Source organism: Glutamicibacter sp. FBE19 (genome assembly GCF_015524875.1).
In the GTDB taxonomy this organism is placed as follows: Bacteria; Actinomycetota; Actinomycetes; order Actinomycetales; family Micrococcaceae; genus Glutamicibacter; species Glutamicibacter halophytocola.
This window is the reverse complement of the sequence record NZ_JACKQN010000006.1, coordinates 145243-202913: the sequence shown is the minus strand read 5'-3', so window position 1 is coordinate 202913 and position 57671 is coordinate 145243. Positions and strand designations below refer to the sequence as shown.

Genomic DNA, 57671 nt, shown 5'->3' with positions numbered 1-57671 from the left:
GGGTACTGCCTTCAACCACATGGCGCATTCCTTGCAGGAGCAGATCACCCAGTTGAACAATCTCTCCGCGATGCAGCAGCGCTTCGTCTCCGATGTCTCGCATGAGCTGCGTACCCCGCTGACCACGGTGCGCATGGCCGCGGAAGTCATCCACGACGCGCGCGAGGACTTCGATCCGCTCACCGCACGCTCTGCCGAGCTGATGTACAACCAGATCGAGCGCTTCCAGCACTTGCTCAATGACCTGCTCGAAGTCTCCCGCTTTGACGCCGGTGTGGCGGTCTTGGACCGGGAGTCCACCGACCTCAATGCGATCGCCCGCAAGGTGATCGAGACTGCCACGCCGGTCGCCGATGAATACGGATCGATCATTCGGCTGAACGCGCCCAGCGAAGGCTGCGTGGCGGAAGTCGATCCGCGCCGCGTCGAGCGAATCATTCGCAACCTTGTTCTCAACGCGGTGGAACACGGCGAAAGCAACCCGATCGACATCACGATCGCCGCGAACCAGGGCGCCGTGGCAGTTTCCGTTCGCGACTACGGCATTGGCATGTCCCAGGATGCTTGCCAGCACGTCTTCGACAGGTTCTGGCGCGCCGATCCGGCACGTGCGAGAACCACTGGCGGCTCCGGGCTCGGCCTGTCGATCTCCATGGAAGACACCCGGCTGCATGAGGGGCGTCTGGAGGCGTGGGGCAAGCCGAAGGTTGGCTCGGTATTCCGCCTGACACTGCCCAAGTCCGAAGAACATGAAATTGATTCTTCGCCACTGCCGCTGGAGCCGGCCGTCCCGGAAAACATCCTGCCTCCGGTGGGGGACAGCTTCCCGCTGACCGGCGAGGTGCCCAAGATCGGCTACACGCCGTTGATCCTCGGCCTCGATGATGCCCTGGCCGACGATGACGTGACTGATCCGGGCGCGCCGAGCAGCGAAACGAAAAAGGAGGAGAACTAGTGGCTCAAAAACTGCGGGTCCTGCTCTGCTCGCTCTTGGCGGGGCTGCTGGTCCTCTCCGGTTGCGCCTCGATTCCGCGTTCCTCCAGCGTCCAGCAGATCGAGGCAGGAACAGAAGACGGCGGCGGTGAAAGCTACAGCTACGCAGCTGAAGGGCCGGCCGATGGCGCCGATGCCCGGGCCATCGTCGAGGGTTTTGTCGAAGCTGGGCGATCGGTCGCCGAGGACTATGCGGTGGCCCGCGAATTCATGACAGCCGAGCTGAAAAACTCATGGCGCGGAGACACCCAAACGCTGATCTATGAGGCCTTCAACGTGGTTAACGGGGCCGATGCCAACCAGTACACCATCCAATTGGAAATCACTGGGGAAGTGGACGCGCAAGGAGTGCGCACCAATTACGCGAGCCATTCAACCCGGGCCGTGGATATCAAGGTAGCCAAGGTCGATGACCAGTGGCGCATTATTGATGCCCCCGATGGCACCATGCTCGAAGCCTCGACTTTCACCAAGATCTTCGCCGCGCAGACCCTGTATTTCTATGACGCCAGCTACGCCTACCTCGTTCCAGATGTCCGCTGGTTTACCTCCGGATCCGGGACTGCCACGTCCATGGTTGAAGCATTGCTCAAGGGGCCGGCCCCATACCTGCAGAACGCGGTGGTTTCGGCCTTCTCCTCGGCCAGCCAATTGGTCCGCTCGGCGGTGCCAGTGCGCGATCGCGAGGCAACCATTGACCTGAATTCTGATTCCTTTGCCGATACCACCGACCAGACTTTGCTGTTGATGAAGCAGCAGCTTGAAGCCTCGTTGACCAGCTTGTCGTCGGTGGACTCGGTCAAAATGCTGCGCGAAGAAAACGACGTGAACTTGGCTTCGAATGAATCGTCGATTGAGCCGGCGGAAATCAATCCGAGCACCCAAGACACGCTGGTGGGCATCTCCGACCAGGATCTGGTTTATGTCAAGGGCCGGTCGATTATCCCGGTGGGCGGACTGCCCGATGTGTCGGCCTATGATCCGAGGGATCCGGCGATGTCGCCGGTGGGCAACAGCTACGCGTTCCTCAACGGCCGGCGCACGCAGCTGTTGAGAATCGACGACTCGGGCAAGCTTCGGCTGGCGCTTTCAGGCAAGGATTTGATCCAGCCATCGATGGACGTGGCCGGCTGGACCTGGACGGCCGATAACGGGGCAAAAACCCCCATCATGGCCATTCCCGCTGACACCGAAACCAACGGCGAAGCGCGACCGATCGATGTGGCATGGCTGGAAGGAGCCAACATTGATTCCTTGCGTATTTCCCGTGATGGCGCACGAGCCCTGATCGTGGCCACCGACGGCAATTCAACCGCCGTTTATGTCGCTGGCATCATCCGCGATGCCGAAGGAGTGCCGCGCGGCCTGACCGATTCTCCGATGCGGCTGTATCCGGAGGTTCCGGTGAATACCGCACTATGGGATTCAGACAGCTCGATTATCGTGGCAGCACTGGACGACTCTGAAGCTGTAGAGGCAGCGCAGATGACCTTTGAAGGTGGCAGCGAGCACCTGCAGCTGCTGCTGGGCATGGTCGGTATCGCCACCGGCGTTGGCGAACGGCGCGAGGTCTACGCTGAAACGAATGAGAAGCTCTACACGCGTGTGGGCAATTCATGGCACGAGCTCGACGATTTTGCGCAGGACGTTGCCTACCCGGGCTAGATCCCCGCACTTTCCACATCCGGTCGGCCGCTTGGCCGCAGCCACGATCTTGAAAGCCATCCTGGAAAGATGGAAATACCGACAGCTTGGTTGCGCGCCTTGGACACCCTTAGCCAGCGGCGTTCGGTGAGGTGGATGAGTTTCGGCCTTCGGGAGCTGGCCAATTTTCTGGTGCCGACAAGCTGCGCAGTGTGCTCCAGAGCTGACTTTCGGCTCTGTCCCGAATGCCGAACCGAGATCCAGCATCAGCTTTTCCTACCGCCGCTGCCAGATGGACATCACCACTACGTCGAATTGCCGCTGATAGCCCAGCAGCTGCCGGTTAGTTCTTGCGGTATCTATGGCAGGGAATTGGCCCGTGCCATGCTGGCATTCAAGAACAAGCAGCGCTACTTTCTTGCCGCCGTCTTTGCCCCGTACCTGGCCGCAGCGATCAATTCCAGCTGTATTCCGCAGCCGGGGACGGTGGCCACCTATATTGTTGCCGTTCCCAGTTCGCTCAAGGCCGTGGGCAAGCGTGGGTATTCACCGGTGGCTTCGATGCTGGAGCATGGCATGGCCAGGGGGCTGTACCCCAGCGAACTGGTCATCAGGCCCCTGCTTCACTACCGTGCACGCTCGGTTCTTGCGGGCGCTCAGAAACTCAAGAGCGGGTCAGCCCGACGCGGCGGGCAAGAACATTTCATCGCCGAGCGCGCCGATGCTCCTGGACGCCCCGTCATATTGGTTGACGATGTCCTCACCACCGGGGCGACCCTGAGGCAGGCTGCAATGGCCTGTCATAAAGCGGGTTACAGCGTCACTTTAGGCATTGTATTGGCCTTGACCAAGCCCCCTAATCATGAGCCTGAACAGTGATTACGCTGAACGCGATAGGAAAACTACGCTTAGAGACTTGAATCTTCGCTGTGGTGGCCTAAGGTGAAGTATGGGTTGCATCACAGATGCAGCGAAAAGCCCATCTTCAGTCCGAAAGGATGGAATTTTCGGACTGTTGTGTCACCCGACTCTCTATTGGAGGACACCATGGAGCTGAACTACAGCGGACGCAATATCACCATTTCGGATCGTTTCCGTGAGTACGTGGATGAAAAAATAACCAAGGTCGACCAGCTGGCCACCAAGGTTCAACGCATCGACGTCAAGGTCCTCAAAGAATCACATGCCCGTGACCAGAGCACGGCGCTGTCCGTTGAATTGACAGTTGTTAGCCGCGGACCAGCAATTCGAGCCGAAGCTCGTGGAGCAGACAAGTTTGCGGCCTTCGACATCGCCTTCGCAAAACTTCTGGAACGACTGCGCAAGGCTCGCGACAAGCGCAAGGTCCACCGCGGCAACCACACTCCGGTCGCGGTGCATGAGGCAACTAGCGCCCTGCCAACCGTCTCAAGCGAGAAGTCCCTGGTGGAATCGACACTCGAAGCCCAAAAGGCGGCAGAGGCCGTACAGGCCGAAGAAGTGGCCGAATATTCGCCAGTGGTCATTCGCCGCAAGTCCTTCCCAGCTGAAGTGATGAGCGTTGACGATGCAGTGGATCGAATGGAGCTGGTCGGGCATCCGTTCTACCTGTTCATCGATGAAGCCACGGGCGAGCACGCGGTTGTATACGGCCGCACTCAATACCAGTACGGTGTCATCTCATTGGACCCATCGCTGAGTTCAAATGAAGAATCGACAACTGAAACTCGCGGGTACCGCGACAAGTCACTAGTTACCGAGGGTTAAGTATCAGCGCACAATCCACATTGGGCGGTCAGCGCGTCGTGAGCCAAAAGCAGGCCCGGCGAATCGCGTTGGCCGCCCAAGGCCTGTCTCGAAGCAGAACTGGACAAGCAGTTACTGCCCGGAAAATGGTCAGCACCGTCCAAGCGATCTCGCAACTGCAAATAGACTCGGTCAACGTGGTACGCCGAGCGCATTACATGCCGGTCTTCGCAAGACTGGGCGCCTACGACATCGGCAGCCTGGACAAAGTCCTATCGACTCCCGGCGGCCCCTTGACCGAATATTGGGCTCATGAGGCTTCGGTGGTGAGTTCTGAACTCGTCCCGGATCTGCGCCTGTGGCAACGACGCACGTGGATTGACAAGTCCGATGGGTTCACCGATGAACAGCAGGATTTATCCCATCGGGTAATGGACTACCTTGCGGCAAATCCCGGGTCCAGCGCCCGAGAAATTAGCTCGGCATTGGACGTTGCGCCGGCCTCCTCCAAGGAGCATTGGGGCTGGAACTGGAACGACACCAAATACGTCACGGAATCACTCTTCGCACGGGCCAAGATCCTCACGCTCGGCAGGAACTCGCAATTCGAACGCCGGTATGCACTGGCCCACGACGTTCTTGGAAAGCCTCTGGAGATCGACGGACTGCATCGCCAAGCAGCGCTTGAACGATTGATCGACCGCTCGCTGGCGGCTCAAGGAATTGCAACAGCACACTGCGTCGCTGAATATTTCCGCTTGCCCATTAGAGACGTCAAATCGGCGCTTGCGCATCAGGCAGCGGCCGGGAGAATTGAACAGGTGCAGGTATCTGGACTAGCCGAACCTTGTTACATGGTGCTGGGAACCAAGATTCCGCGCAAGATCGAACCTGACCTGCGGCTGCTATCGCCGTTTGATTCCATGGTTTTTAATCGACGACGCTTGGAATGCTTCTTCAACTTCGAGTATCGGATTGAAATTTATGTCCCTGAGCACAAGCGGCGCTACGGTTATTACGTCTTTCCAGTCCTCTACGGCGATGAATTTGTGGGTCGTGTGGATTTGAAAGCGGATCGGGCCCGAGGGGTGCTGCACGCCAAAAGCGTGCATTTTGAACGTGGCTGGGAAACTGAAGCCCACCCGCCACTGCTTGCCGAGTTGGAACGCATGGCCGGCTGGCTGGGGCTTGATGCAGTGCAAGTTGGGCTGTGAACAGGCTGTCCATCAAATTGTTGTTCGCTAGAAGAGCAGTACTCAACGGCGAGGATTTGCCAGATGCGCTGAATTCCTCACGTAGACTAAAGACGCCAGAAAATACTGTGCTTGAGATATTGGGAGCTACCACGTGGCATCATTGCTAGAACGTATTTTGCGTACCGGCGACAAGAAGACTCTAAAAACTCTTCGTAAGTACGCCGACACGATCAATACGTTGGAAGTCGAAATTCGCGAACTTTCAGACGAAGAGCTCAAGGGCGAAACCGACAAGTTCCGCGAACGTTTGGCTAACGGCGAGACTCTCGATGATCTGCTCCCCGAAGCGTTTGCCGTGGTCCGCGAGGCTTCCGACCGCGTTTTGGGCATGCGCCACTTCGACGTCCAGCTCATGGGTGGTGCAGCGTTGCATCTGGGCAACATCGCTGAAATGCGCACCGGTGAAGGTAAGACCCTGGTTGCCACCGCACCGGCCTACCTCAACGCCCTCACCGGCAAGGGCGTGCACGTGGTTACCACCAACGACTTCCTGGCCCAGTACCAGTCCGATCTGATGGGCCGAGTGTTCCGTTTCCTGGGCCTGAGCTGCGGTTGCATTCTGGCAAATATGAAGCCGGATGAGCGCCGCAAGCAGTACGAAGATGATATTACTTACGGCACGAACAACGAGTTCGGTTTCGACTACCTGCGCGACAATATGGCGTGGAGCAAGGATGAACTGGTCCAGCGCGGCCACAACTTCGTCATTGTCGATGAGGTCGACTCGATTCTGATCGATGAAGCCCGTACTCCGTTGATTATCTCGGGCCAGGCCTCCGGCGATGTCAACCGCTGGTACACCGAATTCTCCAAGATTGTCTCCCGCCTCAAGCGCGAGGACGACTATGAGGTCGACGAAAAGAAGCGCACAATTGGCGTGCTCGAAGCCGGTATCGAAAAGGTCGAGGATTACCTGGGCATCGATAACCTCTACGAAGCCAATAACACCCCACTGATCGGTTTCCTGAATAATGCCATCAAGGCCAAGGAACTGTTCAAGAAGGACAAGGACTACGTTGTAGTCAACGGCGAAGTCATGATCGTTGATGAGCACACCGGCCGTGCCCTGCAGGGACGCCGCTACTCCGAAGGCATGCACCAGGCTATTGAAGCCAAGGAAAGCGTGACCATCAAGGCCGAAAACCAGACGTTGGCCACGATCACCTTGCAGAACTACTTCCGCATGTACGAGAAGATCTCTGGCATGACCGGTACCGCGCAGACTGAGGCTGCCGAGTTCATGGGCACCTACAAATTGGGCGTTGTGGAAATCCCGACGAACAAGCCGGCAATTCGCAAGGACCAGTCCGACTACATCTACAAGAACGAAGTCGCAAAGTTCAACGCGGTCGTCGAAGACATCGCTGAACGCCACGCTACCGGCCAGCCCATCCTGGTGGGTACCACCAGCGTGGAGAAGAGCGAATACCTCTCGCGGCTGCTCTCGAAGAAGGGCATCCGCCACGAAGTGCTGAACGCCAAGCAGCACGCCCGCGAAGCTGCAGTTGTCGCCATGGCCGGACGGAAGAACGGCGTGACCGTTTCGACCAACATGGCTGGTCGCGGTACTGACATCATGCTCGGTGGCAACGCAGAATTCCTGGCAGTGGCCGAGATGGAGCGCCGCGGTCTGAACGCGGAGAACAACCCGGAAGAGTACAACAAGGTCTGGGACGAAGTCTTTGCCAAGGCCAAGGAAACCGTAGCCAAGGAAGCCAAGGAGGTCGCCGAGCTTGGCGGCCTGTATGTCCTTGGCACCGAGCGTCACGAATCACGCCGAATCGATAACCAGCTGCGTGGTCGTGCTGGCCGCCAGGGCGACCCGGGCGAGTCCCGCTTCTACCTGTCGATGACCGATGACCTGATGCGCCGCTTTAATTCCGGCATGGCCGAGCGCATCATGAACAATCCTTCGATGCCAGAAGACGTGGCGCTGGAGTCCAAAATGGTTTCCCGAGCCATCGAGTCGGCCCAGGCCCAAGTGGAAGGCGTCAACGCGGAACAGCGCAAAAACGTGCTGAAATACGATGACGTGATGAACCGCCAGCGCGAAGCGATCTACGCGGACCGCCGCGCCATCCTGGAAGGCGGCGACCTGGAAGAGAAGGTCGGACACTTCCTGGAGGACGTCGTCAAGGCCATGGTCTTGGAAGCGACGCAGGTAGGCAACCCGGACGAGTGGGAGCTCAAGCAGCTTTGGACCAACCTCAAGCAGCTGTACCCGATTGGCATCACGCTCGATGAAGTTGTAGAGGAAGCCGGCGGCGTGGGCCACCTTTCGGCGCAGTTCCTGGAGCGCGAGATCCATTCTGATGCTAAGTACCAGTACGAGGAGCGCGAGAAGCTGGTTGGTTCATCCACCATGCGTGATCTCGAACGGCGCGTTGTACTGTCCACGATCGGGCGCAAGTGGCAAGAGCACCTGTATGAGATGGACTACCTCAAGGAAGGCATTGGCTTGCGTGCCATGGCGCAGCGTGACCCGCTGGTGGAATACCAGCGCGAGGGCTTCACGATGTTCCAGACCATGATGGAAGGCATCCGCGAAGAAAGCATTGGCGCGCTGTTCAACCTGGACATTCCATCGGGCTCGGCAGCTGCCGCTGACGCTCCAGTGATCGATGAATCCGCGAAGCCGAAGAACCTCCAGTTCACCGGGCCGGACGAAGATGGTGAAGCCAGCACCACGCGTGCACAGGCAACCAATACGAAGAAGAAAAAGAAGGCCAAGCGGAACTAGATTAGTTCCACGTCGGTGACTTGCCAGCGTCCGTGCCATGGCTCAATTTTGAGAGCCACGGCACGGACGCGGTTTTTAAAGCCGAGGATGGCGGTGCACTCCCAGCTGCCGGACAGGCAGCGGTCCAAATGCAACGAGAGTATTTGGCCGTGCGCGGTGCCGGGCACAGGTTCCAGGGTATATTGCGCCGTCTCCAGCAGAGCTCGGCGCTGTAGCTTGGCGATGCAACTTGGTTCCATGACAAAGGCCAGCTGGCTCACGCTTCGGTACCCGGCAACTATTTCGAAAACTGCACGCGCCACGGAATGGGTTATTTCCACGATGGCCCGGTGCTCTGAACGGCAAACCTCCGAACGATGAAATATGTGGTCCAACGCCCTTCGCAGGTGTGCTGGGGCTTCGCAGGGTGCCCCAGGCCCGGATGATTCGCGGGAAGTCCATTCCGTGGAACGGGGGACAGGGAGAGCTGCCGTGGAACGTGCGCTGATGGTGATGGTACTCATGACGATGACTCCTTGACTAGGTGATGCGTGGGATGTGGTGCCAGTTATTCGGCTGGGGGAAGGACGAGAACCGTTCCGACCTCCAAGTGGTTGGGATCCGGACCAATGGCTTGGCGATTGGCTTGGTAGATCTGTGGCCAATAAACGGAAATCTCCTCTGCCGTCGCCTGTGCGCCGAGGTGCGTTGCGGAGATGCTCCATAAGTTCTCGCCTTGGGCCACGACCACCTCAGTGGTGGTTCTTCGAGGTTCCTGCTTCGGCTGGGCACTTGAAGAGACCAGCCGGTCTAGCTGCACGGAGACCTGCTCGGGAAACCATTGGGCGCTGGGGACGGTTTGCTGAGTTGCCTCTGTTGCCCCTGGCAAGCTCCCGCTGTCAGCGGTATATGCGTTCTGAAGGCCAGCCTCCGGAATTGTTCCACCGGCGTTTGCGGCCACGGTGGCAGAGAGCGCAATCGAAGTGCCAACGATGGAGCTGAGGATCCGCCGGGTGAACCGCGGCGCAATCCAATGGAAAAACCTGAGGACCCGTCGGTGCTCATGCTGTGCCGCCCAGGCTAGCGCCTTTGCTGCTGCTACGCGTACGGCTAGCAAGGCAGCGAGGAAAAAGGCCGAAATGCTGGCCAAGAATTTGATGTACTCTGCCGGTTCCACGCCGGACTTTGCCGTGGAGGCAAAATCGAGGATTGAACTTATTCCCACATAAATGACGACGAAGCACGCGCTCGAGAAGAGGACGAGCGTGATCTGTGTGCGCATCTTCATTATCGAAAACACTTCCTTAGATATCGTTTCATAGTATTTGGTGCTATTTGATAAAGATAATGACACTTAGAGGTGTTTTTGTGAAGACCTGTTGGAACAAGAATTTGTCTCGTACAGTTGGCACATGCGCTGGGATTCACTCTTTGACGATCTTGAGGCTCAACTTGCTGAACAAGGCCGCGCTCAACTGCGAGACGAAATCGCTGAGAATACTCGGATTGAGCGGGCGACTGCTGAACTGAGTGGAAGTTTGTCGCGATTTCACGGGTGCGAACTTTCAGTCAAGCTGGCCGGCCATACAGAGATCCGCGCGCGGCTGGGTCCTTGCGCTGAAGATTACTTTTGCCTGGAAACAGACCTGTCCCAATGGGTTATTCGATATCAAGCCGTCGAATCCATTGCCTTGCCTGCCGCCACTAGACCGGCTGCTGCAAGCAGTACACAAGGTAGGGCAATTAGATTTTCGGCGGTCATCCGCGGAATGCTGAGGGACAGGTCCCGCTGCCAAATCTACGGAATTCATGGGCTACTGATTGCGGAAGGAACTTTGGGCCAGGCTGCCAAGGATTTTCTGGTCATTTCAACGCACCAGCGTGATGAGTATGTGCGTTCCAGCGAGCCATCGGCGCAGCTGATGATTCCGCTGGGATCCATTGGCTGGGTCGTCGCGACGGCGCTAAATTAATCCACACCTAGTAAACGGGTCTTTTCTACCGGAGTAACTTGTCGTAGGCTCACCATCCATAAGCACAATTCCCGGTGGAAGGATGGGCCTCGATGAGTGAGCAAGGCGTCCAAGGGGCACAAGCGGCAAAAGCTGCGAGAATCAGGCGTCCAGGATGGAAGGATCCACGCTTGGCACTGGGCACGGTCCTCGTTGTCGCATCAGTGGCCGGAACCATGTACCTCGTCGGGGAAATGCATGAAACAACCACCGTGTATGTGGCCCGCTCCAACATCACCCTCGGCGAGCAGCTCACGTCGGAGAACATGAAAACTCAAGAGGTTCAGCTCGGCGAGACGGCCGGTCGATACCTCCACCCGGAATCAGGCATGGATGAGCTGGCGCGAGCCAACACCTTCATCAGCGCAGGGGAATTAATCCCGGTAACCTCGGTGACGCATAGCGAACTTGGATCGCGTCGACCCATCAATGTCGAACTGCCAGCGGACCTAACTTCATCCATCGGACCGGGAAGCTTCGTTGACGTATGGATCGCTAAACGCGAGTCAGGCGGAAGCGCATACGGTGTCCCGGAAAAGCTCTCCTCGATGGTCGAGGTCGCAGCGCGTGTCGAAAGTGGAGGCGGACTAGTCAACCGGCGAGGCACCAATCTCGAACTCTTGGTGGAGCCGAACCAGCTGGAACCCCTGTTGCAAGCACTGGCAAATGAATCCCGGATTATCGTGATTTACAACCCTGCTGGAGCCGAATAATGAGTATCTCCGTAGTCCTGTTGGGTGAACAGGAATCCATGGTTCGCCAAATTGAGAGCTATCAAGGCGAACTGATCGTCACCAGAGTCTGTTCCGAAATCGCAGAAGCGGTTGCAGCCTGTCTAACGGCTGGCGCGGAGGTGCTTCTGATCGCCGATGCTCAACAATTTCCCCTCATGGAACAGGTTGATGAACTGTTGAGTCAGGGCACCGCGGTTGTATATTTGCTCGATGGCTCAGCTGCTATCAGTCCGATGCCCGAGGTGCTGCAGCTTCCGGCCGATATCGCGATGTCCGACTTGGAACAACGAATCACGGCAACCGTTCGATCCCTGAAACTGCCAGAAGGGAGCCCGGAAAAGGATGATCGGGAGACGACAGATCTCGAACCAAGGGACAAGGGGAGGATAGTTTCCTTCTGGAGTGCTCCGGGGTCTCCAGGACGCAGCACAGTGGCTCTGAACTTTGCCGTCGAGGCAGCGGCTGCAGGCAGATCCGTTGTCTTGCTGGATGCCGACACGTACGCTGCGTCGATCTCTATTCAACTTGGCCTGATGGATGAGTCAGCGTCCGTAGCGCAAATTTGTCGCATCATGGATTCCGGAAGCGCCGACATTAGCCGCCTCAATGCAGCGTGCTCGGTTGTCCAAGTAGGGGACACAACCATCCGGGTGGGCACCGGGATTCCCCGATCCAGCCGTTGGCCAGAAGTCAGGCCGTCCGCACTGCGTCGAGCGACTCTGGCGTTCAAGGACCATTACGATTTGGTTGTCTTGGACGTCGCACCGCATATCGCATTGGATGAGCAGTTAAGTTTCGATACCCAAGCACCGCAACGCAATGCCGTGACGGTTGAGATGCTGGGCTGCTCGGATGACATTTTCATGGTGGTGCAATCAGATAGCGTCGGCATTCCACGAGCCCTTCGAGCTATTGATGAACTTGAAGAATCCCATGCTGATCTACAACCGAAAATCATCTTCAACAGAGTCAGCGTTTCCCGTAGCGGAAGAAGCCCGAAGCGCAGACTTATCGAAGCTTGGGATCGCTTTGGTCCGATGCACGACGTCGTTGGCTTTCTGCCTAATGACAGCGCGGTATGCAGTGCGTCAGTGTTAGCAGGGAGCCCTTTACTCGAGATAGCTCCCAGAAGTTCATTGCGTATGGAAATACGTTCCTTGGCAGGCATAAAATCTTCGAATCTACCCAAGAAACGGGTTAGTCGTCGTTTTAGCAAGTCGGCATGAACTGAAGGCGTAAAAAACGGGTAGGGTTGACTAGACTAGTGACCCGCAACGGCGCGGGTCCATCGAACTTTGTTCTTGGAGGCGTTCAGTTGAACTCGTCGGAATCCAGCATGTCAGAATCATTCATGGATGCGACTCTCACCCCAAAATTGGTGAGCGAGTACTATAGCCAAATTGCGACCGAGGACGTGGCGGCCTACCGGCCAGACGAACTCGAGTCCCGCGTGGCTGCACACCTAGAAATCGGCTACGAACGCGAAGCGGAAAGCCCCAACGTCGCGATTACGCGAAACAACGGAATCTCGGTGGTGCACATTGTCACCGATGACATGCCGTTCTTGGTTGACTCGGTCACCGCGGCATTGGTGCGGCTTAATTCACCGATCCAGCTGGTAGTGCACCCAACGTTCGTGGTTTCCCGCAAAGCCGAGACGGGCGAGATCGTGAAGATCAGCCACGCCGGTCTGCAGCACGTGGCAAGCGGCGACACCGCGGCCCTGTCGGATCTGAGCACGCTCATTTCTGCAGGAACCGAAACTCACGTTGAATCGTGGATTTCTGTTGAGCTTGCACGCGAGCTGAGCGACGAACAGGCGGAGGAATTCGTAGATCGCCTGTACAGTGTCCTGGGCGATGTGCGCATTGCCGTCAAGGACTGGCCGTCAATGCTCGACCGCGCCAAGGACATCGCACGTACCTTGCCGCAGACCGCGCATGCAGAGCAGATTGCCGAGCTTCCCCAAGCTGCGGAATTGCTGGACTGGATGGCGGACGGACAATTCACCTTCCTTGGCTACCGAGAATATGACCTTGAATCCGTCAATGGCGAAGATGTCCTGGTAGCACGCGCCGGCAGCGGCCTGGGACTCATGCGCGAATTGGAAACGCAGGGGCCACAGCACCTGACCAAGCGCGGTCGCATTACCGCTCGCGACAAGAGCGCACTGATCATCACCAAGGCCAACGCCCGCTCAACGGTGCACCGTGGCGTGTACTTGGACTACGTCGGCGTCAAGAGCTTTGACGCTAACGGCGAGGTAAACGGCGAGCGTCGTTTCATCGGCCTGTTCTCGTCAAGCGTCTACACCTCGAGCGTCAAGACCGTACCCGTGGTCCGCGAAAAGGTCCAAGCCGTGTTGAAAAGCACCGGATTTGCCGCGAACTCCCACTCGGGCAAAGACATCACGACGATTCTGGAAACCTATCCTCGTGATGAGATGTTCCAGATTTCCGTCGACGATCTGACCCAGGCTGCCTTGGGCATCCTGCGCCTGCAGGAACGCCGGCGAACCTCCGTGTTCCTGCGCACCGACGACTACGGCCGCTTCGTGACGGCAATGGTGTTCTTGCCGCGAGATCGTTTCTCGACGGACGTGCGACTGCGCGTTGAAAAGGAACTCAAGGACAGCTTCGTCGCGGAATCCATTGAGTATGAAGCTCAGCTCGGTGCCGGCGCACTGGTGCGCTTGTTCTACCGCCTGCGCCTGCAGCGCGATGGCCAGCTTCCTGCAGTGGATCACGCCGCGCTGGAAGAGCGCATTGCCAAGGCAGTTCGCTCGTGGTCCGACGCCATCGTCGATACCGCGCGGGCAAGCCTGGAGCTAGGCGACGCCAATACCCTTTCGAACGCGTGGTCCGAAGCTTTCCCGGCCTCGTACAAAGTTCAGTTCGAGATCGAAGACGCGCTCAAAGACATCAACCTGCTCTCCAGCCTGAACGACTCTGCTGACAGCGGCCCGATCGTATCCTTCTACGACCCAACCCCGGTTGACGCAGATTCGCCAGTGTCCAAGCGCATGAAGATCTTCGTGACTCAGCCGCTGCTGCTGTCACGTATTTTGCCGGTCTTGCAGGATCTCGGTCTTCAGGTCGTCGACGAGCGTCCCTACCAGCTGAACCCGGAGGGCGTCGGACAGCGCTACATCTATGACATGGGCCTGAAATTCGACCCGGAGATCGAATTCAGCCGCATCGAAGGCAAGCTGGCTGAAGCCTACTGCGCCGTAGTACGAAATGAGGCGGAATCCGATAGCCTCAACGCCTTGGTGCTGCGTGAAGGCCTTTCCTGGCAGCAAGTAGCCATGCTTCGTGCCTACGCCCACTACCTGTTGCAGCTCGGGGTGCCGAACTCGACCGGCTTCATCGCCAACACCCTGGTCGGCAACGCCTCGGTCACGCACAGCATCGTCGAGCTGTTCCAAGCGACCTTCGATCCTGCGCTCAGCGCGGAAGCATCTGAGGCTGGCCGTGAACAGGCAAAAACGAAGATCACCGAGGCCTTGGAAGCTGTTCCAACTCTGGACGCAGATACGCTGCTTCGTCGTTTCGTGAAGGTCATCGAAGCCACAAAGCGCACCAATTACTTCACCGGCCACCAGGCTTTGGCCTTCAAGCTTGCGCCTGAGGAGATCGACTTCGCGCCGTTCCCTCGCCCCAAGCACGAGCTTTGGGTCTATTCGCCGCGTGTTGAGGGAACCCACTTCCGTTTCGGCGCCGTGGCCCGAGGCGGGCTGCGCTGGTCGGACCGTCGAGAAGATTTCCGCACCGAAGTCCTGGGCCTGGTGAAAGCCCAGATGGTCAAGAACTCCGTGATTGTTCCGACTGGTGCCAAGGGCGGCTTCTACGCCAAGCAGCTTCCGAACCCGGCACAAGATCGCGCTGCCTGGATGGAAGAAGGCAAGGGAGCCTACAAGGTCTTCATCCGCACGCTCTTGCAGCTCACGGACAACATGGTCACGGACGGAACCGGGGAGCACATTGTTCCCCCTGAAAACATCGTCCGCCGTGACGGTGATGATTCGTACCTAGTTGTTGCCGCCGATAAGGGCACCGCTAGCTTCTCCGACATCGCTAACTCGCTCTCTGCGGAAAAGGGCCATTGGCTGGGCGATGCCTTTGCCTCCGGAGGCTCCGTGGGCTACGACCACAAGGGCATGGGCATTACAGCCCGCGGTGCTTGGGAGTCCGTGAAGCGCCACTTCTTCCAGTTGGGTATCGACACCCAGCGCGATGAGTTCACCGCGGTAGGTGTCGGCGACATGTCTGGCGACGTGTTTGGCAACGGCTTGCGTCGTACTCCAACGGTCAAGCTCGTGGCTGCCTTCGATCACCGTGATATCTTCCTGGATCCGAATCCTGATGCCCAAGTCGCGTTTGACGAGCGCCAACGCCTCTATGACCTGCCCCGCTCCAGCTGGGCAGACTACAACAAGGACCTGATCTCGGCCGGCGGCGGCGTGTACTCACGCAGCTTGAAGTCGATTCCCATCAGCGCCGAGATCCGTGCCGTGCTGGGCTTGGCGGAGAACACCGTCAAGATGAGCCCCAATGAATTGCTGAAGGCAATCTTGTCGGCTCCGGTTGACCTCCTGTACAACGGCGGCATCGGGACGTACGTCAAGGCCTCCAGCGAAACCCATGGCCAGGTAGGCGACCGTGCGAACGATGCGATTCGCATCGACGGGCAGGATCTGCGCGCCAAGGTGGTTGGCGAGGGCGGTAACCTCGGCATGACCCAGCTGGGCCGTATCGAAGCTGCGCGCCGTGGCGTCCTGTTGAACACCGACGCCATCGACAACTCGGCCGGTGTGGACACCTCGGACCGCGAGGTCAACATCAAGATCTTCGTGGACCGCCAGATTGCCGCCGGCAATCTCACCGCCGATGAGCGCACTGATTTCCTGCTGTCGATGACCGACAATGTGGGAGACCTGGTTCTGAAAACCAACTTTGAGCAAAACATACTCTTGCTCAATGAAAAGCATGCCGCGTTGACGTGGGCTCCTGCCTACGAGCGTCTGATGCAATGGCTGGAAAGCGCAGCGGATCTGAACCGCGAGCTCGAATTCCTGCCAAGCACCGCAGCGCTGGAGGAACGCCGCTCCTCAGGTGGATCGATGACAACGCCGGAACTGTCGGTGCTGGCTGCCTACTCCAAGATCCAATTGGCCAATGCCCTGACAGAATCAGATTTGGCCGACGATCCGTACTTTGCTGAAACCCTGCGCCGCTACTTCCCTGAGAAGCTCGTGGAACGCTTTGGCGATCAGTTGGAGAGCCACCCGCTGCGCAAGGAAATCATCGCTACGGTGATCGCCAACGACATTGTGAACGTCGGAGGCATTACCTATGTCTTCCGCGCAATGGAAGAGACCGGCGCCAGCGAGGTCCAGATTGCCAAGGTCTTCTGCGCGTTGCGTGAGGTGTACGGCTTCGATCGACAGTTCGATGCAATCAACGCCCAGCCAGCCGGAACGAGCCTGAAGCACTGGGGACGCCAGCACCATGACATGCGCCGACTGCTGGATCGGGCCACGCGCTGGTTCATTAACCGTGTTGATGAGACCCTGCTGGTCACCGAGGCCGTAACGCGGTTCCAGAACACCGTGACCGAGCTGCGCAAGGCATTGCCATCGATCCTTCGGGGCAACGACCTGGTTCGCTTTAACGAATGGCGCGACGAAGCCCTGGGCTTCGGCATTCCGGAGTTGCGTGCCAGCATGTGGGCTACTCAGTTCGAGTCCTATGCCTTGCTCGATATTGCAGAGTATGTGCACCGTGCTTCGGTTGCCCCGGTCCAGGTCGCCGAGACGTACTTCGTGCTCTACGATCTGTTCGGCGTGGACAGCCTCTTGAACCGGATCACCATGTTGCCGCGTTCGGACCGCTGGCAGGCACTGGCTCGCGCGGCGATGCGCGATGACCTGTACACCACCATCATGGACCTGACCGGTAACATCTTGGATGCTCATGGCGACATTGCGGATCCTGCAGAGCGTGTTGCTGCGTGGGAAGAGGCAAACGCGGCTAACCTTGATCGTGCGAAGACTATGTTCGAGGAAGTAAACAGCCTCGAACGCGACGACATGGCTTCACTGTCCGTGGCACTTCGCCTGTTGCGTTCCATCGTAAGAAGGTAAACACCGCCAATGGCCCTCATCACCGAAGAATTACGTCAACGTGCCGCGCTAGCACCCGGTGATGAGGACTGGCTCCATCTCCTGGTGGGGGACTGGCAGTTGGTCTCGGACCTTGCGTTCTCAGACCTCGTGCTGTGGTTCCCCACTGGAGATGGTTCATATATCGCCTTGGCCCATGTTCGCCCTTCCACGTCCCATACGGCGTTCCATAGCGATTTCGTGGGAGAGCGAATCCGCAAGGATCTGCGCATCATGGTTGACCGGGCGTGGGAAAGCTTGCAGGTCCAGCGTTCCGCCGAGCAAGCGGGCAACGACATCATCATGGGCCTCACCACCGTCCAGGCGATCCCGCTGGTCCGTAAAAACCGCCCAGTTGCCGTGATCACCTCGCATTTCGACCCAAATCAGTCTCGCACCCCGTCCAACTTGGAATTGGTCTACCGGCAGAGCGCGGATGATCTGCTGCAAATGGGAACTCAGGGTCTATGGCCAGAGTTCTCCAGCCCAACAGGTTCCCGTCGAGGAGCTCCACGTGTGGGGGATGGATTCATCCGCTTGAACGTCGATGGTGCCGTCGAATTCGCCAGTCCCAACGCGGTTTCAGGATTCCGCCGGCTTGGAGCAGCCGATGTGCTCCAAGGCCAGCCCTTGGCGGACCTCACCATGGCCCTGGTTAGCGACCGGCGTGTGGTTGATGAGACGCTTCCCCTGGTGCTTCAGGGCAAAATGCCGTGGCGTACCGAAGTGGAACACCGCGGTGTGACCTTGTCGCTGCGAGCGATCCCCTTGCGCAACAAATCCAAACGCTGGGGTGCCTTGGTGCTCTGCCGCGATGTGACCGAACTTCGTCGGCGAGAAAAAGAACTCGTCACCAAGGATGCCACGATTCGAGAGATCCACCATCGGGTCAAGAACAACTTGCAGACTGTCGCGGCATTGCTGCGCATGCAGTCGCGCCGTATGAAGTCTGAAGATGGCAAGCAGGGCCTTGAACAGGCGATGCGCCGCGTCTCGACCATCGCCTCGGTCCACGATTTCCTGTCCAAGGGATTGAACGAGACAGTGAAGTTTGACGACCTGATGGATCGCCAGTTCCGGCTCATCGTGGAAATCGCTTCGCCTGAACAGCGGGTGTCAACACGACGCGAAGGCGAATTCGGCATGCTCGATGCCGATTTGGCTACGCCATTGTCGCTGGTTATTAATGAGCTGGTGACCAACGCCGTTGAGCATGGGCTGGCGCAACGTGACGGTGAGGTATCGTTGCTGGCCGAACGCTATCTCGGTGCGGATCGGACTGATTGGTTGCGAGTGGTCATCGAAGATGATGGGCACGGCTTGCCTGCGGAGCCTCGCCGCGAAGGGCTGGGCCTGCAGATTGTCCGTACGCTCGTCACGAGCGAGCTCTCTGGTGAAATTCGTTGGGACGCGGGGGAGAGCGGTGGCACCAGGGTTGTCATCGATATGCCATTGGACCTTGAACGCCGAAACTCCTGACTTTTTCACAGCGGACTTAAAAAGAATGATGGCGGGGCCAGCACCTAGGTGCTGGCCCCGCCATCATCGCGTTGTCTTAGCGGAAGTTCTTCATGTGTGCCTTGATGCTGGCAACATATCGCTTGGTATCTTCGTACATGCCGTTCTTGTTGACGCCAGCGAGACCCTGGTAGTACGCCGCAATGGCGGTATCCAAGTCATCGGTGTTGTCCAAGTTGTAGGCAATAACAGCGACACCAGCGGTGACATTGTCCCGAGGGTTCAAGACGTTGAGGTCCTGGCCGATTCGGGAAGCAATCCAGTCGCTTGTGCTAGGAAGTACCTGCATGACGCCCACAGCGTTGGCAGGTGATACTGCACGCATGTTGAATCCGGATTCCTGGTACGCGTGTGCCATGGCCAAAGCAGGGTCTACACCCATGCTCCGCGCCGTGGAGCGGATAAGCGCCTGCATTTCGGAGCGGCTTGGGACATTAATCGAGTCCAGGTAATCCTTGTTCGCGTTGGCATCGCGAACAACATGATCAGCGTAGGTGCGGCCTTCGAAGGTGTTACCGATTTTGTCCTTCTTGGTCTCACCAGTCGGAGCTACCGAGGAACCTGAAACCTTGAGCTTGGCACCAATCTTCAAAGGCGTGCTAGCGCTGAATTCAGGGTTCAGATCCAACAGGGACTTCAAGGACATGCCGTGCTTTACTGCAATGCCACCGAGCGTATCGCCTGACTTGACGGTATAAGTCGAGGTCGTAGCCTTGGGCTTGCTTGGGGCCTGCGGCTTCGACGTCGAAGATCCGCCCGACACCTTGATCTTGTCTCCAGGATAAATGCGCTTGCTCGAGGAGATGTTGTTGATCTTGAGCAACTCCGAGAGGCCCATTTGGTGCTTGGCCGCAATCCCACTGAGCGTATCGCCTGACTTGACGGTGTAGCTGGAAGTGTTCGATGAGGACTTCTTGTCAGAAGCATTGGACTCGTTCTTCGAAGCTGACCCGTTGATCTTGAGCTTGTCACCAGGGTAAATGACCTTGCTTGCCGAGATGTTGTTCTTGCTCAGCAAGGAGGACAGGCTCATATTGTGCTTGACCGCGATGCTACCTAGCGTGTCGCCTGACTTGACTGTGTAAGTCGCGGACCCCGACGAGGAGCCCTTGCTCTTGGTATGTGAGCTTGGCGACTTGGTATCTGAGCTGGAGCCGTTGACCTTGAGCTTATTGCCAGGGTAGATGACCTTGCTTGCCGAGATGTCGTTCTTGCTCAGCAGCGAAGACAAGCTCATATTGTGCTTGCTGGCAATTGCACTGAGCGTATCGCCGTTCTTCACCGTATAGGTCGTCGTTCCTGAGGAGCCGCCCTTGGTCGACTTGGAGCTCGACGAATTGCCGGAGATCTTGAGGGTCTTGCCCGCAATGATCACGTCGCTCTTGAGCCCGTTGAGCTTCTTCAGCTCGGAGACAGAAGTGTGGTACTCGACAGCGATGCTCGACAAAGTAGCGCCAGCAGGAATCTTGATTTCCTTGACATCGCGCTTGGCGGGCAAACCGAGGGTTGAGACCCGCGACGCGATCAAATGAGCTTTGATCTGGTCTTCGGCGACCTTGATTGATTCTGGGGTGACCGCCTTAGCCAGGCTGCCTGAGGTCTTGGGGAGGGATACGGGGGCTGCCTGCGCGGCAGGTGCCAACGCGAGGCTACCAATGACCGCGGCTGGGATGGCCGCGCCTGCTACTACGCCTAACGCATGCTTCGAGACATGTTTGGATTCGTGGGGCATGGAGTCGATCCTCATATATACGGTGAAAATAACGGGCATTGCGTCACAGGTAACACCAGAGGCTTACGTTCCTAATGTTGTCTGTGATGCAATTGTTATCAAAGTGATACAAGGAAATTTACACTACTCATGTGGCGCATGGAAACTGCTGAGGCGAGTTTTCCCAAAGTTTCTGCGGAGTTTCCGAATTTGTGGGAACCTTGATGGGTGAAGGAAATCGTAGAATTAGTCGGCCAGTGGCTGACCCTGCCAGATGTGGCAGAAGAATTAGATGTAGACATTCGCCGCGTGCACCGCTTGCTGGACGAGCGTGCAATTATCTCGGTGCGAATCGGTGAACGGAACATCCGTTCCATCCCAGCTGATTTTCTCCAAGATGGCTCGGTGGTAGAGAGCCTGAAGGGAACTCTTTCGGTTCTATTGGACGCTGGTTATTCTGACGAAGAGTCAATTTCGTGGCTGTTCACGGACGATGACTCGCTGCCGGGTACGCCGATGAATGCCCTGCGTTCCGGACGTAAAACTGAAATTAGAAGGAGGGCGCAGGCGCTGGCCTGGTAGCTCTTTTCTTTGCGGAGTTTTGCTTGAAAAACAACGAACGGGTCTCAACCTGGCCCCGAGTGATCGGGGGGGTGAGACCCGTTGTTATATGCCGGTGATTATTGCATCTATTTTGTGCGCTTGGTGACGGCGTCGCTTAGTTGTTGGAGCCCGGCACGAGCCTGCGAGTCGATTGGCAATTTTTCGAGTGCTTGACGCGATTGTTCCGTTAGTTCGCTGATGCTGTCCTCTGTTGCTTCGAGAGCGCCGCTATCGCGGAGTATGCTGCTGAGCTGTTCTACTTCCTGTACGGACATATCTGCAGCACCGAGGCGCGACTGAATGAAGCTGCGCTCTTCCAAGGTTGAAAGCAGCAGGGCATGGGCGATGAGCTCTGTTCGCTTACCTTCCAATAGGTCTCCACCGGTTGGCTTGCCGGTAACGTCTGCGTCGCCAAATACCCCTAGGACATCGTCGCGAAGCTGGAAGGCTTCACCGAGGGGCAAAGCGAAGGCTGAATAGCTGTTCATGAGCTCGGCGTCAGCTCCGGCTAATGCGCCTCCTAGCAAAAGCGGATTTTCCGTGGAGTACTTCGCTGACTTGAACCTTACGATGGTGCGCGCGCGCTTCACCGCTTCACGAGGATCATAGGCTGGGCCGGCTGATTCCTCGAGAACGTCCAGATATTGACCGGCCATTACTTGAGTTCGCATCTGGTTGAAGATGACGCGAGCCTCTTTAGGAAGATGGTCGATTTCGGAGAATGCTTCTTCACTCAACGACAGGCAAAGGTCCCCGGTCAGAATGGCGCTCGCACTGCCGTACGCCGCGGCGCTTCCCGCTAATCCCAATTTTTGATGTTGCGCCTCGAAGCGCTTGTGCACGCTAGGTTGTCCGCGGCGCGTATCCGAATTGTCGATGATGTCATCGTGTATCAGCGCGGCCGCCTGGAACAGTTCCAATGCAACACCGAGGCGGACAATGTCGGTTGAATCTTTGTTCCCGCCGGCTCCTAGGTATCCCCAGAAAGCAAAGAGCGGACGCAAACGCTTTCCGCCCTTGGTGAGCGAGCTGATGGCGTTGACGATTTCGACTGCACTGGAAGTAATCCGGCTAACTTCAACACCTTTCGTGGCCAAGAATTCTTCTAGCAACCGTGCAACTTCAACGGTGTACGTTTGGCTCAAGTCCAAGGCTTTGGCCTCGACGGATGGCAAAGAATCAGGCAGCGACATGCAAAATCATTTCTTCGGGTAAGTGCGACTGGTTAGACACAACTCTACCGGTGATTGTTTGGGATCGCGCTTCGCAGGTCCTCAAATGCAACCAGAGTGTAATCCGAACATATATTCGAGTATGGTGGAGTTGTTCGTTGTATTAGGGACGGGGAGGCCTAGATGGTGCATCGCGCGGTATTGCATGTCGATATGGACGCCTTTTTCGTTTCCGTGGAACTGCGCAATCGTCCCGAATTGGTCGGCAAGCCAGTCATCGTCGGATTCCCCGAAGGGCGGAGCGTTGTGCTCTCAGCCTCGTACGACTGCCGTGCCAGAGGGATCCATTCTGCGATGCCAATGAGCCAGGCTATTCCGCTTATGCCAGAGGCGACAATAATTGAACCGAGCCACCACTTGTACGCTCAGGCTTCTGGGGAAATCATGGCCTACTTCCGCACGCTGACGCCCTTGGTTGAGCAAGTCAGCGTTGATGAAGCATTTTTGGATGTCACTGGAAGCATGCGCATGCTTGGCGGCCCTATGGAAATAGGCCGGACTATTCGAGAGCACATACGGAAAAACATGGGTTTGCCAGCGAGCGTGGGCATTGCCAAGAACAAATTCATCGCAAAGCTTGCATCCACTTATGCCAAGCCTGATGGCATGGCCGTAATCGCACCGGATCGCACGGAGGAGTTTCTCGAAGATCTTCCGGTGTCCAAAATGTGGGGTGTAGGAAAGCGCACCGGGCAGCAATTGCACGCACTGGGTATCGAGACCGTCGGGCAGCTGTCACGCGAGCCCGAAGAGCGATTGATTGTCCGGATGGGGGAGCATGGTCGATCCTTGCATCGACTTGCCAATGGGATTGATGAACGTCCAGTGGAGGTAACCCGTGACGAAAAGAGCATCTCAGCCGAACACACGTTTGCTGTTGATGTCTCTGAAGTGCGGGTGCTGGAAGATGAACTGCTGCGCCTGAGTCACCGTGTGGCCAAGCGCTTGAGGGATCATGGCAAGTCGGCTGGTGGCGTCGGGCTGAAAATTAAATATCGTGATTTCACTGGTCTGACGCGTTCAAGGGCGCTCGGAGCGGCGACGGACTCCTCGGCAACCGTGGGCGAGGCAGGCATGCTGCTCTTGAAAAAGTTGTTGCCGCTAACCCAGCCCGTGCGATTGATTGGTATTCGCGCTGAGCGGCTTGAGGATTCTGCCGCTGGACTGCAGCTGAGCCTTGATCCAAAGGATGAGAAGGTGAGGGATGCTGAACGGGTGGCTGACCTCATCGGACAGAAGTTCCCGCAATCGTTGGTGACTCCGGCACGTTTTTTGCGACCGAGGGAATAAAGGTATTCTGTGAGCCAGGTGAGTATATGAGACCAGTGGTGAAGATCAACTGGCAGGCTGCCCGTAAAAGAGACTATCCTAGTAGTAAGGCTCATAAGAATCGGGGAACTTTTTCCCTTGACTCGGCGTTGAACCTAAGGACGGTAAACGACCGTCGAGTTTGCCTTTGGAAGGAGAAGACGATGCCGCTATCGGAACACGAGCAGCGTTTGTTGGAGCAGCTTGAAAAGCAGTTGCATGAAGACCGTCGCTTCGCCTCTAGTATGAAGGGGCCTGCAAACGTAGGGCGCCTTTCTACGCGAAACATTGCGCTGGGCATTCTTCTGGTCATCATTGGCCTGGCCGGTCTGATTTTTGGTATCTCGCAGCACATCATCATCCTCGGGGTTGCTGGTTTCGCTGTCATGTTTGGCGGCGTGCTGTTGGCGCTGACCAAATCAGCCACAGGAAAAGTCGGTCGCGCAGCCGGTAATGGCGCGAAGTCTGCTGCGAAGAGCAATTCACAGTTCATGTCTAGCCTTGAAGAACGATGGAATCAGCGCAAACGGGATCAGTCCGACAGCTGATACGCGTACATTTAGACATTGAGGTGTAGCCCAAGGGTTACACCTCTTTTTTGCTTTAAAGCCTGTCTTTGATTAGAGTCTCCAGTCGCATTGGCCACCTAACCCGCTTCTGACAGCCGACGGCATTGAAGCAGGCGCGGGATGGCTTCGCAGTGCCCCTGGGGCAGCGAGTCTCGCCGGGGGCGGTCACGGTTCGCGACACGCCTCAATCCGGGAATTCGGATTCTCTGGAGATTCCAAGATTCAGTTTTCAGCGGCGTTGCGAACCGTGCCCCACTTTCCTCCCCAAGGTCCTCCACTTCCCACCACGGGCCGTAGATTTGCCTAGATTCCGCAGGTTCCGCAGGAAAAATCCATGAAGCGAAGCTCGTATCCGAGTGTGATCTCCATTTTCGCTCCACCGGGAGTTGGCGCAAGAAACCGCTAAATTTAGCCAATTTTTAACTCCAGACTCTCGCGAAACCAGCAAAATCGCATTGACAGTGGGGGGTTGTGGAGTAAAGTGGAGGCAAGTAGAGAAGAGTGGGGGTTCCGGCCACTTCGCGGAAAGGCGGTGTGCATGTTCCTGGGAACGTACACGCCGAAACTTGACGAGAAGGGTCGACTGATTCTTCCTGCTAAATATCGTGATGAGTTGTCCTATGGGCTGGTGCTTACTCGTGGTCAGGAACGTTGTATTTACGTTTTTAGCCAGCGGGAGTTCGAGAAGCAGCACGAACAACTAGCGCAGGCATCTTTGACCTCACGACGAGCACGCGACTACGCACGTGTGTTCCTCTCTGGGGCCTCTGATGAAGTTCCGGACAAGCAGGGACGCGTCACGATTCCGCAAGTGCTTCGCACTTACGGCGGCCTTGACCGTGAAGTGACAGTTATTGGTGCGGGCAACCGCATTGAAATCTGGGACACGCAGGCTTGGCAGCAGTATTTGGACGAACAGGAAGATGTTTTCTCCGATACTGATGAGGACTGAGGCCGCCAGGCCAAGGTTCAATCCAGCAACAGATGATGTTGGGATGAGATCTCCAGCCACCTAGCGGGGCAAATCATCTGGCTTCACTTCCCCGGAGCCAGAGGGTGGACCACCACTTGGTTGGAGGGGGATCTGATCTCAACAACAGATCGAACAGCGAAAGGGGGCGCAGTGCCAAATCAGGATTCCCAGCGACCAGCATCCGAACGCCATGTTCCAGTACTTCTGGACCGTTGCGTCAATCTCCTCGCACCAGGTATTCAGCGTGCAAATGCTGAAGGCCGTAGGGCAATCGTTGTGGACTGCACCCTTGGAATGGGCGGACACTCGGAAGCAATTCTGAAACGATTCGACAACCTCCACCTCATCGGTCTCGACCGTGACGAGCAAGCTCACGAGCTGGCCGGCGCCCGGCTGAAGCCATTTGAGGATCGCATTGATCTCGTCCACGCCGTATATGACGAAATTGCCGACGTCGTCGAGGACCTGGGTTTTCCCGGTGTCGACGGGGTGCTTTTTGACCTCGGCGTTTCATCGCTCCAGCTTGATGAGCGCGAACGTGGTTTCGCCTACTCCTATGACGCTCCGCTGGATATGCGCATGGACACCTCGGTAGGGCCAACCGCCGAGGATCTGGTTAATGACTTGGAGCGCGACGAGTTGCTGCGAATCATTCGCCAGTGGGGTGAAGAGAAATTCGCGGGACGGATCTCAACAGCCATCGTTGAAGCACGCGCAAAATCGCGGATTACGACGACGGCGGAACTTGTCGAGATTATTCGGAATGTGGTTCCTGCCGCCGCCGCCAGAAATGGCGGACATCCAGCCAAGCGGACCTTCCAGGCCCTGCGCATCGCAGTCAATGAGGAACTCGACGTGCTGGAGCGCGCAATTCCTGCGGCGATGGGCGCTCTGAATGTCGGTGGCCGAGTCGTCGTGATGAGCTACCACTCCCTGGAAGACAAGATCACCAAGAGGCACTTTGTGCAGGGTGCAACCTCTTCTGCTCCTCCAGGATTCCCGGTGGAGCTGGAAGAACATAAGGCCGAATACAAGGTCCTGACCAAGGGCACCGAAAAGCCAAGCGACCAGGAAATTGCGGAAAATTCCCGTGCAGCCTCAGCTCGTTTGCGAGCTGTGGAGCGAGTGTTGAAGAGGAGCTAGGATGAGCCAACGAGCCCCGCGTCGCGTGCAGAAAATTGCAGCCGTGAACAACCAGCCAGTTGTCGAAGGCAGCGCTGCACGAGCCTTGCGCCCAGAGCCCGTGCTTGCCAGCCAATTGCCTAAAGGCGAGTCTCGTCAGCGAGTGACCCTTTCCTTGGTGCCTCGGATCAAGGAATCGAACCGTCGCTCCATGGTTACGATGTCCGCGATCCTCGTACTGCTGGCCTTCAGCGTCATTGTCACCCTGGTGCTGCTCAACACCTCCGTTGCCCAGCGACAGTACGACATAGTTTCGCTGCGCAACCAGGAGCGCGCACTGTCCCAAGAGAACCAGGCCCTGCTCAAGGAAGCCCAGTCACTGGCTGCACCGCAGGCTTTGGCGGCAAAGGCCAAGGACCTTGGACTGGTCTCGCCAGGGGCTCCCGGTCTGATCAGCCTCTCCGAAGGCAAGGTAACCCAGGAAGCCGAAGATGCCGTCAAGGCCAAAGGCAATAAGCAGGAATATGGAACCCTGCCATTGCCTGGTGCCAGTGTCAGCGAAGGCGAGGGGACCCAGGCGGACGCTGAATCCAAAAAATCTTCAACGCCAAAGACCACTGTGGGCAAGACCTCAACTGAAGCAGAGAAGAAGACCGAGTCTGCACAAGACTCCAAGGAAGCCGAAGTGAAGGCCGAAAAGCGCGATCGGGAGGTCGCTGAGGATGGTCGCCCGGTCTTCCAGGATGCCGAACTCAATGGCGGCACGATCCCGGCCCCAAGCATCAAATCCCCAGCAAATTAGCGAGATCTTTCTAAGCTGGAACTGAGCTAGCTGATACTGCTGGAAACCACGCTGAGGGAAAGTTAGGTTCATTGTGAGTTCGACGGCAATCGATACTGCGAAAAAGCGGATGCGCTTCGTACTGATCCTCTCGGTGACCCTGCTGGTAATCATTCTCGCCCGGCTCGTCTGGGTCCAGGGAATCAACGCCGCCACGGTTGCCAACGCGGCCCAGCAGAACCGCGAACGCGAAGAGGTCATTGCGCCCATGCGCGGTTCCATCGAAGACCGCAATGGAACCACCCTCGCCGTTTCCGTCGACCGCTACGACCTCGTCATCGATCAGCGCGAACAGAATGAGGATATTCGCCGCGCCAAACGCGACGGCTCCAACGGCCACGAACGCATCAGCTGGGACCAGGCCATCCAGGAATTGGCCAAGGCGCTCGATCAGGATCCCGAGGAACTGGCCAAGAAGGTTCGCCCGCAAGGGGACGCCAAGCCCAAGGGGTACGTGGTGCTCGCCAAGAGCGTCACCCCGGAAGTTCGCAACGAAGTCCGTGAAATCGGAATCCCTCGCCTCTCATCGCTGTTGCGCAGCGAACGCCAGTACCCGCAGGGCGTTATCGCCGGCCCGCTGCTCGGCTTTGTGCGCAACTCGGAGGACCAGACATCCGTGGTCGGTGCCGAGGGGCTCGAACTGAGCCAAGAAGACCACCTCGCCGGCACCGCGGGCAGCCGCAAATACGAAATCAGCGCCGACGGTGTGCGCATTCCGGTCACCGAGGTTGAAGAAACTCCAGCGGTCAATGGACAAGACGTCATCCTGACCATCGACTCGGACATCAACTACGTCGCCCAGCGCGCAGCTGAAAAGAAGCAGGCGCAGTTCAACGCCGAGTGGGTGTCAGTGATCGCCATGGAGGTCAAGACGGGCAAGATCCTGGCCATTGGCGATTCTGCAGAGCTGGATCCCAACGACCCCGGTGCCACCGCTCCGGAGTTCCGGCGCTCAACGTCGATCACCCGTGCCTTCGAACCAGGCTCGACCGGCAAGGCACCGATCTTCGCCGCTGCCCTCGACCAAGGGGTAATCAAGCCCACCGACGAATTCACCGTCCCGAACAAAAAGACCTTTACCAAGGAAACAATCAACGACTCCTTGGAACACGCCACCTATGACATGACCGCCGCGGGCATCTTCGCCCGCTCGTACAACACCGGTACCGTGATGGTCGGCAACAAGATGAGCAAGCAGACCCGCTATGACTACATGAGGGCCTTCGGCCTTGGCACTCCAATCCAGGTTGGACTGAACGGTGCCAGCGCTGGCCAGCTTGCGGCTCCAGAAAATTGGGATCGCCGACAGCAGTACACCACCATGTTCGGCCAGGGCTACTCGCAAACCGTGCTGCACACGGCATCGATCTTCCAGACCCTGGCTAATGGCGGCGTCCGCTTGTCGCCGAGCCTGATCGAAGGCTACCGGAACGATGATGGCTCGGTCACGAAGATTCCAGACCCCGAAGAGAAGCGCGTCGTCAAGGAATCCACCTCCAAGGAAATGCTGAAGATCATGGAATCCGTGGTCGACTTCGGAACCGGCTACAAGGAAGCGATTCCCGGCTACCGCGTGGGAGGCAAGACCGGTACCGGCCAGGCCGCCAGTGCCAAGGGCTACGACGGCTATACTTATTCATTTGCAGGTGTTGCCCCGCTGGAAGATCCGCAGTTCGTTGTTGTTGCGACCATGTACCGCCCCAAGGGCAACTGGAAGGACTTCTCGGTAGCGGACACGTTTACCGACGTGATGAGCCATACGCTCAACACATTCAATGTGCCACCGAGCACGACTAAGTCAGAGGCGTACGACGTCTTTGTAGGCAAGGAACAAAAGAAATCTTGGTAGTCCAGAATCCCGGTACTCCGCGCGAGTTGGAACGGTACCTTCGTCCAGAGAATATGGCCGGCGTGGGCTTTGACCAGGTGTGCGGCGCTGCCGGCGCCGTGCGGACCGGAGCGCAATTCAACGCCGCTCCGCAGATTCTCGGTGTCAGCCTGAACCCGCAGATCGTCCAGCCAGGCGACGTCTTCCTGGGCATCTCGGGGGCTAAGCGCCACGGTGCCGAATTCGTTGACACTGCCATTTCCAACGGTGCCCGCGCCATCATCACCGATACCGCTGGCTTGGACTTCCTGCCAGAAGAACTATCGATTCCTGTGGCTGTTGTCGCCGATGTGCGCAAGGCCGCCGCCCAGGTTGCCCAGGCGGTCTACGGCACCGATCAGCGCAGCCCTCAGCTATTTGCGGTGACCGGCACCAACGGCAAGACCACCACGACGTTCATGATTCGCGCGATCCTCGAGGCCCTCGGTGAAGAAACCGGCCTGATTGGAACCATCGAGATGTCCGCCCGCGGACAGATCATCCCGAGCGTGCTGACCACCCCGGAATCCACGCAGCTCCATGGCGTCTTGGCTCGTATGGCACAACAAGACGTGAGTTCTGTGGCGATGGAGGTTTCCAGCCACTCGCTGAGCTACGGACGCGTCGATGCATTGAATTTTGCCGTCGCCGGCTATACCAACCTGACCCAGGATCATCTGGACCTGCACGGGACGATGGAAGACTACTTCCAGACCAAGGCCCAGCTGTTCACCCCCGAACACAGCGCCTCGGCGGTCGTCATGGTTGATGACCCCTATGGCGCTCGCCTCGCCGAGCATGCGCAGATCCCCACCCAGTCGCTGAGCCTGGACGAGAATAACGAATTAGCCGACTGGCGTGTCACCGACTTGGCGCACTCCGGGCTCGGACATAGCTTCACGCTGCGCAACCGTGACGGACGACTGCTGCGCACGCGCACCGCACTGCCCGGCATGTTCAACGTCGCCAACGCCGCTTTGGCCACCGTCATGGTGCTGGCCAGCGGGGCAGAGCTTGATGCACTTCAGAAGGCCCTTGACGCCAAGGACCCGCTGTCGGTAGCAGTACCGGGACGCATGCAGGTGGTTGCCGAATCCCCAGTGGCCGTAGTCGACTTCGCGCATAACTCCGACGCACTGGCCAAGGCCCTGGATTCCATCCGTCCGGGCGCCAACGGGCGCAGGATCGTGGTCTTCGGTGCCACCGGTGAGCGGGACAAGACCAAGCGCCCGGATATGGGAGCGGTGGCCGCACGCCACGCAGACATCGTAATTGTCACCGATGACGACCCGCATGGCGAAGCGCCGGAGCCGATCCGCGAGCAACTAGCTGCCGGTGCGCAAGGCGCCATTGACACCGAACGGGCAGAAACCCAGCTTTTCAACATCGCGCCACGCGCTAAAGCCGTGGAATTCGCTGTGAGTTTAGCGCAGGCCAATGACGCGATCCTGGTCGCTGGTCGCGGACACGAAGTCAGCCAAGACGTCGCGGGAATCGATGTAGAACTCGATGACCGGGTTGAACTGGCAAATGCCCTGAAACTTCATGGATTTGTGACCAATTCCTAGTCGGCACAAGACCACGATCACCACCGCTCAAGTGTAAAGTCCTTAATGCCATGATTGAACTGTCTTTAACCGACCTTTTGAAGATCACCGGGGGAGAAGCGACTGCTTCAGCCGCTTCCGACACGGTGGTTACTTCTGTGACCACGGATTCACGCGAAGTCACCGCTGGTTGCTTATTTGTTGCCAAGCCCGGGGAATTTTCCGACGGGCACGCTTTCATTGATAAAGCTCTGGCCTCCGGCGCCGTATTGGCATTGGCCGAGCGCCAGACCTACGACGATGCCCGCGCGGTGCACCCCTCGATCATCGTCGACGACGCTGTTGAAGCCATGGGCAAGATTGCCGCTCACATCGTCGAATACCTTAAAGCCAAAAACGATGCCAAGGTCATCGGGATAACCGGTTCAGCCGGCAAGACCACGACCAAGGACCTGCTGGCCGGAATTCTGTCCCGGGTAGCCCCGACCGTTTCACCGATCGGCTCCTACAACGGCGAAGTTGGCGTGCCGCTGACCGTCTTTAGCGCGACCGAAGATACCAAGTTTTTTGTCATCGAAATGGGCGCTACCGGGGTAGGCCACCTGACCTACCTGACCGATATGGTGCATCCGCACGTTGGCGTGGTGCTCTGTGTTGGCACCGCGCACGCGGGAGAATTTGGCGGGGTAGAGAATATCGAGAAGGCCAAGGGCGAACTTGTAGAAGCCCTGGACGCCGACGGCATTGCCATCCTGAATGCAGAGGATCCCCGCGTTGCCCGCATGGAATCGCGGGCCCGGGCGCAGGTGCGATTCTTCGGCACCAGCGAGCAAAAGCCCGAACGCGCAGGGGTCTGGGCCGCCGACGTGGTCGTCAACGGCTCCGGCCAGCCGCAGCTGACCTTGCAGTTCCCCGACGGCTACAGCCAGCGGATTACTTCCGGTTTGCTGGGCCGCCACCATGTGGGCAATATCCTGGCTGCCGCCAATGCCGCCTATGCGCTGGATATCAGCCCGCAGATCATCGCCGAAAGCCTGGAGGGCCAAAGAGCCAACAGCCGATGGCGCATGGAACGCAGCGAGCGTGCCGACGGCGTGAGCATCATCAACGATGCCTACAACGCCAATCCGGAATCCATGCGTGCGGCCCTGGTGACACTGGCCGAGCTGGGCCTGGGCGAGGACGGTGCACCTGGCCGCCGCACCTGGGCTGTCCTGGGCGAGATGCTGGAGCTTGGCGACAAGAGCATCCACGAACATGATTTGCTCGGACGCATGGCAGTTCGAATGAACATCAAGAAACTTGTTGTGGTTGGCCGGGGAGCGAAGCCAGCATATAACTCTGCAGTGCTTGAAGGCAGCTGGGGTGACGAAGCCTTCTACGTGGAGAGCGTGGACGAGGCTCGTGACCTGCTGCAAAAGGAACTCCAGCCAGGCGATATCGCCTTGTTCAAGTCCTCTAATGGGGCCGGTCTGCGCTTCCTCGGCGACGACATCGCAGCGTTCGTGAAGGAAGGCGAAGACGCGTGATCGCATTGATCCTGGGCGCAGGTATTGCCCTTGTACTAACCATGGTGGCCATGCCGCTGTACATCCGGCTTCTGACCAAAAAGCAGTATGGCCAGGTGGTTCGCGATGATGGGCCGAACTCCCACGCCGTCAAGTCCGGTACCCCCACCATGGGTGGTGTCGTCTTTGTCCTGGCCGTCTTCGTTGCCTACTTCGCCACCCATGGCATCCTGGCCTTGATGGGACGTTCCTCCTCCGGGATTACGGCCACTGGCCTTCTCGTCCTCCTGCTCTTCGGCGGCATGGGCCTGGTTGGCTTCCTCGATGACTTCATCAAGATCTTCAAGAAGCGCTCGCTGGGCCTTCGCGCCTGGCAGAAGATCGTGCTGCAGGCTGTCATCGGCATCAGCTTCGCCGTGCTGGCCCTTCAGTTCCCGAACGAGCAGGGCCTGACCCCAGGTTCTACCGCGATTTCCTTCCTGCGCGACAGCAATATCGATTTGGCCTTCGCCGGCCCGATGCTGGGATTGATCCTGTTTGTCATCTGGGCGAACTTCATCGTTACCGGCACCACCAATGCCGTCAACCTCACCGACGGACTCGATGGCCTGGCCACCGGTGCCTCGATCATGGTCTTCGGCGCCTACACCCTGATGGGCATCTGGCAGCAGAACCAGGCCTGCTCCAATATGAACTCGCTGGATGTTTGCTACTCGGTGCGCGATCCCCAGGACCTCGCCCTGCTGGGCGCCACCCTTTCGGGAGCGCTCATTGCCTTCCTCTGGTTCAATGCCAAGCCGGCAAAGATCTTCATGGGCGATACCGGTTCGCTGGCCATCGGCGGTGCTGTCGCCGCCTTCGCGATCCTCTCGCGCACCCAGCTGCTGCTGGTGGTGATCGCCGGCCTGTTCGTGATCATCTCGCTGTCGGTGATCATCCAGGTGGGCTACTTCAAGCTCTCCGGTGGCAAGCGCGTGTTCAAGATGGCGCCGCTGCAACACCACTTCGAGCTCTCAGGCTGGTCCGAGGAAAATGTCGTTATCCGCTTCTGGATCCTGGCCGGCCTCTTTGTCGCCGCCGGACTGGGACTCTTCTACTCTGAATGGGTTGTCGCACTGTGAGCGCAGATGCCAAGAAAATGCTGGATTCGCTAACCAGCTGGGATGCCGACTGGAAAGGGCTGCGGGTCGTCGTTGCGGGCCTCGGGCTCTCCGGATTCTCCGCGGCCGACACGCTGATCGAGCTGGGCGCGATCGTCACCGTCATTGACGGCAAAGACGACCAGCTGAACCAGCAGCGGGCAGAAACCCTGAAGATCGTCGGCGCACACGATGTGCTGCTTGGCGCCCACAATGTCCAGAGCCTGCCCCTGGTGGATGGCCAGCCGGCACAGCTGGTGATGGTGTCGCCAGGCTGGAACCCGCGCCACCCGGCTATCGCCGAGGCCGATGAAGCCGGGATCGAGATCTGGAGCGATATCGAGTTGGCATGGCGCGTGCAGAATCGTGCCGGGCACTCGGCTCCGAAGTGGCTGGCGATCACCGGTACCAATGGCAAAACCACCACCGTGGGCATGACCGAGTCGATTCTGCAGGCTGCAGGCCTCAAGGCCATCGCCGTGGGAAACGTCGGCACCCCGATCTTGGACGCGGTCCGCGAACCGGTGGACTACGATGTTTTCGCGGTGGAGCTCTCCAGCTTCCAGCTGCACTATACCCACAGCATTTCCCCGCTGGCCTCCGTGGTGCTGAACATCGCCGAGGACCATGTGGATTGGCATGGCGGATTCGAGAACTACAAGGCAGCCAAGGCCAAGATCTACGAGCGCACCCAGGTCGCTGCGATCTTCAACGCCGAAGAAGAAGCCACCATCCGCATGGTTGAAAATGCCGACGTGATCGATGGCTGCCGAGCCATTGGCTTCACCACCGATTCGCCGGCGGTGTCCATGATCGGCGTTGTCGAAAACCTCCTGGTGGATCGCGCCTATATCGAGGACCGCAGGACCAATGCGGTTGAACTGATTCCGCTGGACCAGATCGGCGAGATTGTCCCGCGGCACACTGCCGCCAACGCCGCTGCCGCAGCCGCCCTGACCCGCGCCTATGGTGTGGAACCCGAGGCAATCGCCCAGGGACTGAGCGGATTCGATGCCGGGGATCACCGCATCCAGGCAGTCGCGCGCAAGAACGACATTCTGTGGATCAACGATTCCAAGGCCACCAACCCCCATGCAGCCGATGCCTCGCTGGCAGCATTTACGCGCGTCGTATGGATCGCTGGCGGCCTGTCCAAGGGCGTGGAATACGACGAGCTGATCGCCAAGCACGCCCACCGGCTGGCGAAGGTGCTGCTGATCGGCACCGATACCGCAGGCCTGGTTGAGGCACTGGTTGCCAAGGCGCCCCAGGTGGAAGTCATCAACATCACCGCCCAGGCGCTAGCCGCTGATGGGATCGCGCCATCCGGTACGCAGGTGATGACCCGGGCTGTCCACAAGGCAGCCGAGGTGGCCCAGCCAGGAGACACCGTCCTGATGGCGCCGGCGGCAGCTTCCATGGATCAATTCAGCTCCTATGCCCAGCGTGGCAACGCATTTATCAGCGCCGTCAGTGATCTGATGGATAGAGCTGGCGAAGGCAACTAGGCAACCGTTTACCGAACAGATGACACCGAGGCAGGAGGCACCGATGGCGATGAAGCAGCAACGACCGTCCACGGGCGCCAAGCAGAAAACGCCCTGGTTCGCCAAGCTGATCGGCGGCGTCGAAAACGCCAGCGGTCGCATGGCTTCGATGGACTACTGGCTAGTCGTTGTGGTCTCCATCGTGCTCGCGATTTTCGGCGTGCTGATGGTGCAGTCCTCCGCATCGGTTGAGGCAATTGCCAAAGGCAAGGACGGATTCACTGTCGCCTTGTCGCAAGCGATGTTTGCCGGCATCGGAATAATTTGCATGCTCGGGATGCAGTTCATAAAACCCGAGAATCTGAAGAAGCTCGCGTGGTTATCGGTAATCGCGGCATTCCTCCTGCTGTTCCTCGTTGCCTTTACGCCCCTTGGGCATACCGTCCTCGGCAACCGAAACTGGATCAAGATCGGCCCCGTCGGCCTGCAGCCCAGTGAGTTCGCCAAGCTTGCCCTGGCAGTTTTTGCAGCATTCATGCTTGAACGGAAACAGCACATGCTGCATGACATCAAGCACCTGGTGGTTCCGGTGGTGGCACCGGCAGGCATTGCCATCGTTGGCCTCGTGGTTGTCGGCAAGGACGTTGGCACCGCGCTGGTGCTGCTGATGATCATTGCGTCGGCGATGTTCCTCGGTGGCATCAAGATGAAGTGGCTCGCGGGGTTCGGCTTTGTCGGCATGGTGGGCCTGGCGGTTGCAGTGATGGGATCTTCCAACCGCCGACAGCGCGTTTTGGCATGGCTTGATACCGACTGCGGTCCAAGCGATCAGCTGTGCTACCAGGCGAGCATGGGCCTTCACGCCTTCGCCTCCGGCGGATGGTTCGGTGTTGGCGCCGGCCAGTCGCGCATGAAGTGGTCCTACGTGCCCGAAGCGCAAAATGACTTCATCTTCTCCATCTTGGGTGAAGAGTTCGGCCTGATCGGCGTCCTGTTCGTGCTGGTGATGTTCATCCTGCTGGCGCTGGCCATGTACCGCATCGCTTTGCGTGCCAGCGACCTCTACACCAAGGTCCTGATGGGCTGCTTGATGTCGTGGGTCATCGGGCAGACTTTCGTGAACCTTGGCACCGTGACCGGCGTCCTGCCGGTAATCGGCGTGCCGCTGCCGTTCATCTCTTCTGGTGGTTCGGCCATGTTGGCAATCATGCTGGCCATGGGGTTTGTACTGTCTTCGGCCAGGGCCCAAAAACTTGCCTTTGATTCCTCGGAAGAGAAGAAAACCGCTAAGCCGAATAACGCAAAGTAGCCTGTGATTTTCACATGCTAAGTGAAGTTGTAGCCCTTCGAATCGATAACGTCGGGCGCTGATCCCGCATGATCGGGACGAAGGAGCATAAGACCAGATGACTGAAGCAATGCGTCTTGTTGTTGCCGGCGGCGGAACCGCCGGTCATATCTCGCCCATGCTGGCAATTGCTGACGCCGTCAAGGATGAGCAAGCCGATGCTCAGATCACCGCACTTGGTTCACCTGGCGGCCTGGAAACAAAATTGGTTCCCGACGCCGGCTACCCGCTTGAATTGATTCCCAAGGCGCCGATGCCACGCAGCCTCAACCTTGATTTGCTGAAGTTCCCGTTCCGATTTATCGCTGCCTTGAATCAAGCCAAGCGCGTCTTGAAGCAGACGGGCGCTGAGGCAGTTCTGGGCGTTGGCGGATATGTGTGCACCCCCGCCTACCTGGCAGCCAAGCAACTCAGGATTCCAATTTTTGTCCACGAAGCCAATTCTGTGGCAGGCATGGCCAACAAGCTGGGCGCAAAGTCCGCTGCCTTTGTCGGGACGACTTTCGCCAATACCGGCTTGCCCGGTGAAGTGAAGGTGGGCATGCCAATGCGTTCGAACGTGGCCCAGATGAACCGCGAAACTCTTCGAGATGAGGCCCGCGAGTATTTCGGTGTGACCGGTGAGAAGATCGTTCTGCTGGTGACTGGCGGATCCTCCGGCGCTCAAAGCATCAATACCTCCATCGCCGCCTCGCTGGCGGAACTGAATGAGGCCGGGGTGCACACGGTGCACATCACCGGTCGAGGGAAACAGATTCTCGATGCGGATGGCCAGGTCTTGGCCCACGAGGGATACACCCAGATCGAGTACGTGGACCGCATGGACTACGCATACGCCGTCGCGGATCTGATGGTGTGCCGCTCGGGTGCCGGAACGGTGTGCGAGCTCGCCGTCGCCGGAACCGCTGCTGTTCTGGTTCCGCTGCCCATTGGCAACGGGGAACAGAAGCTCAATGCCCGCGAACTTGTAGCAGCCGGTGGAGCAGTTCTTGTCTCGGACGATGATTTCACCAAGTCCTACATCACCGAAAATGTCATTAAGTTGCTTGGCGATCAGCATAAACTTGAACAGATGTCTCAGGCAGCCAGCTCGCTAGGGCAACGCGACGCCGCACAAATCATGGCGCGTCGAATTATTGAAGAAGTTTCAACCCGTCGTCGTGCGGGGCAGGAAGGGTAGGACCATGGCATTGCGCGCCAACGAACTGCACGCTGAACTTGGCAAGGTACACCTCATGGGCGTTGGCGGTGTAGGCGTTTCAGCGGTTGCTCGATTGCTGCTGGATTATGGCCTGGAAGTTTCTGGAACAGATGCCAAGGACCTGCCGGTGCTGGAGGATCTGCGCCAGCGCGGAGCCCGAATTGAGGTCGGATATGATCCTGCCAATTTGGGCGATGCGCAAACCGTGGTGATTTCTTCGATCATCAAACCGGGCAACCCGGAATATGACGAGGCAGTTCGCAGAGGCCTGAAGATCCTGCACCGCTCTGAAGGCCTGGAAGCCACCATGCGCGGCCACGAGAAGATCGTGACTATCGCGGGCACCCACGGAAAGACCACCACAACTTCGCTCACCGCCCACATGCTCAAGGCTGTTGGCGCTCGTCCCAGCTTCGCCGTAGGAGCCAACATAGCGAGCCTGGGTACCAACGCCGAGCTGGGAGAGGGTGGCTACTTTGTTGCCGAAGCCGATGAATCCGATGCCTCGTTCCTGAACTACCGTCCTGACGTCATCATCGTGACCAATGTGGAAGCGGACCACCTGGACCACTACGGCACCGAAGAGGCAGTTCACCAGGCCTTTGTCGATTTTGCCCGGTTGCTTCCGGAGGATGGGCTGCTGATTTGCTGCGCCGATGATCCGGGTGCCAATAACCTTGCTCGCAAGATGCGCCATGAACGCAGTGACCTTCGAGTTCAGACCTATGGATTCAGCGACCATGCGGACCGCCGACTCTCACAAGCACAAGCAACCGACAACGGCCGGTTCACCGCACGCGTCGAGTGGGGCAGCGGCCAGAGCTATACCTTGGACCTGGCTGTTCCCGGCCAGCACAACTTGCTCAATGCCACTGCGGCCCTGTCGGTTGGCATGGATGCCGGTCTCGACGTCGAGGAAGCACTGGCAGCTCTGGCGAGCTTCTCGGGTGCTGCCCGTCGATTCGAGCTCAAGGGCAGCGTCGGCGGTGTGAGGGTTTACGACGACTACGCCCACCACCCGACCGAGGTGCTCGCTGCGCTCTCCGCAGGCCGTACGATGGCGGGGGAAGGGCATCTTCATGTGGTGTTCCAGCCCCACCTGTTCAGCCGCACAAAGGAGTTCTACCGCGAGTTCGCGAAGGCTCTTTCTCTTGCCGACTCAGTGGCAGTTCTTGAAATCTACCCTGCGCGTGAAGAACCAATTCCAGGCGTTACCAGTGAATTAATTGCCTCGCGTGTTGAGGTCCCAGCTCACGTGCTGAATCCTGCCGCGGCGGTCGCGCATGTGGTGGAGCAAGCCGAGCCAGGAGATGTTGTGATGACCATCGGTGCCGGAGATGTTACGGCGCTGGGTTCGCAGATCATTGAGTCGCTGAGCTAGCGTCAACTTGAAATTGTCATAGGCCACTGACGTTGGTCGTTTCAACCAAACAAGGTGTTCCATGGGTGAAGAAGCAAAAGTCGTAGAACTTCCAGAAAGTCCAGAGAAGAGACGGCGCAAGCTCTTGATTATTATCGCTGCCTGCATCGTGGTCTTGAGCCTGGCAGCGGTATTGATTTTGAGTTTTTCACCTGTCCTTGCGGCAAAGAAAATTGAGGTCACTGGAACGAAACTGGTCAATGCCGGCAAGCTGGCCGAATCGCTGGAACCGCTCAAAGGCACCCCGTTGCCGAGAATTTCCGAATCCAAGGTTCAAGAGCTGATGGGCAACCAGCCGGCCATCGACCAAATCGTGGTGAAGGCGCAAATGCCTGACACCCTGGTAGTCGAAGTCATCGAAGCAGTTCCTGTGGCCATCCTGGTGGAAGGCGACAAGCAGTATTTGGTGGCGGATACCGGCAAGAAGCTGCGAACCTTGGGCAAGAACGACAAGACGAAGCTGCCCAAAGTCAAAGCCAGTGATGAAACCAAGGACCCGGAGAAGTTCAAGCTGCTGACCGGGATCTTGAGCACGGTTGACGAGTCGGTGCTGAAACAGGTTTCCACTGCGTCGCTGTCCAAAGCAGGGTTCGCCGAATTGTCGTTGCCGAAGAAACGGACGTTGATTTGGGGGGACGCTTCAAAACCGGCACTGAAAAACGAGGTCGCGAAAATCTTCGTCAAAGGCTTGAGCGACAAATACGCCTCAAAGACCACTATCGACGTGACCAATCCAGAGAATCCGGTGGTTTATTAAGTCGCGTTCCTCTGGGCGCGGGAAGACCAATAAGCCGACAAATTCTGGAAAGATAGTTTTGAATAAGCGACACGCCTCAGCGGTCGTTGCAGAAAGACCATACGGCTCATAGCGTTTCTAATAGCGATAGCTTGACAGATCCTAAACCTTAAGGCTAAAGGTGAAGGTTTTTGGCTGGAGTCGTAAACATGTAGCACATCTAACAAGGGAAGCGGGACGTGGCAGCTCCACAGAATTACCTCGCGGTCATTAAAGTCGTCGGAATCGGCGGTGGCGGTGTAAACGCAGTCAATCGAATGATCGAAGTCGGTCTCAAGGGCGTTGAGTTCATCGCCATTAATACCGATGCCCAGGCTCTGCTTATGAGTGATGCCGACGTCAAGCTCGACGTGGGACGCGAACTTACTCGTGGCCTGGGCGCCGGCGCCAACCCTGATGTGGGACGCCAGGCAGCTGAAGATCATGTAGAAGAAATCGAAGACGTCCTGCGCGGCGCCGATATGGTCTTCGTGACCGCAGGCGAAGGCGGCGGTACCGGTACCGGTGGCGCACCAGTCGTGGCACGCATTGCCCGTTCGCTCGGCGCATTGACCATCGGTGTCGTCACCCGTCCATTCACCTTCGAGGGTCGCCGCCGTGCGAACTCCGCCGAGTCGGGCATTGAAGCCCTGCGCGACGAAGTAGATACCCTCATCGTGATCCCGAACGATCGACTGCTGTCGATCTCGGATCGCAACGTATCGGTGCTCGATGCATTCCGCCAAGCAGACCAGGTGCTGCTTTCCGGTGTGCAGGGCATTACCGACCTGATCACCACCTCGGGCCTGATCAACCTCGACTTCGCCGACGTGAAGTCCGTGATGCAGGGTGCAGGCTCGGCACTCATGGGCATCGGTTCGGCACGGGGCGAAGATCGCGCAGTCAAGGCAGCCGAACTGGCTATTGCCTCGCCACTGCTCGAAGCTTCCATCGATGGCGCCCACGGCGTCCTGCTGTCCATCCAGGGCGGCTCGGACCTCGGCCTGTTCGAAATCAACGAAGCTGCACGCCTGGTGCAGGAAGTTGCCCACCCGGAAGCCAACATCATCTTCGGTGCCGTCATTGACGACGCCCTGGGCGATGAAGCACGCGTTACCGTGATTGCTGCCGGCTTCGACGAGCCAGATGTCACCAGCAAGCCAATGGCACCGGTCGCAGCAAAGCCAGCTGTATCATCGCGTCCAGTTGAGCCGGTACCTGCTTCGGTTCCAGAAGCGCAGTCGCACCCAGCGCCAGAAGCTGCAAAGCCAGCACCTGTAGCTGAGGAAAAGCCTGCCGCTGAAAGCGCGGGCTCGTTCCAGGAACTTCCTGATGTTGTCGATTCGGACCTCAACGGTTCCAATGACGACCTGGATGTTCCTGACTTCCTGAAGTAAATAACAGCGAGAAGCTGAGCAGTGCTACATTTCACGTCGGACCTTGATCCGAGTATTCAACTGGCGTTCACATCGCAGGATGAGGGAAACCTCGCCCTACATGTGAACGACGATCCTCGCCGTGTGGCAGAGAATCGAAGCCGGCTGGAGGACTTGATCGGGGTCCGGCGTTTCTCGCTTAACTTCATGAACCAGGTGCATTCGGCAGATGTCCTGACGGTGCAACCTGCTGCGCGCACGTCATGGTCAGAGCCTCCGGCTCCAACCTGCGACGGACTTGTTGATCCGACCGGGACCCAAGCCCTGGCGGTCATGGTTGCAGATTGCCTCCCGGTTCTTTTTGTCGGACGAAGCAAAAACGGCCAAGAAACGTTGACAGCCGCGACGCATGCAGGACGTCGTGGATTGCTGGACGGCATCCTTACCCGCACCGTGGAGCAGCTGAGCATGCAGGGCGCCACAGAGATCGAAGCAGTTATCGGCCCATCGATTTGCGGGTCTTGTTATGAAGTTTCCCCTGAGATGGCAGAAGAGTCTGAGCGCATCAGAACCGGGATTCGTTCAGAGACTCGTTGGGGCACGGCCGGATTGGACCTTCCAGCCTCAGCCGGTCAAGAACTAGCCCAGCTTGGAGTCGCGGTGCGACAAAGTGGCGTGTGCACTTTGGAAGACGAGAACTACTTTTCCTATCGCCGTTCAAGCGACGCCGGACGGCTGGCTGGTCTGATCTGGCCCGCAGCCTAGGCGTGCGCGACACACCGCGCAAAATTGAGCGAATGAACGTTATCTGCCGAAATTTGTGCGGTAGCGTCGAAGTAGCGGAAGCATGCACTGGGGTTGCGTGCAAGGGATAAACAAGGAGAAACATCGTGGCTGACGGACTGCGTAAAGCAATGGTATATCTCGGCTTGGCGGATGCCGTCGAGCAAGAAGAAACCCAAACAGCACAAGCCGAGCCTAGGAGCCAGGTACGTGTTGTCGAAGATGCAGCCCCCAAGCGCACTGCTGAAGCCCCACGCCCGCAGGCTGTCGCACGGCCGGCTGCACCGCAAACACAAGCTAGAGAACCAGAGTCGGAATACCGCGCTCCGGTCACCCCAATCAAGCGTGCCCCTTCAGTACGGGATGAGGATTCCGAATTGCGTCAGATTACAACCGTTCACCCGCGTTCTTACAACGATGCCAAGATCATCGGTGAGAACTTCCGTGACGGAATCCCAGTGATTATGAATGTCACTGATATGGGAGAGACCGATGCCAAGCGCCTCGTAGATTTCTCCGCAGGGCTGGTTTTCGCCCTGCACGGCTCCATCGAGCGGGTTACCAACAAGGTGTTCCTGCTCTCTCCAGCGACCGTTGAGGTGCTTGGAGAAGACCGTAAGCAGTCTGAAGCCCAGGCTACTTTCTTCAATCAGAGCTAAGTTACCAGGAGCACAAGCGCAAAATGGTGTTCGGGATCATCTATCTCGCTTTAGCAATCCTGCAAATTCTGCTCTTGATGCGAATTGTGCTGGATATAACTGAAAGCTTTGCTCGCCACTGGCGTCCTACGGGTATCGCCTTGATCGCTGCAACGGCGATTGTGTCGATAACCGACCCTCCTCTGCGGTGGTTGCGCAGAAGAATTAAACCCCTAGATCTCGGCGGAATCCGTCTTGACCTGTCGTTTCTGCTGCTGTTTATCGTTGTAATGCTTCTCAAAGCTGTGGTAAGTAGTTTAGGCAGTACTACAGGGATCTGATTAGGCGATTTTCGTCTAAACCGGGGATTGTTCTAAGAGTTCAAACCCTGTAGATTCAAAGAATATGAGACACGGGCGTAAGCTCGATTTCGTATTTAGTGTCCAAATCGTTATATCCTTTAGGAAATGGTGCTCCGACTTCACCGGTCGCGACACTGACAACAACGGTAAGTGTTTCGCAAGGCATGACATGGTCGTGCGGAAATGATCCCAGTATTGAGGTGACCCAATGGCTTTGACGCCAGAAGACGTAGTCAATAAGCGGTTTCAGCCGACCAAGTTCCGTGAAGGCTACGACCAAGACGAGGTAGATGACTTCCTCGACGAAATCGTAGTGGAGCTGCGTCGCCTAACCGGTGAGAACGAGGCTCTTCGTAGTCGACTTGCCGAACTTGGTGAGGATGCCGGTTCGGTATCGAAGGAGCAGGCAGTGCCTGCACCTGTTTCGGCTGCTCCTGCTGCAAAGCCAGCTGAGGAGAAGAAGGCTGAGGCTAAGCCAGCTGAGCCAGCCAAGGCTGCAACTCCAGCTCCGAAGCCGGCCGAAGAGAAGAAGGCCGAAGCCAAGCCTGCTGCCGCAGAGAAGCCAGCCGCAGCTCCTGCTGCAGCTGCTCCAGCAGCTCAGGCTGCCCCAGCTGCAGCTGCCGCTCCTGCAGCAGCACCACGTACCGAATCCGCCGAGTCTGCAGCCAACGTGCTGTCGATGGCTCAGCGTTTGCACGACGAGTACGTTGCTGCCGGTGTAGAACAGCGCGACAAGATCATTTCGGAAGCAAAGACCGAGGCGAACTCGCTGGTTACCTCTGCTGAAGAAAAGAGCCGCAAGACCTTGTCCGCCCTTGAGCAGCAGAAGTCTGTTCTTGAGCGCAAGCTTGAGCAGTTGCGCGGATTCGAGCGCGACTACCGTGCTCGCCTGAAGACCTACATCGAAGGTCAGCTGCGCGACCTCGAGTCCCAGGGCTCGATTGATGCAGACGCAAGCAAGTCGAACTAGTCGCTGACAGGTAAGAACCTGATCTAGCTTTCTAGTAAGATCAACGGTGGTGCACGGATTTTATCCGGGTGCCACCGTTGACGTTTAAGAGGAACTAATAGGTATCACTGTGGACGCAGTTCAAACTGGGGGTAAGTCCCCGTCACCGAAGAAATTCTTGGGCACGGGCCTAGTAATTGCGCTGATCGCTTTGGTCATTGACCAGGTCGTGAAGATTTTGGTGGAGCGGAACATGCGGCTCGGCGAGTCGATTGAAGTCATCCCTGGGATCTTCAATATTCATTACATCTTGAATCCAGGCGCCGCGTTCTCCATCGGGGAAGACTTTACGATCATCTTCGCGCTGCTCCAAGCAGCAGTGGCCATTTTCGTGATCTATCTTCTTTCGCGCAAAGTATTGGTTCGCAGTTGGGCAGTCGTATTGGGCTGCTTGCTCGGCGGTGTTCTCGGAAATCTGGGAGACCGAATTTTCCGCCAGCCGGCCTTCGGATTCGGCCACGTCGTGGACATGTTCTCCGTAACCCATTTTGCGATCTTCAATGTTGCGGACTCATTCATCGTTTGTTCGATGATCGTTGTCGCTTACATGCTGATTCGAGGACGCAACCTGGACGGAACCATCGGGGATGCTCCGGCTAAGCAGAAATCAGACCAGGGCGAAACGGAATCCAAAGAATGATTTCTGACGAAACTGTTATCCAGGATCTCCTTGTCGAACCAGCAGATGCTGGAGCCCGGCTCGACGCCTACCTCGCGCGACATCTGGACATTCCTCGTACTCTGGCCTCAAGCCTGTGCAAGGACTCTCACGTTCAAGTAAATGGGCGCATCATTGCAAAATCATTGAAGCTCAAGGCTGGCGATCGTGTGAACGTGACGATTCCTCCGCAACGAGACCCATTGGAAATTAAGGTTGAGAAAGTGGAAGAGCTGAAGATCATCGCGGATGACGATGACTATGTAGTCATTGACAAGCCGGTTGGAGTTGCCGCTCACCCTTCTCCAGGCTGGGTAGGACCCACGGTTGTCGGCGCCTTGATGGCAGAGGGATATAACATCTCGACTTCCGGTGCCTCGGAACGCCAGGGCATTGTTCATCGCCTGGATGTCGGTACCAGCGGCCTGATGGTCGTAGCCAAGTCCGAACGCGCCTACACCGCGTTGAAACGGGCTTTCAAAGAGCGCACCCCCAAGAAGATTTATCACGCAGTGGTTCAAGGATTGCCTGATCCATTGGAGGGCACCATCGATGCTCCTATCGGGCGCCATCCAGGGCACGATTGGAAGTTCGCAGTCCTGGAAGGTGGACGCCAATCGGTCACACACTACAAGGTCATCGAAGCCTTCGGCCGTGCATCACTGGTGGAAGTGCATCTGGAAACCGGGCGTACCCACCAGATTCGAGTCCACTTCTCAGCCTTTGGCCATCCTTGTGCAGGCGATCAGACCTATGGCGCTGATCCAAAACTTGGCGCAGCACTCGGGCTCACCCGCCAGTGGCTGCATGCCAAAAAGCTCGGTTTCAGCCACCCGGTCTCGGGCCAGTGGATGGAATATGAAAGTGATTACCCGGCCGACCTTGAAGGTGCCGTAGAACTTCTGCGTAGCGGAGAATACTAGGCCAACGGGCAGAGGAATCCATGCTGTCGCAATAACCACATCTACCGCTCGGGCTTTGCTGAACCCCGCCAAGGGTTTTCATCGCTAGACTGGTTGGGTGAGTGCAACACGCGACGGATTCGTTCATCTTCATACCCATACCGAATACTCCATGCTGGACGGTGCTGCGCGTCTCGGCGAGCTTTTTGCCGAGGCCAATCGCCAGGGCATGGAGGCTTTGGCGATCACTGACCATGGTTATCTCTTCGGTGCCTTCGACTTCTGGCGGCAGGCAACTGGTGCTGGGGTGAAACCCATTATCGGCGTTGAAGCCTACGTCACTCCGGGCACTGCGCGTGATGACAAGACGCGCGTCAAATGGCGCACCGACGAATCGCAAAAAGGCGACGACGTTTCCGGTGGTGGCTTGTACAACCACATGACGCTGCTGTCCTACAACAACGTGGGCATGAACAACCTCTTCAAAGGTTCCTCCCGCGCATCTTTGGACTCCGTTTTCGGAAAGTACCCTCGCTGGGACCGCGAGTTGCTCAACGAACACCACGAAGGCATTATTGCGACCACCGGTTGCCCTTCAGGCGAAGTGCAAACGAAACTTCGCTTGGGACAGTATGACGCGGCCAAGGCAGCGGCGGCTGAACTGCAGGACCTCTTTGGCAAGGAGAATTACTTCTGCGAGATCATGGACCATGGCCTGGAGATCGAGCGACGGATCACCAAGGATCTGCTGCGCCTCGCCAAGGAACTGAACATTCCGCTGGTCGCCACAAATGACCTGCATTACACTCACGAGGCAGACGCCAAGGCGCACGAAGCCTTGCTCGCGATCAACTCGGGGTCCACGCTTGATGAGCCGACCTATGATCAAGGCGGAAGCCGCTTCGCCTTCTCCGGCACCGGCTACTATCTGAAGAGCGCGCGCGAAATGCGCGAACTCTTTAAAGAATTCCCTGACGCGTGTGACAACACCTTGGAGATCGCAGACCGCGTTGAGGTTTCATTCGACACCAGCGCGAACTACATGCCAAAGTTCCCTTGCCCACCGGGCGAGGATGAAACCAGCTGGCTGATCAAGGAAGTCGACAAGGGGCTTCACTACCGCTACCCCGATGGAGTGCCCGAAGCCTCGCGCAAGCAGGCTGACTACGAGCTCGACGTCATCATCAAGATGGGCTTCCCGGGCTACTTCCTCGTGGTGGCCGACTTTATCAACTGGTCAAAAGACCACGGGATCCGTGTAGGTCCCGGCCGTGGCTCCGGTGCAGGTTCCATGGTTGCCTACGCGATGCGAATTACCGACTTGGACCCGCTCAAGCACGGTTTGATCTTCGAACGCTTCTTGAACCCGGAACGTGTTTCCATGCCCGACTTCGACGTCGATTTCGATGATCGCCGCCGTTCTGAGGTCATCAAGTATGTGACCGAGAAGTATGGCGATGAACGCGTATCAATGATCGTGACCTACGGTTCCATCAAGACCAAGCAGGCCCTGAAGGACTCCTCGCGCGTACTCGGATATCCATTTAGCATGGGCGAGACCCTGACCAAGGCATTGCCACCGGCCGTGATGGCCAAGGACATTCCGCTCAACGACATCGAGAACCAGAACTCCAAGCGCTACTCGGAAGCAGGCGACTTCCGCAATTTGGTCGCCAACGACCCCGAAGCCGCACGAGTCTTCGAAACCGCGAAGGGGCTTGAAGGCCTGAAGCGCCAATGGGGCGTGCACGCGGCAGGTGTCATCATGAGCTCCGATCCGATTATTGATGTGGTCCCAATCATGCGCCGCATCCAGGACGGCCAGGTTATTACCCAATTCGACTACCCAACCTGCGAGGGCTTGGGCTTGATCAAGATGGACTTCCTGGGATTGCGAAATCTCACCATCATTTCCGATGCGCTGGAGAACATCCGGTATAATACCGGCGATGAGATCGACCTGGAAACCCTGAGCATCGAGGATCCGGAAGCCTATAACTTGCTGGCCCGAGGCGATACCCTCGGCGTGTTCCAGCTCGATGGCGGCCCGATGCGCTCGCTGCTGAAAATGATGCGCCCGGATAACTTCGAAGACATCTCCGCAGTGATCGCGCTGTACCGCCCGGGTCCCATGGGCGCCAACTCGCACACCAACTACGCCTTGCGCAAGACCGGGCTGCAGGAAGTTACCCCGATCCACCCCGAGCTCGAAGAGCCGTTGGCTGAAATCCTCGGTGGTACCTATGGCTTGATTGTGTACCAAGAGCAGGTTATGGCTATTGCCCAGAAGCTGGCTGGGTACTCCTTGGGCCAAGCAGACATCTTGCGCCGAGCCATGGGCAAGAAGAAGAAGTCCGAGCTGGACAAGCAGTTCGCTGGCTTCAAGCAGGGCATGAACGATAACGGATATTCCGACGCGTCCGTGCAGACGCTGTGGGATATTTTGCTGCCATTCTCCGACTACGCGTTCAACAAGGCCCACTCGGCCGCCTATGGCGTGGTGTCGTATTGGACCGCCTATTTGAAGGCGCATTACCCTGCCGAATACATGGCCGCGCTGCTGACTTCGGTCGGAGACGACAAGGACAAGCTGGCCCTGTACCTGAATGAATGCCGGCATATCGGTATTACCGTGTTGCCACCTGATGTGAACGAATCCGCCTTGAACTTCACTCCTGTGGGCAAGGACATCCGCTTCGGCATGGGTGCTATTCGCAACGTGGGCACCAACGCCGTGGCTGGCATCGTAGAAGCCCGCAAGGACAAGGGGCACTACAACGACTTCAGCGACTTCCTGGGCAAGGTCCCAGCGGTTGTCTGCAATAAGCGAACCATTGAATCGCTGATCAAGGCCGGCGCCTTCGACTCGTTGAAGCACCCGCGCCGCGCGCTGGTCGCCATTCATGAAGAAGCTGTTGATTCAGTTATCCAGGTCAAGCGCAACGAGGCTGCCAACCAGTTTGACTTGTTCAGCGCGCTCGGCTCTGAAGAGGCCTCGGAATCCATGAGCGTGGCCATTCCGGACTTGCCCGACTGGGACAAGAAGGAAAAGCTCGCGTACGAACGCGACATGCTGGGCCTGTACGTATCGGATCACCCATTGCAGGGACTGGGGTCCGCCCTGGACCAGTACGCGGACATGCCGGTAACCCATGTTCTCTCGGATGACGGTCCGCAGGACGGGCACATCATCTCCATTGCGGGCATGATTTCAGGTTTGCAGCGCCGCATCGCCAAGAAGAGCGGCAATCCCTATGCGCGCTGTGAAATCGAAGACCTCTCCGGTTCGATGGAAGTGATGTTCTTCGGACAGGCCTACCAGCCGATTGCGGAGATCCTGGCCGATGACCTGATCGTGGTGATCAAGGGACGCGTCCAGCGGCGCGACGACGGCTCGATTACGTTGAACGCCCAGGAAATGATGATTCCCGAAATTTCAGAGGACGCCAATGGCGGCCCTGTGGTGATCGGCATCCCGACGCACAAGGCCACCGAGTCGTTGGTGCAACGCCTTGGCGACGTGCTCAGGACGCACAGCGGGAACACCGAAGTGCGCGTTAAGCTCACCGGCAGCCGAGGGACGTCGCTGATGCGACTCGGGATGAACTTCCGAGTCAACCCGAATCCAGCGCTCTTTGGCGACTTGAAGGTCCTGCTTGGCCCGCACTGCCTGGATGTATAGCGCCGGAAATCAGCCAGTTTGTTGACCTGTCAGTTCCCATAATGGCGGCTTGAATGACCGGGTGAGGTAATCAATAAAACCTCACCCGGTTATCGGCGTTAAACTAGGAAGGTGAGCACAATTCCAGAGACCGAATTTTCAGACCTCGCCACCATCGACTGGCGCAACAAATCCCTGAGCTATGCACAGCTCAAAGCTCATTTGCCGCGTCCCGAGATGAACACGCAGACCGCTACCGAGACCGTGCAGGCGATCATTGATGACGTCCGCAGTCGTGGCATGCAGACTCTCAAGGATCTTGCCAAGAGATTTGACCATGTGGATCTGGACCACACGCGCGTGCCCCAGCATGAGCTGGATCGGGCCCTTGAAGAACTCGATCCGCAAGTCCGCCTGGCCCTGGAAGAGTCCATTGACCGTGCCCGGGTATTTGCCGCAGCCCAGCGCCCACAGGACACGGAAGTGAACTACGCCAATGGCGCAACGGTAACGCAGCGTTGGGTTGCCGTACGGCGCGTTGGCTTGTACGTGCCAGGTGGCCTGGCCGTGTATCCATCCTCGGTCATCATGAACACCGTGCCGGCCCAGGCCGCCGGTGTTGCTTCCCTTGCGCTGGCCAGCCCGCCGCAGCAAGAATTCGGGGGACTGCCACACCCAACCATCTTGGCTGCCGCCAAGCTGCTGGGCATTGATGAAGTCCACGCCATGGGCGGGGCGCAGGCCGTGGCCGCCTTCGCTTACGGTGTTGAGGTCGAAAATGACGAGCGTGGCGGGATCGAGCCGGTTGACGTGATCTCCGGGCCGGGCAACGTTTTCGTGGCCACTGCCAAGCGCCTGGTTAAGGGCGTCGTCGGCATTGATGCTGAAGCCGGCCCTACGGAAATTGCGATCCTTGCCGACCATGGCGCGGATCCCAGCTTTGTCGCTGCCGACATGATCTCCCAGGCCGAACACGACGCCAACGCCGCTGCGGTGCTGATTACCGACTCTGCTCAACTAGCAAGCTCGGTACGAGGCGAACTGCTCAAGCAGGTTGCAGCCACGAAGCACTCCGAGCGTGTTCGCCAGGCCTTGTCGGGAACCCAGTCAGCCATCATCCTGGTCAAGGACTTGGAACAGGGCATCGAGGTCTGCAATGCCTATGCGGCCGAGCACCTTGAAATCATGGTCAGCGATCCAGAATCTACGGCGGCACGCATTACCGCTGCCGGAGCAATTTTCGTAGGACCGTATGCCCCGGTGTCACTAGGGGACTACTGCGCCGGATCAAACCACGTACTTCCCACCAACGGCACTGCCCTGCACGCCTCGGGCCTGAACGTGAATACCTTCTTGAAGGCAATCCAGGTGATCAATTACAACAAGGCCGCGCTTGGCGATGTGGCTGCGCACGTGATCAATCTTGCCAATGCTGAGGACCTGCCAGCGCACGGCGACGCTGTCGCAGTGCGAAACGCGCAATAGACGCTAAACTGGTAGGTGACATGAGTGGATTCTCGTCACCATGAATAACCGAGAATGCTTCGATAGCTACAGATGGAGGTGCCGTGAATTGCCCGTATTGCCGTAATGCTGATTCCCGCGTGGTCGACAGCCGAGTTGCTGACGACGGCGTATCCATCCGCAGGCGTCGCCAGTGCACCGCGTGTTCTCGGCGCTTCACTACCACTGAGACAGCGAGCCTCAGCGTGCTCAAGCAGTCCGGCGCGGTGGAGCCATTCTCGCGCAATAAGGTCATCAACGGCGTGCGCAAAGCCTGCCAGGGCCGTCCGGTTACCGACCACGATCTGGCAATTCTTGCTCAAGAAGTGGAAGAAGCTGTGCGTACGTCGGGAGCGGCCGAAATCCCGGCGCACCAGGTGGGCTTGGCTATCCTTGAACCGCTTTCGCGTTTGGACGAAGTGGCTTATCTGCGATTTGCCAGCGTTTATCACAATTTCCAGTCGTTGACTGATTTTGAAAACGCGATCGGACGACTGCGCGACCGCCGAAGCAACACTCCGCAGGGCAACCAGCGGCCGCTGACCGCGGAGTGACAATGTAATAAAGAATGAGCAAGGCCGGCGTTCAGTCCCAACGGGGAGATGAATGCCGGCCTTGCTCTTTCCTGCGGGGGCTATGGAAGAGTCAGAATTTCCGCGCCGTTGTCGGTCACCAGCAGGGTGTGCTCGAACTGCGCGGTGCGCTTCTTGTCCTTGGTCGTTACGGTCCAGTCATCCGCCCACATGTCCCATTCAATAGTTCCAAGGGTGAGCATCGGCTCGATGGTGAAGACCATGCCCGGTTCAATCAGCGTGTTGTAGGCCGGGGCCGCATCGTAATGCGGAATGATCAAACCCGAATGGAAGGATTCGCCCACGCCGTGGCCGGTGAAGTCCTTGACTACGCCGTAGCCAAAACGCTTGGCATAAGTTTCGATGCTGCGGCCAATTACGTTGATTTCACGGCCGGGCATGACGGCCTTGATGGCCCGCTTCAGCGAGTTCTCCGTGCGTTCAACCAACAAGCGCGATTCTTCGTCGACGTCACCGACCAGGAACGTAGCGTTATTATCGCCATGAACGCCACCAATGTAGGCAGTGATATCAATGTTGATGATGTCGCCATCCTGGAGCACCGTGCTATCAGGGATGCCGTGGCAGATCACTTCATTGAGCGAGGAGCACAAGGACTTCGGGAAGCCGCGGTAGCCGAGCGTCGAAGGGTAGGCGTTGTGGTCCATGAGGAACTCGTGTCCAAGACGATCCAATTCGTCCGTGGTGGTACCGGGCTGGCACGCTTTGCCAACCTCTTGGAGGGCCTGTGCCGCGATTCTGGAAGCCACGCGTATGCGTTCAATGACTTCGGGGCTCTTGACTTCCGACGCAGTATTCTCCGACGGTTCTTTTTTGCCCACGTACTCAGGTCGCTCGATATGTTTCGGGACCGGAAGCTCGGGGGAGATGGTGCCGGCGGTGAGGTTTCCAATGGGTGCGGTTGAAGCTGTAGCCATAGAACTTATTCTAGCTTCACCCGGGTTTTGGCTTGCTCAGGATTGGCCGTGGCATAGGGTGGTGTTCCACCTATTTTTCTCGTGGTGGTCTAACGTGGAGATGGAAGTACCAACCTAGATTTGAGGAGTTTCCAATGAGCTCAGCTGGCACCCCTGGTGAAGGCCAGTACTGGTATAACGTTTCCACCAAGAGCGTGGAAAAGGGACCCCAGTCAGATTGGTCGCAATTATTAGGTCCATATGAGTCCGCTGCGGAAGCAGAAGCCGCAATGAGCAAAGTCCAGGCGCGCAATGAGGCGTGGGATGAGGCCGAGGAAAACGACGAGTAGTCCAAAAAGGCCCATTGCCCTGTAGGCAACGGCGAAGGCGGTGCCCGCAACCAGATCAAAACTTGGTTCGGGGCACCGCCTTTGGCGTGTGGCACGAAGGGGCTATTCCTTGAATTCGTACTCTTCCGAGGGGAACGAACCGGAAATGACGTCCTGGTGGTATTCGCTGACGGCCTGTCCTATGACGCTGCGAAGATCGGCGTACTTTTTGACGAATCGAGGCGTGCGGCGCGCGCCGAGGCCCAGCATGTCCTGCCAAACCAGCACCTGGCCCGTGGTCGATGCTCCTGCGCCAATGCCGATGGTCGGAACCCTCAGGGCAGCGTCAATTTCGGCTGCGGCCGTGCTTGGCACCATCTCCATCAAGATGCAGAAGGCTCCCGCGTCCTGCAATGCCAGTGCATCAGCCTTCATTTGAGCCATGGCATCGCCGCGGCCCTGAACTCGGAATCCTCCAAGAGCGTGCTCTGACTGCGGAGTGAACCCGATGTGGCCAATGACCGGAACGCCGGCGAGCACCATGGCGCGAACATGTTCCGCATACTGGGCGGTGCCCTCCATCTTGACGGCTTGGGCGCCGCCCTCTTTCATGAGGCGAACTGCAGTCTCAACCGCCTGTGCAGGAGATTGCTCGTAACTTCCGAAAGGCAGATCTGCAACCACCATGGCTCGTTGGGCGCCATTCGCCACGGCTTTGGTGAAAACCACCATTTCGTCGAGGGTGATGGGCAGCGTTGAGTCGTAGCCGATGACCGTATTGGCTGCTGAATCGCCAACCAGCAGGATCTCGATGCCGGCTGAATCGAAAATTTCGGCCATCATTACGTCGTAGGCAGTTAACATCGCGAATTTTTCACCGCGATCTTTTGCCTGCTGCAAATGATGAATTCGGATGCGGGATGGGCCTTTCTCAGGATTCCCTAGGTAAGGTTGAGGCATAAAATGACTTTATCGTACTTGAACTGGGCGATGCTTACTGGATGCCCCGGTGGGAACCGATATAGTGTTGCCACAGGTCAATTTTCTTACCGGCCGTAATCAGTGCCGGTATTAGAAATTCAAAGGTGGTGGAAAATGGATCGTCAGCAGGAATTTGTGCTGCGCACCATTGAAGAACGTGATGTTCGATTTGTGCGAATGTGGTTTACCGACGTCGTTGGATCACTGAAATCCGTGGCGTTGGCTCCTGCTGAAGTTGAAGATGCCTTTGAAGAGGGTCTGGGCTTCGACGGTTCGTCCATTGACGGGCTTTCCCGGATCTCGGAATCTGACATGCTGCTTCAGCCGGATCCGTCCACTTTCCAGATTTTGCCATGGCGAGGTGAGGTCGAGCCGACCTCACGCATGTTCTGCGACATCCTGACGCCAGAGGGCCAGCCATCCAGTGCTGACCCGCGCCAGGTTCTCAAGCGCCAGCTGGGAGAAGCCTCCGATATGGGCTTCACGTGTTACACCCATCCAGAAATCGAGTTCTATCTTCTTGAATCCTCGGAGCTGGATGCCAACGGGCGCCCGCGTCCCATCGACACCGGTGGCTACTTCGACCATGTGCCCGACGGCGTAGGACAAGATTTCCGCCGCGCATCCGTGACGACTTTGGAAGCGCTGGGCATTTCGGTGGAGTTCTCCCACCATGAAACCGGTCCAGGCCAGAATGAAATCGACCTGCGCTACGCGGATGCGCTGCAAACAGCCGATAACATCATGACCTTCCGCACTGTCATCAAGGAGATGGCAATGCAGAAGGGGATTCATGCCACCTTCATGCCCAAGCCCTTCTCTGAGCACCCGGGCAGCGGCATGCACACGCACTTCTCGCTCTTCGAGGGAGACAGCAACGCCTTCTTTGAGGCTGGGCGCGAATACCAGCTCTCTGATGTTGCCCGCTCCTTTATTGCAGGCATATTGCACCATGCTCCGGAAATGACCGCGATCACCAATCAGTACGTGAACTCGTACAAGCGCTTGTGGGGCGGGGGAGAAGCCCCAAGCCACCGTTCGTGGGGCCACAACAACCGATCGGCGCTGCTTCGTGTTCCGCTGTACAAGCCGGGCAAGGGGCAAAGCGCTCGAGTTGAGTACCGCGGCATCGACTCTGCAGCCAACCCGTACCTCGCCTACGCCTGTCTATTGGGCGCTGGCCTGAAGGGCATCCGTGAAGGCTACGAGCTCGAAGAGCCAACCGAGGATGACGTCTGGAACCTGTCCACCGCGGAGCGTCGTGCTTCGGGCCACGTGCCGTTGCCAGGCAGCCTGCATGAAGCGCTGCGTGTGATGGAAGAATCCGAATTCATGGCCGAGATCCTCGGTGAACAGGTATTCAATTCCTTCATCTCGAACAAGAAGGCCGAATGGGAAGAATACCGCCAGGTCGTGACTCCCTACGAGCTCAATAAAAATCTAAGTATCCTCTAGAAATGTCGCCGTGTGCCCGCACACGGCGACTTGTGGGAGAAACAAGAATCACCATGCCGGACGTATCCTCGCGATCATTGATCAACGCTGGTTTCAGCGATATAGAACGGGCCAAGAAATTCCTTCAAGCCAAGGAACTGGCACCGATTGATCCGAAATTGATCGTGAGCAAGATGGCTCATGCGCCCGATCCTGACCAGGCCCTGCTGTTGGCCCTGCGCCTGGTTGACCGCCATCCTGAAGCCATCGATATCTTCATGGACCCGGAGAGCTGCCAAGGGCTGGTCCGAATACTGGGCAGCTCGTCGGCGCTCGGTGAATTCCTGATACGTTGCCCCCAGGCACTCGACACAGTCCGCACTGCGCCATCGGCAGAGTTCGTGCAGGCCACCAGCGAGCACCTGGTGCAAAGCATGCTCGCATCCATCGATGCCCAGCGCACCAGCCGAGGCCATTGGGTCTCCTCGGTTACCGGTGCCGAAGCCAGGCAACGTTTGCGCACGAGCTACCGGATGGCACTGCTCTCCTTGGCACACCGTGATCTGGGCTCGGGCAACCCGCAACGAATCCTGCCGAACGTCGCGGCCGAGCTGGCCGACATGGCCGGAGCGGTGCTGGAAGGCGCACTGGCCATCGCCCGCGCTGAGGTAGCTGAACAATACGACCCGGTTGATGTGGACCTCGTTAATATCGCCGTTATCGGCATGGGCAAATGCGGCGCCCGAGAGCTCAATTACATTTCAGACGTTGATGTCATTTACGTCCACGGTTCTGCGCCGGGCATTGAAGAGGACCTGGCAGCGGCCATTGCCACCGTGATCTGCGGGAATACTGCCCGTGCCCTGATGGTCCCCGGCCCCGAGCCGATGCTCTGGGAAGTGGATGCGAACCTGCGCCCAGAAGGCAAAGACGGGGCGCTCACCCGAACCTTATCCTCCCATGAGGCCTACTACCGCAGGTGGGCACATTCGTGGGAGTTCCAGGCATTGCTCAAGGCACGCTGTATCGCCGGCGACGCAGAACTCGGTCGTTCCTACGAGCGCATGGTCTCGCCCATGGTCTGGTCCAGTTCCGAACGCGATGGCTTCGTTGAATCTGTTCAAGCCATGCGTCGACGGGTCAGCAACAACATCGACAAGGACGACGTTGCGTGGCAAATCAAACTCGGCCCGGGCGGCCTGAGGGATGTTGAATTCACCGTCCAGCTTCTCCAGCTGGTTCACGGTCGTGTAGATCCGGATATCCAGATTCCCACGACCACCTTGGCAATCCACGCCATGAGCGAGATTGGCTATATCGGACGCGAAGACGCAACGAATTTTGATGATTCGTACCGCTTCCTGCGGCTGCTGGAACACCGAATTCAGCTGAACCAGCTCCGGCGGACCCACCTGATGCCTCGCGTGGAAAGCGCACAGCGAGTTCTGGCACGCTCGATTCGCGGCGCCGGGGATCTGCAGCCGACAAGTCCAGAGAAGCTCATGCGCCGATGGAACGAGACCAAGCGCATGGTCCGTTCCCTCCACGAACGGATTTTCTACCGCCCCTTGCTGGTCAGCAGCTCCAATCTCTCGGCAGACGACGTCAAGCTCACCGCCGAATCTGCACAAGCGCGCCTTCGCGCTCTGGGCTATTTGGATCCCAAGGCGGCCATGCGCCATATTGAAGCGTTGACCGGGGGAGTATCCCGCAGGTCCTCGCTGCAACGCCAGCTGTTGCCCGTTCTGCTGGACTGGTTCGCCCGCGGAGTCGATCCCGATGCCGGGCTGCTGGGCTTCCGGCGGTTGAGCGAGTCGCTGGGCAAGTCCCATTGGTTCCTTGGCATGCTGCGCGATACCAACGCGGCGGCTGAGCGGCTGAGCCACTTGCTTTCCAACACCCGTTTCCTGACCGACCTGCTGGCTAATGAACCGGCCGCGGCCGCGTGGCTGGGCTCGGATTCATCCTTGATGCCACAGAACCTTGAAAGCCTGTTGCAGCAGAACCAGTCGATCATTCACCGCACCAAGCAGCCCGAAAGCGCCATTCGGATGATCCGCATGGTGCGCCGGCGTGAGTTCTTGCGCGTGGCCCTCGCCGATGGCGCGGGTCTGCTATCGGTCGATGAAGTGGGCAAGGCCCTGTCGAATATTGATGGAGCAATGGTCGACGGCGTGCTTCAGGTGCTGCTCGCTGCAGACCGCCAAAAGCATGGCGAATACGCCGTAATTTCAGTGATCGCGATGGGGCGCCAAGGAGGTCAGGAAATCGGCTACGGCTCCGATGCCGACGTATTGTTCATTCAGCGTCCGCTTCCCGGTGCCAAGGCGCAAGCGGCACAGGAACAAGCCTTGCGCGTGGTTACCGAGCTCGTTTCGTGGACTTCCAAGCCCTTGAAGCCGGCAATTCCTGCTGAAGTGAAACTCAAGGTCGATTCGGACCTGCGTCCCGAAGGACGCCAGGGAATTCTGGTTCGATCCATCGATGCCTATGCAAGCTATTACGAGCGCTGGGTTGAGGTCTGGGAGCGGCAGGCCCTGCAGCGAGCGCGTCCCTTCGCTGGTGATGCCGCGCTGGCGCAGGACTTCATCGACCTGATCAAGCCCGTGCGCTACGGCAAAGGCCTGGACGACAGCGAAATCCGGGACATCCGCAAGATCAAGGCCCGTGTTGAATCTGAAAGGCTTCCACGCGGTGCCGATCCCAATCGCCATTTGAAGCTAGGTCGCGGTTCGCTATCCGACATTGAATGGCTAGTTCAGTTCTACCAGCTCCAGCACGCGTGGAAGCATGAGACGCTGCAAACCACCTCCACCCTGAAAGCCCTGGAAGAGCTGGCGAAGCTGGAGTTCATCACCGAGGACGACAGCGAACAGCTCGCCGTCGCCTGGCGGTTGGCAACGCGTATCCGAAGCGCCGAAATCATCACTTCGGGACGCTCCAGCGATGTCCTGCCAAGTTCATCGAGGGATATGGAAGCTGTGGCACGATGGTGCGGCTATGAGCCGCACTTCGGCGTAGAGCTAGAGGAAGATTACCTGCGCGCCACTCGTCATGCCCGAAGCGTTTTTGAACAGCTCTTTTATGGCTTCGAAGACTGACTCGGCATGTCGCTGACCCGCATCCAGCAA

Annotated in this window: 46 protein-coding genes (2 of these 46 only partly in view); 40 read left to right on the top strand and 6 right to left on the bottom strand. The window is 57.9% G+C overall.

Going from position 1 to position 57671, the window contains the following annotated elements; all coding sequences use genetic code 11:
- The 6 genes from mtrB to secA form a co-directional block, all read left to right on the top strand.
- Positions 1-955: the 3' portion of an MtrAB system histidine kinase MtrB gene (mtrB, locus tag H6F58_RS11760; RefSeq protein ID WP_146275433.1), read on the top strand. It extends 854 nt beyond the left edge of the window; 955 of the gene's 1809 nt are visible here — the last part of the coding sequence; the start codon falls outside the window, past its left edge; its stop codon occupies positions 953-955.
- Positions 955-2658: an LpqB family beta-propeller domain-containing protein gene (locus H6F58_RS11755; protein ID WP_146275431.1), complete on the top strand. Its 1704-nt coding sequence runs from the start codon at positions 955-957 to the stop codon at positions 2656-2658. Before mtrB ends, H6F58_RS11755 begins: the two co-directional genes overlap by 1 nt.
- Positions 2659-2727: 69 nt before the next feature.
- Positions 2728-3516: a ComF family protein gene (locus tag H6F58_RS11750; RefSeq protein WP_171918562.1), complete on the top strand. Its 789-nt coding sequence runs from the start codon at positions 2728-2730 to the stop codon at positions 3514-3516.
- 168 nt (positions 3517-3684) lie between these two features.
- Entirely contained in the window at positions 3685-4383 is a 699-nt protein-coding gene (raiA, locus tag H6F58_RS11745) for a ribosome-associated translation inhibitor RaiA (RefSeq protein WP_084793418.1), read from the top strand.
- A gap of 38 nt (positions 4384-4421) precedes the next feature.
- Complete coding sequence (locus tag H6F58_RS11740) at positions 4422-5576, top strand: crosslink repair DNA glycosylase YcaQ family protein (RefSeq protein ID WP_171918563.1); 1155 nt, start codon at positions 4422-4424, stop codon at positions 5574-5576.
- 133 nt (positions 5577-5709) lie between these two features.
- Positions 5710-8358 carry a preprotein translocase subunit SecA gene (gene secA / locus H6F58_RS11735; RefSeq protein WP_060701998.1) on the top strand — a complete coding sequence of 883 codons (2649 nt, stop codon included), beginning with the start codon at positions 5710-5712 and terminating at the stop codon, positions 8356-8358.
- Here the strand turns inward: secA and H6F58_RS11730 are convergent.
- Both H6F58_RS11730 and H6F58_RS11725 read right to left on the bottom strand, forming a co-directional pair.
- A complete protein-coding gene (locus tag H6F58_RS11730) occupies positions 8355-8861 on the bottom strand; it encodes an Rv3235 family protein (protein WP_194943644.1) in 507 nt (168 codons plus the stop codon). The two genes, secA and H6F58_RS11730, sit on opposite strands and share 4 nt — an antisense overlap.
- 44 nt (positions 8862-8905) lie before the next feature.
- A complete protein-coding gene (locus tag H6F58_RS11725) occupies positions 8906-9625 on the bottom strand; it encodes a LysM peptidoglycan-binding domain-containing protein (protein ID WP_060701996.1) in 720 nt (239 codons plus the stop codon).
- 124 nt (positions 9626-9749) lie between these two features.
- On the opposite strand from H6F58_RS11725, the gene H6F58_RS11720 reads away from it, so the two are divergent.
- The 5 genes from H6F58_RS11720 to H6F58_RS11700 all read left to right on the top strand — a co-directional run bounded on the left by H6F58_RS11720 (position 9750) and on the right by H6F58_RS11700 (position 18725).
- Positions 9750-10310, top strand: coding sequence for a hypothetical protein (locus H6F58_RS11720; protein WP_206693639.1), 561 nt, complete (start codon positions 9750-9752; stop codon positions 10308-10310).
- A gap of 92 nt (positions 10311-10402) precedes the next feature.
- The gene (locus H6F58_RS11715) at positions 10403-11062 is read left to right on the top strand and encodes a hypothetical protein (RefSeq protein WP_171918568.1); all 660 of its coding nucleotides are present in this window, start codon (positions 10403-10405) and stop codon (positions 11060-11062) included.
- Positions 11062-12309 carry an AAA family ATPase gene (locus tag H6F58_RS11710; protein ID WP_195181820.1) on the top strand — a complete coding sequence of 416 codons (1248 nt, stop codon included), beginning with the start codon at positions 11062-11064 and terminating at the stop codon, positions 12307-12309. Before H6F58_RS11715 ends, H6F58_RS11710 begins: the two co-directional genes overlap by 1 nt.
- Positions 12310-12419: 110 nt before the next feature.
- Complete coding sequence (locus H6F58_RS11705; protein ID WP_060703418.1) at positions 12420-17228, top strand: NAD-glutamate dehydrogenase; 4809 nt, start codon at positions 12420-12422, stop codon at positions 17226-17228.
- Between the two features lie 9 nt (positions 17229-17237).
- The gene (locus tag H6F58_RS11700) at positions 17238-18725 is read left to right on the top strand and encodes a PAS domain-containing sensor histidine kinase (RefSeq protein WP_060701993.1); all 1488 of its coding nucleotides are present in this window, start codon (positions 17238-17240) and stop codon (positions 18723-18725) included.
- Positions 18726-18801: 76 nt separating this feature from the next.
- Here the strand turns inward: H6F58_RS11700 and H6F58_RS11695 are convergent, their stop codons facing one another.
- Positions 18802-20496, bottom strand: coding sequence for a lytic transglycosylase domain-containing protein (locus tag H6F58_RS11695; protein WP_186468077.1), 1695 nt, complete (start codon positions 20494-20496; stop codon positions 18802-18804).
- Positions 20497-20703: 207 nt separating this feature from the next.
- Here H6F58_RS11695 and H6F58_RS11690 point away from each other — a divergent pair, with 207 nt between their 5' ends.
- Positions 20704-21057: an Rv2175c family DNA-binding protein gene (locus tag H6F58_RS11690; RefSeq protein WP_060701991.1), complete on the top strand. Its 354-nt coding sequence runs from the start codon at positions 20704-20706 to the stop codon at positions 21055-21057.
- 107 nt (positions 21058-21164) lie between these two features.
- Here the strand turns inward: H6F58_RS11690 and H6F58_RS11685 are convergent, their stop codons facing one another.
- A complete protein-coding gene (locus H6F58_RS11685; protein ID WP_084793217.1) occupies positions 21165-22271 on the bottom strand; it encodes a polyprenyl synthetase family protein in 1107 nt (368 codons plus the stop codon).
- Positions 22272-22433: 162 nt separating this feature from the next.
- On the opposite strand from H6F58_RS11685, the gene dinB reads away from it, so the two are divergent.
- From dinB to nrdR, 24 genes are all read left to right on the top strand, one after another.
- A complete protein-coding gene (dinB, locus tag H6F58_RS11680) occupies positions 22434-23600 on the top strand; it encodes a DNA polymerase IV (protein WP_060701990.1) in 1167 nt (388 codons plus the stop codon).
- 182 nt (positions 23601-23782) lie between these two features.
- Complete coding sequence (locus H6F58_RS11675) at positions 23783-24166, top strand: DUF3040 domain-containing protein (RefSeq protein ID WP_060701989.1); 384 nt, start codon at positions 23783-23785, stop codon at positions 24164-24166.
- 559 nt (positions 24167-24725) lie between these two features.
- On the top strand, positions 24726-25139 hold the full coding sequence (mraZ, locus tag H6F58_RS11670; RefSeq protein WP_060701988.1) for a division/cell wall cluster transcriptional repressor MraZ: 414 nt from the start codon (positions 24726-24728) through the stop codon (positions 25137-25139).
- 171 nt (positions 25140-25310) lie between these two features.
- Positions 25311-26303: a 16S rRNA (cytosine(1402)-N(4))-methyltransferase RsmH gene (gene rsmH / locus H6F58_RS11665; protein WP_060701987.1), complete on the top strand. Its 993-nt coding sequence runs from the start codon at positions 25311-25313 to the stop codon at positions 26301-26303.
- A gap of 1 nt (position 26304) precedes the next feature.
- Positions 26305-27084 carry a hypothetical protein gene (locus H6F58_RS11660; RefSeq protein ID WP_060701986.1) on the top strand — a complete coding sequence of 260 codons (780 nt, stop codon included), beginning with the start codon at positions 26305-26307 and terminating at the stop codon, positions 27082-27084.
- A 73-nt stretch (positions 27085-27157) separates the two neighbouring features.
- Positions 27158-28972, top strand: coding sequence for a penicillin-binding protein 2 (locus tag H6F58_RS11655; protein ID WP_257745282.1), 1815 nt, complete (start codon positions 27158-27160; stop codon positions 28970-28972).
- Positions 28966-30558 (top strand): UDP-N-acetylmuramoyl-L-alanyl-D-glutamate--2,6-diaminopimelate ligase, encoded by a 1593-nt coding sequence (locus tag H6F58_RS11650; protein WP_060701985.1) that lies wholly within the window; start codon positions 28966-28968, stop codon positions 30556-30558. Before H6F58_RS11655 ends, H6F58_RS11650 begins: the two co-directional genes overlap by 7 nt.
- A 50-nt stretch (positions 30559-30608) precedes the next feature.
- Positions 30609-32066, top strand: a complete 1458-nt coding sequence (gene murF / locus H6F58_RS11645; protein WP_060701984.1) for a UDP-N-acetylmuramoyl-tripeptide--D-alanyl-D-alanine ligase — start codon at positions 30609-30611, stop codon at positions 32064-32066.
- Entirely contained in the window at positions 32063-33166 is a 1104-nt protein-coding gene (gene mraY, locus H6F58_RS11640) for a phospho-N-acetylmuramoyl-pentapeptide-transferase (RefSeq protein WP_060701983.1), read from the top strand. Before murF ends, mraY begins: the two co-directional genes overlap by 4 nt.
- Positions 33148-34692: a UDP-N-acetylmuramoyl-L-alanine--D-glutamate ligase gene (gene murD / locus H6F58_RS11635; RefSeq protein ID WP_060701982.1), complete on the top strand. Its 1545-nt coding sequence runs from the start codon at positions 33148-33150 to the stop codon at positions 34690-34692. The genes mraY and murD overlap by 19 nt, the downstream gene beginning before the upstream one ends.
- A gap of 49 nt (positions 34693-34741) precedes the next feature.
- Entirely contained in the window at positions 34742-35980 is a 1239-nt protein-coding gene (gene ftsW / locus H6F58_RS11630; protein ID WP_236995170.1) for a putative lipid II flippase FtsW, read from the top strand.
- Between the two features lie 97 nt (positions 35981-36077).
- A complete protein-coding gene (gene murG / locus H6F58_RS11625; protein ID WP_060701980.1) occupies positions 36078-37199 on the top strand; it encodes an undecaprenyldiphospho-muramoylpentapeptide beta-N-acetylglucosaminyltransferase in 1122 nt (373 codons plus the stop codon).
- 4 nt (positions 37200-37203) lie between these two features.
- The gene (gene murC, locus H6F58_RS11620; protein ID WP_060701979.1) at positions 37204-38601 is read left to right on the top strand and encodes a UDP-N-acetylmuramate--L-alanine ligase; all 1398 of its coding nucleotides are present in this window, start codon (positions 37204-37206) and stop codon (positions 38599-38601) included.
- Positions 38602-38662: 61 nt separating this feature from the next.
- Entirely contained in the window at positions 38663-39397 is a 735-nt protein-coding gene (locus tag H6F58_RS11615; RefSeq protein WP_060701978.1) for an FtsQ-type POTRA domain-containing protein, read from the top strand.
- Positions 39398-39615: 218 nt separating this feature from the next.
- Positions 39616-40812, top strand: a complete 1197-nt coding sequence (gene ftsZ / locus H6F58_RS11610) for a cell division protein FtsZ (protein ID WP_171918577.1) — start codon at positions 39616-39618, stop codon at positions 40810-40812.
- A gap of 21 nt (positions 40813-40833) precedes the next feature.
- Positions 40834-41556, top strand: a complete 723-nt coding sequence (locus H6F58_RS11605; RefSeq protein WP_146275408.1) for a polyphenol oxidase family protein — start codon at positions 40834-40836, stop codon at positions 41554-41556.
- Between the two features lie 125 nt (positions 41557-41681).
- Entirely contained in the window at positions 41682-42233 is a 552-nt protein-coding gene (sepF, locus tag H6F58_RS11600; protein ID WP_060701975.1) for a cell division protein SepF, read from the top strand.
- Positions 42234-42256: 23 nt separating this feature from the next.
- Entirely contained in the window at positions 42257-42553 is a 297-nt protein-coding gene (locus H6F58_RS11595) for a YggT family protein (protein ID WP_060701974.1), read from the top strand.
- A 229-nt stretch (positions 42554-42782) separates the two neighbouring features.
- Positions 42783-43544, top strand: coding sequence for a DivIVA domain-containing protein (locus H6F58_RS11590; RefSeq protein WP_146275406.1), 762 nt, complete (start codon positions 42783-42785; stop codon positions 43542-43544).
- 109 nt (positions 43545-43653) lie between these two features.
- Positions 43654-44223 (top strand): signal peptidase II, encoded by a 570-nt coding sequence (gene lspA / locus H6F58_RS11585; RefSeq protein WP_261382981.1) that lies wholly within the window; start codon positions 43654-43656, stop codon positions 44221-44223.
- Entirely contained in the window at positions 44220-45164 is a 945-nt protein-coding gene (locus H6F58_RS11580) for an RluA family pseudouridine synthase (protein WP_146275402.1), read from the top strand. The genes lspA and H6F58_RS11580 overlap by 4 nt, the downstream gene beginning before the upstream one ends.
- Positions 45165-45261: 97 nt before the next feature.
- Entirely contained in the window at positions 45262-48825 is a 3564-nt protein-coding gene (dnaE, locus tag H6F58_RS11575; protein WP_146275400.1) for a DNA polymerase III subunit alpha, read from the top strand.
- A gap of 111 nt (positions 48826-48936) precedes the next feature.
- Positions 48937-50289 carry a histidinol dehydrogenase gene (gene hisD / locus H6F58_RS11570; RefSeq protein WP_146275398.1) on the top strand — a complete coding sequence of 451 codons (1353 nt, stop codon included), beginning with the start codon at positions 48937-48939 and terminating at the stop codon, positions 50287-50289.
- 83 nt (positions 50290-50372) lie between these two features.
- Positions 50373-50861 (top strand): transcriptional regulator NrdR, encoded by a 489-nt coding sequence (gene nrdR / locus H6F58_RS11565; protein ID WP_060701968.1) that lies wholly within the window; start codon positions 50373-50375, stop codon positions 50859-50861.
- Positions 50862-50941: 80 nt separating this feature from the next.
- On the opposite strand, the gene map is transcribed toward nrdR, so the two are convergent.
- The gene (gene map / locus H6F58_RS11560) at positions 50942-51817 is read right to left on the bottom strand and encodes a type I methionyl aminopeptidase (protein ID WP_146275396.1); all 876 of its coding nucleotides are present in this window, start codon (positions 51815-51817) and stop codon (positions 50942-50944) included.
- Positions 51818-51951: 134 nt separating this feature from the next.
- On the opposite strand from map, the gene H6F58_RS11555 reads away from it, so the two are divergent.
- Positions 51952-52146, top strand: a complete 195-nt coding sequence (locus H6F58_RS11555; protein ID WP_146275394.1) for an SPOR domain-containing protein — start codon at positions 51952-51954, stop codon at positions 52144-52146.
- Between the two features lie 102 nt (positions 52147-52248).
- On the opposite strand, the gene panB is transcribed toward H6F58_RS11555, so the two are convergent.
- The gene (gene panB / locus H6F58_RS11550; RefSeq protein ID WP_146275392.1) at positions 52249-53085 is read right to left on the bottom strand and encodes a 3-methyl-2-oxobutanoate hydroxymethyltransferase; all 837 of its coding nucleotides are present in this window, start codon (positions 53083-53085) and stop codon (positions 52249-52251) included.
- Between the two features lie 135 nt (positions 53086-53220).
- Between panB and glnA the strand changes: the two genes are divergently transcribed.
- The 3 genes in view from glnA to H6F58_RS11535 are tightly spaced (at most 53 nt apart) and all read left to right on the top strand, a layout consistent with a single transcriptional unit that may run on beyond the window.
- The gene (gene glnA, locus H6F58_RS11545) at positions 53221-54561 is read left to right on the top strand and encodes a type I glutamate--ammonia ligase (RefSeq protein WP_060701964.1); all 1341 of its coding nucleotides are present in this window, start codon (positions 53221-53223) and stop codon (positions 54559-54561) included.
- A gap of 53 nt (positions 54562-54614) precedes the next feature.
- Positions 54615-57641, top strand: a complete 3027-nt coding sequence (locus H6F58_RS11540) for a bifunctional [glutamine synthetase] adenylyltransferase/[glutamine synthetase]-adenylyl-L-tyrosine phosphorylase (RefSeq protein WP_195181819.1) — start codon at positions 54615-54617, stop codon at positions 57639-57641.
- Positions 57642-57647: 6 nt separating this feature from the next.
- Positions 57648-57671 carry the beginning of a DUF1990 family protein gene (locus tag H6F58_RS11535; protein WP_146275388.1) on the top strand. It continues 465 nt past the right edge of the window, so 24 of the gene's 489 nt are visible here — the first part of the coding sequence; the start codon lies at positions 57648-57650; the stop codon falls past the right edge of the window.

Bases quoted from the DNA above. Each gene is read 5' to 3' on its own strand.
- H6F58_RS11660 (WP_060701986.1), top strand. From the start codon at position 26,305: ATGAGCCAACGAGCCCCGCGTCGCGTGCAGAAAATTGCAGCCGTGAAC.
- H6F58_RS11725 (WP_060701996.1), bottom strand. From the start codon at position 9,625: ATGAAGATGCGCACACAGATCACGCTCGTCCTCTTCTCGAGCGCGTGC.
- H6F58_RS11715 (WP_171918568.1), top strand. From the start codon at position 10,403: ATGAGTGAGCAAGGCGTCCAAGGGGCACAAGCGGCAAAAGCTGCGAGA.
- H6F58_RS11555 (WP_146275394.1), top strand. From the start codon at position 51,952: ATGAGCTCAGCTGGCACCCCTGGTGAAGGCCAGTACTGGTATAACGTT.
- H6F58_RS11685 (WP_084793217.1), bottom strand. From the start codon at position 22,271: ATGTCGCTGCCTGATTCTTTGCCATCCGTCGAGGCCAAAGCCTTGGAC.
- H6F58_RS11695 (WP_186468077.1), bottom strand. From the start codon at position 20,496: ATGCCCCACGAATCCAAACATGTCTCGAAGCATGCGTTAGGCGTAGTA.
- ftsW (WP_236995170.1), top strand. From the start codon at position 34,742: ATGAAGCAGCAACGACCGTCCACGGGCGCCAAGCAGAAAACGCCCTGG.
- murC (WP_060701979.1), top strand. From the start codon at position 37,204: ATGGCATTGCGCGCCAACGAACTGCACGCTGAACTTGGCAAGGTACAC.
- murD (WP_060701982.1), top strand. From the start codon at position 33,148: ATGGGTTGTCGCACTGTGAGCGCAGATGCCAAGAAAATGCTGGATTCG.
- map (WP_146275396.1), bottom strand. From the start codon at position 51,817: ATGGCTACAGCTTCAACCGCACCCATTGGAAACCTCACCGCCGGCACC.
- H6F58_RS11590 (WP_146275406.1), top strand. From the start codon at position 42,783: ATGGCTTTGACGCCAGAAGACGTAGTCAATAAGCGGTTTCAGCCGACC.
- mraZ (WP_060701988.1), top strand. From the start codon at position 24,726: ATGTTCCTGGGAACGTACACGCCGAAACTTGACGAGAAGGGTCGACTG.
- murF (WP_060701984.1), top strand. From the start codon at position 30,609: ATGATTGAACTGTCTTTAACCGACCTTTTGAAGATCACCGGGGGAGAA.
- murG (WP_060701980.1), top strand. From the start codon at position 36,078: ATGACTGAAGCAATGCGTCTTGTTGTTGCCGGCGGCGGAACCGCCGGT.
- dinB (WP_060701990.1), top strand. From the start codon at position 22,434: ATGGTGCATCGCGCGGTATTGCATGTCGATATGGACGCCTTTTTCGTT.
- panB (WP_146275392.1), bottom strand. From the start codon at position 53,085: ATGCCTCAACCTTACCTAGGGAATCCTGAGAAAGGCCCATCCCGCATC.
- H6F58_RS11675 (WP_060701989.1), top strand. From the start codon at position 23,783: ATGCCGCTATCGGAACACGAGCAGCGTTTGTTGGAGCAGCTTGAAAAG.
- H6F58_RS11730 (WP_194943644.1), bottom strand. From the start codon at position 8,861: ATGAGTACCATCACCATCAGCGCACGTTCCACGGCAGCTCTCCCTGTC.
- H6F58_RS11615 (WP_060701978.1), top strand. From the start codon at position 38,663: ATGGGTGAAGAAGCAAAAGTCGTAGAACTTCCAGAAAGTCCAGAGAAG.
- H6F58_RS11700 (WP_060701993.1), top strand. From the start codon at position 17,238: ATGGCCCTCATCACCGAAGAATTACGTCAACGTGCCGCGCTAGCACCC.
- raiA (WP_084793418.1), top strand. From the start codon at position 3,685: ATGGAGCTGAACTACAGCGGACGCAATATCACCATTTCGGATCGTTTC.
- H6F58_RS11595 (WP_060701974.1), top strand. From the start codon at position 42,257: ATGGTGTTCGGGATCATCTATCTCGCTTTAGCAATCCTGCAAATTCTG.
- glnA (WP_060701964.1), top strand. From the start codon at position 53,221: ATGGATCGTCAGCAGGAATTTGTGCTGCGCACCATTGAAGAACGTGAT.
- H6F58_RS11540 (WP_195181819.1), top strand. From the start codon at position 54,615: ATGCCGGACGTATCCTCGCGATCATTGATCAACGCTGGTTTCAGCGAT.
- H6F58_RS11750 (WP_171918562.1), top strand. From the start codon at position 2,728: ATGGAAATACCGACAGCTTGGTTGCGCGCCTTGGACACCCTTAGCCAG.
- H6F58_RS11720 (WP_206693639.1), top strand. From the start codon at position 9,750: ATGCGCTGGGATTCACTCTTTGACGATCTTGAGGCTCAACTTGCTGAA.
- H6F58_RS11710 (WP_195181820.1), top strand. From the start codon at position 11,062: ATGAGTATCTCCGTAGTCCTGTTGGGTGAACAGGAATCCATGGTTCGC.
- H6F58_RS11580 (WP_146275402.1), top strand. From the start codon at position 44,220: ATGATTTCTGACGAAACTGTTATCCAGGATCTCCTTGTCGAACCAGCA.
- H6F58_RS11705 (WP_060703418.1), top strand. From the start codon at position 12,420: ATGTCAGAATCATTCATGGATGCGACTCTCACCCCAAAATTGGTGAGC.